General features: G+C 63.6%; 52 protein-coding genes and 4 pseudogenes (1 of these 56 only partly in view). 22 read left to right on the top strand and 34 right to left on the bottom strand.

What is annotated here, in order from left to right; genetic code table 11:
• Together A5764_RS09420 and A5764_RS09415 are read right to left on the bottom strand one after the other, a co-directional pair.
• Positions 1 to 769 carry the 5' portion of an alpha/beta fold hydrolase gene (locus A5764_RS09420; RefSeq protein WP_067112077.1) on the bottom strand. It extends 77 nt beyond the left edge of the window, so 769 of the gene's 846 nt are visible here — the first part of the coding sequence; the start codon lies at positions 767 to 769; its stop codon lies beyond the left edge, outside the window.
• Between the two features lie 70 nt (positions 770 to 839).
• Positions 840 to 2315 carry an MFS transporter gene (locus tag A5764_RS09415; protein WP_067112074.1) on the bottom strand — a complete coding sequence of 492 codons (1476 nt, stop codon included), beginning with the start codon at positions 2313 to 2315 and terminating at the stop codon, positions 840 to 842.
• A 58-nt stretch (positions 2316 to 2373) separates the two neighbouring features.
• Between A5764_RS09415 and A5764_RS09410 the strand changes: the two genes are divergently transcribed.
• Both A5764_RS09410 and A5764_RS09405 read left to right on the top strand, forming a co-directional pair.
• Positions 2374 to 3297 (top strand): MBL fold metallo-hydrolase, encoded by a 924-nt coding sequence (locus tag A5764_RS09410; protein ID WP_231989659.1) that lies wholly within the window; start codon positions 2374 to 2376, stop codon positions 3295 to 3297.
• A 279-nt stretch (positions 3298 to 3576) separates the two neighbouring features.
• Positions 3577 to 6012, top strand: coding sequence for a glycogen/starch/alpha-glucan phosphorylase (locus tag A5764_RS09405; protein ID WP_067112305.1), 2436 nt, complete (start codon positions 3577 to 3579; stop codon positions 6010 to 6012).
• A gap of 237 nt (positions 6013 to 6249) precedes the next feature.
• Here the strand turns inward: A5764_RS09405 and A5764_RS09400 are convergent, their stop codons facing one another.
• From A5764_RS09400 to A5764_RS09385, 3 genes are all read right to left on the bottom strand, one after another.
• Complete coding sequence (locus A5764_RS09400) at positions 6250 to 7059, bottom strand: helix-turn-helix domain-containing protein (protein ID WP_067112071.1); 810 nt, start codon at positions 7057 to 7059, stop codon at positions 6250 to 6252.
• Between the two features lie 454 nt (positions 7060 to 7513).
• Positions 7514 to 7990: a hypothetical protein gene (locus A5764_RS09395; protein WP_067112069.1), complete on the bottom strand. Its 477-nt coding sequence runs from the start codon at positions 7988 to 7990 to the stop codon at positions 7514 to 7516.
• 579 nt (positions 7991 to 8569) lie between these two features.
• Positions 8570 to 8920 (bottom strand): WhiB family transcriptional regulator, encoded by a 351-nt coding sequence (locus A5764_RS09385; protein WP_067112063.1) that lies wholly within the window; start codon positions 8918 to 8920, stop codon positions 8570 to 8572.
• A gap of 159 nt (positions 8921 to 9079) precedes the next feature.
• Between A5764_RS09385 and A5764_RS09380 the strand changes: the two genes are divergently transcribed.
• The 4 genes from A5764_RS09380 (at position 9080) to A5764_RS09365 (ending at position 13471) form a co-directional block, all read left to right on the top strand.
• Positions 9080 to 9553: a GtrA family protein gene (locus A5764_RS09380; RefSeq protein ID WP_067112060.1), complete on the top strand. Its 474-nt coding sequence runs from the start codon at positions 9080 to 9082 to the stop codon at positions 9551 to 9553.
• Positions 9554 to 9585: 32 nt separating this feature from the next.
• The gene (locus A5764_RS09375; protein ID WP_067112057.1) at positions 9586 to 10011 is read left to right on the top strand and encodes a hypothetical protein; all 426 of its coding nucleotides are present in this window, start codon (positions 9586 to 9588) and stop codon (positions 10009 to 10011) included.
• 239 nt (positions 10012 to 10250) lie between these two features.
• A complete protein-coding gene (locus tag A5764_RS09370; protein ID WP_067112054.1) occupies positions 10251 to 10649 on the top strand; it encodes an MmpS family transport accessory protein in 399 nt (132 codons plus the stop codon).
• A gap of 47 nt (positions 10650 to 10696) precedes the next feature.
• Positions 10697 to 13471, top strand: a complete 2775-nt coding sequence (locus tag A5764_RS09365; RefSeq protein ID WP_231989664.1) for an RND family transporter — start codon at positions 10697 to 10699, stop codon at positions 13469 to 13471.
• 11 nt (positions 13472 to 13482) lie between these two features.
• Here A5764_RS09365 and A5764_RS28200 read toward each other — a convergent pair whose 3' ends face one another.
• Positions 13483 to 13698, bottom strand: a complete 216-nt coding sequence (locus A5764_RS28200; protein ID WP_231989658.1) for a long chain fatty acid-CoA synthetase Faa4p — start codon at positions 13696 to 13698, stop codon at positions 13483 to 13485.
• Between the two features lie 227 nt (positions 13699 to 13925).
• On the opposite strand from A5764_RS28200, the gene A5764_RS09360 reads away from it, so the two are divergent.
• Complete coding sequence (locus A5764_RS09360; protein ID WP_067112303.1) at positions 13926 to 14672, top strand: alpha/beta fold hydrolase; 747 nt, start codon at positions 13926 to 13928, stop codon at positions 14670 to 14672.
• An 11-nt stretch (positions 14673 to 14683) separates the two neighbouring features.
• On the opposite strand, the gene A5764_RS09355 is transcribed toward A5764_RS09360, so the two are convergent.
• The 4 genes and pseudogenes from A5764_RS09355 to A5764_RS09340 form a co-directional block, all read right to left on the bottom strand.
• Positions 14684 to 15424, bottom strand: a complete 741-nt coding sequence (locus A5764_RS09355) for an SDR family NAD(P)-dependent oxidoreductase (RefSeq protein ID WP_067112048.1) — start codon at positions 15422 to 15424, stop codon at positions 14684 to 14686.
• Position 15425: 1 nt separating this feature from the next.
• A complete protein-coding gene (locus tag A5764_RS09350; RefSeq protein WP_067112045.1) occupies positions 15426 to 15623 on the bottom strand; it encodes a hypothetical protein in 198 nt (65 codons plus the stop codon).
• Positions 15624 to 15785: 162 nt separating this feature from the next.
• A pseudogene (locus A5764_RS09345) lies at positions 15786 to 16898 on the bottom strand (N-acetylmuramoyl-L-alanine amidase); the annotation flags it as partial.
• A 433-nt stretch (positions 16899 to 17331) separates the two neighbouring features.
• Positions 17332 to 17676 (bottom strand): hypothetical protein, encoded by a 345-nt coding sequence (locus A5764_RS09340; RefSeq protein WP_067112039.1) that lies wholly within the window; start codon positions 17674 to 17676, stop codon positions 17332 to 17334.
• A 109-nt stretch (positions 17677 to 17785) separates the two neighbouring features.
• Here A5764_RS09340 and A5764_RS09335 point away from each other — a divergent pair, with 109 nt between their 5' ends.
• Positions 17786 to 18025, top strand: a complete 240-nt coding sequence (locus A5764_RS09335) for a phenolic acid decarboxylase (protein WP_369807294.1) — start codon at positions 17786 to 17788, stop codon at positions 18023 to 18025.
• 320 nt (positions 18026 to 18345) lie between these two features.
• Here A5764_RS09335 and A5764_RS09330 read toward each other — a convergent pair whose 3' ends face one another.
• From A5764_RS09330 to A5764_RS09320, 4 genes are read right to left on the bottom strand one after another with little or no spacing between them, the layout of a single operon-like run.
• A complete protein-coding gene (locus A5764_RS09330) occupies positions 18346 to 21249 on the bottom strand; it encodes an RND family transporter (protein WP_067112036.1) in 2904 nt (967 codons plus the stop codon).
• A complete protein-coding gene (locus A5764_RS09325; protein WP_082951610.1) occupies positions 21246 to 21680 on the bottom strand; it encodes an MmpS family transport accessory protein in 435 nt (144 codons plus the stop codon). Before A5764_RS09325 ends, A5764_RS09330 begins: the two co-directional genes overlap by 4 nt.
• Entirely contained in the window at positions 21677 to 21865 is a 189-nt protein-coding gene (locus A5764_RS27360; protein ID WP_082951609.1) for an MmpS family transport accessory protein, read from the bottom strand. The genes A5764_RS09325 and A5764_RS27360 overlap by 4 nt, the downstream gene beginning before the upstream one ends.
• Positions 21862 to 22884: an alpha/beta fold hydrolase gene (locus tag A5764_RS09320; RefSeq protein ID WP_197501262.1), complete on the bottom strand. Its 1023-nt coding sequence runs from the start codon at positions 22882 to 22884 to the stop codon at positions 21862 to 21864. Before A5764_RS09320 ends, A5764_RS27360 begins: the two co-directional genes overlap by 4 nt.
• Positions 22885 to 22986: 102 nt before the next feature.
• Between A5764_RS09320 and A5764_RS09315 the strand changes: the two genes are divergently transcribed.
• Together A5764_RS09315 and A5764_RS28830 are read left to right on the top strand one after the other, a co-directional pair.
• A complete protein-coding gene (locus A5764_RS09315; RefSeq protein ID WP_197501260.1) occupies positions 22987 to 23631 on the top strand; it encodes a TetR/AcrR family transcriptional regulator in 645 nt (214 codons plus the stop codon).
• An 11-nt stretch (positions 23632 to 23642) separates the two neighbouring features.
• A pseudogene (locus A5764_RS28830) lies at positions 23643 to 23753 on the top strand (SDR family NAD(P)-dependent oxidoreductase); the annotation flags it as partial.
• A gap of 239 nt (positions 23754 to 23992) precedes the next feature.
• Here the strand turns inward: A5764_RS28830 and A5764_RS29320 are convergent.
• Complete coding sequence (locus A5764_RS29320; protein WP_067112027.1) at positions 23993 to 24760, bottom strand: hypothetical protein; 768 nt, start codon at positions 24758 to 24760, stop codon at positions 23993 to 23995.
• 144 nt (positions 24761 to 24904) lie between these two features.
• On the opposite strand from A5764_RS29320, the gene A5764_RS09305 reads away from it, so the two are divergent.
• Together A5764_RS09305 and A5764_RS09300 are read left to right on the top strand one after the other, a co-directional pair.
• A complete protein-coding gene (locus A5764_RS09305; RefSeq protein ID WP_156664588.1) occupies positions 24905 to 25198 on the top strand; it encodes a hypothetical protein in 294 nt (97 codons plus the stop codon).
• A 580-nt stretch (positions 25199 to 25778) separates the two neighbouring features.
• Positions 25779 to 27059, top strand: coding sequence for a CdaR family transcriptional regulator (locus A5764_RS09300; protein ID WP_197501256.1), 1281 nt, complete (start codon positions 25779 to 25781; stop codon positions 27057 to 27059).
• 118 nt (positions 27060 to 27177) lie between these two features.
• Here the strand turns inward: A5764_RS09300 and A5764_RS09295 are convergent, their stop codons facing one another.
• From A5764_RS09295 to A5764_RS28820, 3 genes are all read right to left on the bottom strand, one after another.
• Positions 27178 to 28620: a carotenoid oxygenase family protein gene (locus A5764_RS09295; protein WP_067112018.1), complete on the bottom strand. Its 1443-nt coding sequence runs from the start codon at positions 28618 to 28620 to the stop codon at positions 27178 to 27180.
• 448 nt (positions 28621 to 29068) lie between these two features.
• A complete protein-coding gene (locus A5764_RS09290; protein WP_067112016.1) occupies positions 29069 to 30322 on the bottom strand; it encodes a carotenoid oxygenase family protein in 1254 nt (417 codons plus the stop codon).
• A gap of 31 nt (positions 30323 to 30353) precedes the next feature.
• The gene (locus A5764_RS28820; protein ID WP_197501253.1) at positions 30354 to 30506 is read right to left on the bottom strand and encodes a hypothetical protein; all 153 of its coding nucleotides are present in this window, start codon (positions 30504 to 30506) and stop codon (positions 30354 to 30356) included.
• 376 nt (positions 30507 to 30882) lie between these two features.
• Between A5764_RS28820 and A5764_RS09280 the strand changes: the two genes are divergently transcribed.
• On the top strand, positions 30883 to 31692 hold the full coding sequence (locus A5764_RS09280; RefSeq protein WP_067112009.1) for a DUF1906 domain-containing protein: 810 nt from the start codon (positions 30883 to 30885) through the stop codon (positions 31690 to 31692).
• Positions 31693 to 31932: 240 nt separating this feature from the next.
• On the opposite strand, the gene A5764_RS09275 is transcribed toward A5764_RS09280, so the two are convergent.
• Positions 31933 to 32532 carry a TetR/AcrR family transcriptional regulator gene (locus A5764_RS09275; protein WP_067112298.1) on the bottom strand — a complete coding sequence of 200 codons (600 nt, stop codon included), beginning with the start codon at positions 32530 to 32532 and terminating at the stop codon, positions 31933 to 31935.
• 257 nt (positions 32533 to 32789) lie between these two features.
• Here A5764_RS09275 and A5764_RS09270 point away from each other — a divergent pair, with 257 nt between their 5' ends.
• Positions 32790 to 33842: a hypothetical protein gene (locus tag A5764_RS09270; RefSeq protein WP_156664587.1), complete on the top strand. Its 1053-nt coding sequence runs from the start codon at positions 32790 to 32792 to the stop codon at positions 33840 to 33842.
• Positions 33843 to 34066: 224 nt separating this feature from the next.
• Positions 34067 to 35002, top strand: coding sequence for an NAD(P)H-binding protein (locus tag A5764_RS09265; protein ID WP_067112001.1), 936 nt, complete (start codon positions 34067 to 34069; stop codon positions 35000 to 35002).
• Positions 35003 to 35476: 474 nt separating this feature from the next.
• On the opposite strand, the gene A5764_RS09260 is transcribed toward A5764_RS09265, so the two are convergent.
• Both A5764_RS09260 and A5764_RS09255 read right to left on the bottom strand, forming a co-directional pair.
• Complete coding sequence (locus A5764_RS09260) at positions 35477 to 36106, bottom strand: PaaI family thioesterase (protein ID WP_067111998.1); 630 nt, start codon at positions 36104 to 36106, stop codon at positions 35477 to 35479.
• 100 nt (positions 36107 to 36206) lie between these two features.
• The gene (locus tag A5764_RS09255) at positions 36207 to 36869 is read right to left on the bottom strand and encodes a TetR/AcrR family transcriptional regulator (RefSeq protein ID WP_231989656.1); all 663 of its coding nucleotides are present in this window, start codon (positions 36867 to 36869) and stop codon (positions 36207 to 36209) included.
• A gap of 121 nt (positions 36870 to 36990) precedes the next feature.
• Between A5764_RS09255 and A5764_RS09250 the strand changes: the two genes are divergently transcribed.
• Positions 36991 to 37770, top strand: a complete 780-nt coding sequence (locus tag A5764_RS09250; RefSeq protein WP_067111992.1) for a hypothetical protein — start codon at positions 36991 to 36993, stop codon at positions 37768 to 37770.
• 140 nt (positions 37771 to 37910) lie between these two features.
• Here the strand turns inward: A5764_RS09250 and A5764_RS09245 are convergent, their stop codons facing one another.
• Genes A5764_RS09245 through A5764_RS09230 form a run of 4 tightly spaced genes read right to left on the bottom strand, consistent with a single transcriptional unit; the run spans position 37911 to position 40930 of the window.
• Positions 37911 to 38534 (bottom strand): TetR/AcrR family transcriptional regulator, encoded by a 624-nt coding sequence (locus tag A5764_RS09245; RefSeq protein WP_067111989.1) that lies wholly within the window; start codon positions 38532 to 38534, stop codon positions 37911 to 37913.
• Positions 38535 to 38544: 10 nt separating this feature from the next.
• The gene (locus A5764_RS09240; RefSeq protein ID WP_067111985.1) at positions 38545 to 39618 is read right to left on the bottom strand and encodes a dihydrodipicolinate reductase; all 1074 of its coding nucleotides are present in this window, start codon (positions 39616 to 39618) and stop codon (positions 38545 to 38547) included.
• Between the two features lie 11 nt (positions 39619 to 39629).
• Positions 39630 to 40493, bottom strand: coding sequence for an SDR family NAD(P)-dependent oxidoreductase (locus A5764_RS09235; RefSeq protein ID WP_067111982.1), 864 nt, complete (start codon positions 40491 to 40493; stop codon positions 39630 to 39632).
• A 17-nt stretch (positions 40494 to 40510) separates the two neighbouring features.
• Positions 40511 to 40930: a hypothetical protein gene (locus tag A5764_RS09230; protein WP_082951618.1), complete on the bottom strand. Its 420-nt coding sequence runs from the start codon at positions 40928 to 40930 to the stop codon at positions 40511 to 40513.
• A 62-nt stretch (positions 40931 to 40992) separates the two neighbouring features.
• Here A5764_RS09230 and A5764_RS09225 point away from each other — a divergent pair, with 62 nt between their 5' ends.
• Positions 40993 to 42114, top strand: a complete 1122-nt coding sequence (locus A5764_RS09225; RefSeq protein WP_067111979.1) for a hypothetical protein — start codon at positions 40993 to 40995, stop codon at positions 42112 to 42114.
• Positions 42009 to 43316 carry a hypothetical protein gene (locus A5764_RS09220; RefSeq protein ID WP_082951601.1) on the top strand — a complete coding sequence of 436 codons (1308 nt, stop codon included), beginning with the start codon at positions 42009 to 42011 and terminating at the stop codon, positions 43314 to 43316. The genes A5764_RS09225 and A5764_RS09220 overlap by 106 nt, the downstream gene beginning before the upstream one ends.
• A gap of 181 nt (positions 43317 to 43497) precedes the next feature.
• Here A5764_RS09220 and A5764_RS29315 read toward each other — a convergent pair.
• Together A5764_RS29315 and A5764_RS09215 are read right to left on the bottom strand one after the other, a co-directional pair.
• Positions 43498 to 43717, bottom strand: a pseudogene (locus tag A5764_RS29315) (TetR family transcriptional regulator); the annotation flags it as partial.
• Between the two features lie 238 nt (positions 43718 to 43955).
• The gene (locus tag A5764_RS09215) at positions 43956 to 45542 is read right to left on the bottom strand and encodes a GMC oxidoreductase (protein WP_082951600.1); all 1587 of its coding nucleotides are present in this window, start codon (positions 45540 to 45542) and stop codon (positions 43956 to 43958) included.
• Positions 45543 to 45651: 109 nt separating this feature from the next.
• On the opposite strand from A5764_RS09215, the gene A5764_RS27350 reads away from it, so the two are divergent.
• Positions 45652 to 45888, top strand: a complete 237-nt coding sequence (locus A5764_RS27350) for a hypothetical protein (protein ID WP_197501249.1) — start codon at positions 45652 to 45654, stop codon at positions 45886 to 45888.
• A gap of 118 nt (positions 45889 to 46006) precedes the next feature.
• Entirely contained in the window at positions 46007 to 47185 is a 1179-nt protein-coding gene (locus tag A5764_RS09205) for an IS481 family transposase (RefSeq protein ID WP_067111970.1), read from the top strand.
• Positions 47186 to 47810: 625 nt separating this feature from the next.
• Here the strand turns inward: A5764_RS09205 and A5764_RS30035 are convergent.
• The 6 genes and pseudogenes from A5764_RS30035 to A5764_RS09180 all read right to left on the bottom strand — a co-directional run bounded on the left by A5764_RS30035 (position 47811) and on the right by A5764_RS09180 (position 55134).
• Positions 47811 to 48035, bottom strand: coding sequence for a hypothetical protein (locus A5764_RS30035; RefSeq protein WP_369807299.1), 225 nt, complete (start codon positions 48033 to 48035; stop codon positions 47811 to 47813).
• 37 nt (positions 48036 to 48072) lie between these two features.
• Positions 48073 to 48183, bottom strand: a pseudogene (locus A5764_RS30030) (hypothetical protein); the annotation flags it as partial.
• Positions 48184 to 48297: 114 nt separating this feature from the next.
• Positions 48298 to 50190, bottom strand: coding sequence for a S9 family peptidase (locus tag A5764_RS09195; protein ID WP_067111964.1), 1893 nt, complete (start codon positions 50188 to 50190; stop codon positions 48298 to 48300).
• A 4-nt stretch (positions 50191 to 50194) separates the two neighbouring features.
• Positions 50195 to 51982, bottom strand: a complete 1788-nt coding sequence (locus A5764_RS09190) for an N-acetylglutaminylglutamine amidotransferase (protein ID WP_067111961.1) — start codon at positions 51980 to 51982, stop codon at positions 50195 to 50197.
• An 18-nt stretch (positions 51983 to 52000) separates the two neighbouring features.
• Positions 52001 to 54652 (bottom strand): carboxylate--amine ligase/circularly permuted type 2 ATP-grasp protein, encoded by a 2652-nt coding sequence (locus A5764_RS09185; protein WP_197501247.1) that lies wholly within the window; start codon positions 54650 to 54652, stop codon positions 52001 to 52003.
• 53 nt (positions 54653 to 54705) lie between these two features.
• Complete coding sequence (locus tag A5764_RS09180) at positions 54706 to 55134, bottom strand: hypothetical protein (protein WP_067111958.1); 429 nt, start codon at positions 55132 to 55134, stop codon at positions 54706 to 54708.
• Positions 55135 to 55435: 301 nt separating this feature from the next.
• On the opposite strand from A5764_RS09180, the gene A5764_RS29310 reads away from it, so the two are divergent.
• Positions 55436 to 55606, top strand: a complete 171-nt coding sequence (locus tag A5764_RS29310; RefSeq protein WP_231989655.1) for a hypothetical protein — start codon at positions 55436 to 55438, stop codon at positions 55604 to 55606.
• A gap of 120 nt (positions 55607 to 55726) precedes the next feature.
• Positions 55727 to 55948, top strand: coding sequence for a YlcI/YnfO family protein (locus A5764_RS27340; RefSeq protein ID WP_082951598.1), 222 nt, complete (start codon positions 55727 to 55729; stop codon positions 55946 to 55948).
• 386 nt (positions 55949 to 56334) lie between these two features.
• Here the strand turns inward: A5764_RS27340 and A5764_RS09170 are convergent, their stop codons facing one another.
• On the bottom strand, positions 56335 to 56805 hold the full coding sequence (locus A5764_RS09170; RefSeq protein ID WP_067111955.1) for a nuclear transport factor 2 family protein: 471 nt from the start codon (positions 56803 to 56805) through the stop codon (positions 56335 to 56337).
• Between the last annotated feature and the right edge of the window lie 318 nt (positions 56806 to 57123).

The raw sequence follows: 57123 nt of genomic DNA, 5'->3' as shown, positions 1-57123 counted from the left end.
CGTAGTGGTCGGCACCGGGCAAGCGAATCAGCCTGGCGTCGGGCATGCGATCGGCCAGTTCGCGGGCGGTGTCAAACGGAATGTAGGGGTCGCGGTCGCCCCAGATCACCGCGGCCGGGCACGATATGGTCGCCAGTCCGTCCGCCAGCCAACCGATGGCAGGCACCGAGTAGTGGGCGAAGAACTCCCAAAATGTCCGCCTTCCTTGCGGTGTGTTCATCCAGCCCAGGTATTCGGCTTCCAGCGCGGTGTCGAAACAGCCGATACTTCGGTAGCGGGCCAGGACGATGTGGTGCAGCGCGGCCAGCGGAAGACGCTGGGCGGCCGCCGACACAACCGGCTGCGTCGCGGCCCAGTGTTGGCCCAACGAGAACCGGTAGAACCAGGGGCGGAAGATGCCGTGTGCGCGGGTGTTCAGCAGAGCCAGTCGCTGCACCCGTTCGGGGTGGCGAATGACGTAACCGAGACCTATGAAGCCGCCGTAATCGTGGGCGCATAGGTTGAATCGTCGCCACCCCAAGCGCTGCACGAATCGTTCCAGCCGGTCTATCTCGTTGTCATAAGTCGGCGCGGTCGCTGGCGGATCGGACCGGCCGAAACCGGGCCAATCCGGTGCCACGACATAGTGGTTTTCGGCCAGCGCCCCGATCACGTGCCGCCAACAGGACGCGCTTTGCGGGTAGCCGTGCAGCATCAGCACCGGCTCGCCGCTGCCGGCGGCAACCCCAAACACCTTGCGCCCGTCGACATCCCACGTCGTCAATGTCATCCCCGGAATCTAGCTGAAAATCGCTGTGCGCCAACCCACACATCGAGACAGATGGCGCTCCATTACGGCCTCAGGCCGCTTCCTCCCGGGCGCTGCTGGCCCGCCTGGTACTCGGGTCTTGGCAGGCGTGGTTGATCCCGGGCAGCACCTGATGTGCGAAGTCGGCGCCGGTGCGGATGGTCAGCGCCGCGGTGATTCCGCCGACGACGCAGCAGGCGGCGGCGATGAGCATCGCGATCGAGAAGCCGGGGCCGAGCGGCTGCCCCGGCCCGGCATGGATGCCGGCCGCGACCGGCAGCACCGCGATGGCCAGTAGCCCGGCGACGCGCGAAATGGCGTTGTTGGCGCCGGAGGCGGTGCCGGCATAGGTGTCGGGCACGGCGGAAAGAACGGCCGCGGTCAGCGGCGCCACGGTGATCGCCAGTCCGACGCCGAACACGACCACCGCGGGCAGGACCGCCCCGAGATAGGTCGCGCCGGGCACGGTGCGTGCCATCAACGCCAGGCCCGCGGCGGCGATCAGCGGCCCGACCGTCATGGGCAGCCGCGGACCCGTCCGCTGCCCCAACGCACCGGCCCACGGAGAGCCGATCAGCATGATGACCGTCATCGGCAGCAGCGCCAGCCCGGCGGCAAGCGCCGAGTAGTGCAGGCTTTCCTGCAGCTGCAATGCCAGTAGGAACAATGCGCCGCCGACCGCCGTGTACACGGCCAGGGTCGTCAGGTTGGCACCGGTGAATTGGCTGGAGCGAAACAGTGTGAGAGGCAGGATGGGTGACTGCGCGCGCTGCTCGATCAGCGGGAAAGCGGCCAGCGCCACCGCGCCTACCACGGCGGCGGTCACGGTGATCAAAGTCCAACCGCGCGAAGGGCTCTCGATGAGCGCGTAGCTCACCCCGGCGAGACCGAGCGTGACAGCGGCGGTCCCGAGGACATCGGGGCGGCCTCGCGCGGCCGGATCGCGAGACTCCGGGATGTGCCGCGCGGCGATCCACACCACCGCCGCGGCGAGCGGAAGGTTCAGGAAGAACACCCACCGCCACGACGCCGCGTCCACGAGCCAGCCGCCGATAAACGGGCCCAGCGCCGTCGTCACCCCGGACATGCCCGCCCAGATCCCCACGGCGCGGCCCCGGTCCTCGTCGGTGATGCCCGCATCGATCAGGGCGAGGCTGCCGGGCACGAGCGCCGCGGCACCGATGCCCTGCACCAGCCGAGCCCCGATCAGCCAGCCGATGGTCGGCGCAAGACCGCAGCCGAGGGAGGCCACGGTAAACACGACCAGCCCGGCGATGAAGACGCGCCGGCGACCGTAACGGTCGCCCGCAGCGCCCCCGGACAACAGCAGCGCGCTCAACGTCAAGAGGTAACCGTCCAGGACCCACTGCTGGTCGGTCAGGCCGCCACCCAGTTGGCGTCCGATGGCGGGCAGCGCGACGTTGACGACCGTGCCGTCGAGCAGCGCGATCCCGGAGCCGAGGACGGCCGCGGCGATCAGCCAGCGCGCACCGTCCGACCCCAGCTGCAGCTGGGGCGGCTGGTTCACGGCAAACCTCCAGAGTGCGACGAGTGTGCCGCCTGCGATTGTGCTACGGATGAGACAAATGTTCGCCTGGCCCGTTGGCATTTTCTGGCCCAGACTGAAGCTGGCGGCATCCGCAGCCCGACCCGAGGAGGGCGAGCCCACCATGACTTCTTTGGAGCTAACCAGCGGCGAGACGGCAGATTTCGACGAGGGCGACGTGTACTTCATCGGTAACGCCACCACGTTGATCCGTTTCGGAGGGCTGACCATCCTCACCGATCCCGCCTTCCTGCACAAAGGCGAGCACGTCTATCTGGGTCATGGCATCTGGGCCCGACGTGAGGTGGAGCCGGCTTGCCAGATCGCTGACCTCCCCCCAATAGATCTGATCGTGTTGTCGCATTATCACGGCGATCATTTCGATGATGTGGCCGCCGAAGAGCTCGACAAGAAGCTGCCCATCGTCTCGACGGCTGATGCGGTGGACAAGCTGAGCGCTCTCGGTTTTGAGCGAGGCCATCCACTGGGCACCTGGGAATCTCTGGAGGTGCACAAAGGCGAGGCGACCCTGACCATCACCGCTATGCCGGGCAAGCACTCCACGGATGAGGCGGTCAACGAACTGCTGATGCCGGTTAACGGACACATGCTGGACTTCAGCCATCACGCCGAGCACCTGTACAGGCTCTACATAACCGGCGACACGATGCTCATCGACAGTCTCGAGGAGATTCCGCGCCGCTATCCCGACATCGACCTCGGTCTGATTCACACCGGTGGCACCACCTTCCTTGTCACGGTGGTGACCATGACTGGTGAGCAGGGCGTAAGGGCCGTCGAAATCACCAAGCCTCGCACCGCCATCCCGATCCACTACAACGACTTCTCGGTTTTCCTGTCGGGACTCGACGACTTCAAGAAGGCGGCCCAAGCCACGAACGTGGCTACGAAGTTCATCTACCTCGCGCACGGTGAGACGTACACGTTCAAACCCAACGGCTGAACTTCGCTCACCGACGGCGTTCGTCTCGTCCCCAATTCCGTTTCGTCGACAGTACGTCGGCTTGCGTTCACGCGGCGGACGTCAATTCCGCGCCTGGTGTGCAACGATCCCTGCCAAACTGACGCCTTGCGCGCGCCGGCCAAGTCAGTGATGCTCCGGTGTCGTCGCCACCATCTCTAGGGATTAGGACCCACGATGACCGATGTCGAGCAGACGCCCTCCGACGGAATCTCGCCCAGCCCCACCCGAGCCGACCTCGTCGAGCACTCCCGCACCGGGATGGGCGCGACGGCGCTGCAGCGCGCGATCACCGATCACCTGCGCTACTCGATCGGTCGCCCGGCCGCGGCCCTGCGTCCCGAGCACTACTACCGGGCGCTCGCGCTCGCGGTACGCGACCGCATGCAGGACCGCCGGGTCGCCTCGACGCAGACATCGCTGGATCTCGGCCGCAAGGTGACCTGCTACCTGTCAGCCGAATTCCTGATGGGCCCGCAGCTGGGCAACAACCTGCTCAACCTCCAAATGGAGCGTGCGGCCAAGACCGCCCTCGCCGCGATGGGCCAGGATCTCGACGAGGTGCTGGCCTGCGAGGAGGAACCGGGGCTGGGCAACGGCGGCCTCGGCCGGCTCGCCGCGTGCTACCTGGACTCGCTGGCCACCCTCGAGCGTCCGGCGATCGGCTACGGCATCCGCTACGAATTCGGCATCTTCGACCAGGAGATCCGCGACGGCTGGCAGGTCGAGCAGACCGACAACTGGCTGGACAACGGAAACCCTTGGGAGATAGCCAAACCCGACGTCAACTACCTCGTCAAGTGGGGCGGCTACGCCGAGCACTACACCGACGAGGCCGGCCACGACCGCGCCCAGTGGGTGCCCGGCCGGCTGCTCAAAGGCGTTGCGTATGACACGCCGATCCAAGGCTACGGCGTCAACACCTGCAACGTGCTGACGCTGTGGAGCGCGCGGGCCGTCAAGTCGTTTGCGTTGGAAGCCTTCAACACCGGCGACTACTACAAGGCGGTCGAGGACGAGGTCACGTCCGAGACGGTCACCAAGGTGCTCTACCCCAACGACGAGCCGGAGGCCGGCAAGCGGCTACGCCTGCTGCAGCAGTACTTCTTCGTATCCTGCTCGCTGCAGCACGTGCTGCACATCATGGACGACCTCGCCGACGCGGGCGTGCGGGAACTTCCCCAGCGATTCGCCCTGCAGCTCAACGACACTCATCCCTCGATCGGCGTCGCCGAGCTGATGCGGCTGCTGGTCGACGAAAGGCAGCTGGACTGGGACGAGGCGTGGGACATCACGGTTGCAACGTTCGGGTACACCAACCACACCCTGTTGCCCGAGGCGCTGGAGACCTGGCCGCTGGAGATGTTCTCCGAATCGTTGCCCCGCCACCTCGAGATCATCTACGAGATCAACCGTCGCTTCCTCGACGAGGTACGCGCCCGCTTCCCCGGCGACGAGGACCGGCTGCGCCGGATGTCGCTGATCGGCGAGGACGGCGGCAAGAACATCCGGATGGCGCACCTGGCGACCGTCGGCAGCCACGCCATCAACGGCGTCGCCGCGCTGCACTCGGAGTTGCTGAAAGCCAGTGTGCTCAAAGACTTCTACGAGTTGTGGCCCGAGCGATTCAGCAACAAGACCAACGGCGTGACGCCACGGCGCTTCCTGGCGCTGGCCAACCCCGGATTGCGGGAGCTGCTGGACCGCACCGTCGGTGACGGCTGGCTGACTGACCTGGACCGCCTGCGCGGGCTGGAGCCGTTCGTCGACGATGCCTCCTTCCGCCAGCAGTGGCGCGACATCAAACGCAACAACAAGGCGCGCCTGGCCAAGTACATACGTTCGGTGGCGGGCGTCGAGTTGAGCCCGGACTGGATGTTCGACGTCCAGGTCAAGCGCATCCACGAGTACAAGCGGCAGCACCTCAACGTGCTGCACATCGTCGCGCTGTACCACCGGCTCAAGCAGAACCCGGATCTGTCAATTCCGCCGCGGGCATTCGTCTTCGGCGGCAAGGCGGCCCCGGGCTATTTCATGGCGAAACGGATCATCAAGCTGATCAACGCCGTCGGTGAGACCGTCAACGCCGATCCGGACGTGAACCGGTTCCTCAAGGTGGCGTTCGTGCCGAACTTCAACGTGCAGAACGCGCACATGATCTACCCGGCCGCCGATTTGTCCGAACAGATCTCCACCGCGGGCAAGGAGGCATCGGGCACCGGGAACATGAAGTTCATGATCAACGGTGCCCTGACCATCGGCACCCTCGACGGCGCGAACGTCGAGATGCGCGACGAGGTCGGGCCGGAAAACTTCTTCCTGTTCGGCCTGACGGAGCAGGAGGTCGAGGCGCTCAAGGTGAAGGGATACCGCCCCGCCGACTACATCGACGGCAACGACGAGTTGGGCACCGTCCTGGATCTCATTGCCGGCGGGACGTTCTCGCACGGGGACACAGAGGTCTTCCGGCCGCTGGTGGACAACATCCGCTACGACGACCCCTTCCTGGTGTGCGCCGACTACGCGTCCTATGTGGAGTGCCAGGACCGGGTGAGCGCCGCGTGGCAGGATCGGGATGCGTGGACGAGGATGTCCATCCTGAACACCGCACGCAGCGGTAAGTTCTCGTCCGATCGCGCCATCGCCCAGTATTGCGACGAGATCTGGAACGTGTGGCCGCTGACCGTGACGATCTGACTGCCTGGCGATCAACTCCCGCGCCTTTGCGCGCAGCGAGATTGCCGCCATGGCTGTGGTAGATACCCAAGTCACAGCCCTCACGGCAATCTCGGCGACGGTATCAAACTGCCCTCCAAGCGCCGGGCCTACCGCTGCGACGCCGACGGCCGATTGGTACCCGACGAAATCATGGTGTCCATCGACATCAGCGACGTCCGCTTGACGTGACGTTGACGCCGGCGAAAGCCCCGGGTCTCAGCCGAGCGATCGCAGCGCGTCCAGAGCTTTGGCCGAGTCGCTTCCCGGTTCGGCCCGGTAAGTCAGCAAGTGCTGGCCACCAGAGTGCGGGATGTTGAAGCGGTTTCGGTGCAGATACAGATCACCCACCACGGGGTGGCGCATGTGCAGAACTCCGGTCCGATATCCCACATTGGCACGCGCCCACAGATCCCTGAATCGCTCGCTGGCGGCGGACAATTCATCGATCAACGATCGCACGCGCGGGTCATCCGGATCGCTGCCGGCCGCTTCGCGTAATCCGCTCACCGCGATGTCGGTCGCCTCGTCCCAATCGACATAGAGCTCGCGGGCCGCTGGGTCTAATAACCGCCAGGACAGGAAGTTTCGACGGGGCGTAAAACCAGGCGACAACGCCCGAGCGATTCGGTTGGCCGCCAACACATCCAGGCATCGGCTGGCCACGATCGCCGGCATCGCGAACTGCTCTATCAGCTCCTCGGTGTCGTCCGCCGCGGCCTCTACACCCGAGTAATCCCGTCGGTTGCCGGTCGGGCTGGCCAGCTGGCGCAGGTACTCGGTCGCCTTGACGTCGAGCCGCAGGGCCCGCGCGAGCGCATCGAGAACCGGAGGTGACGGGTTCTTGTCGCGACCCTGCTCGAGCCGCAGGTAGTAATCGGAACTGATCCCGGCCAGCAGCGCCAGCTCTTCACGACGCAACCCCGCGACCCGCCGGCGGCTGCCAGCGATCAGCGCGACGTCCTCGGGCCGCACCTGCTCACGCCTGGCTCGAAGGTAATCGCCCAGCGCGTTGGCCTTTACCGCCATCAGACGAGCGTAACCATGGCCCGGCCAGTCCCAGGGTCAAGGGAGCCTTCCGATCATTAACCGGCGGCTTCATGGTTGATGCAATGACCAAACAAAAGAAGGTCCACCACGATGCTGCACATCCCGACATGGGTCTGCTCGTCGCCGGTGACGTCGTCTACAACGGCGTGCATCTGTACCTGACGGAATCCGGTGGCGTCACGGGGATCGACGAGTGGCTCGCCGCGCTCGACACCGCCCAGATCCTCAACCGGCGAGGGTCATCGCGGGGCAGAAGGCTCCTGGCAGCTTCGACAATCCCCCCAGATTCATCCGACGCGGCGGTGGAATGCGGTTGCGGTTTCAATCGACTGTCACCGGAACCTTCTTTCCAACAACGGTTTTCACTGATATTCAGTTTTCCGTGGTCGGTAGGACCGATGAGAGTTGGCTGCGCCTCGACATCGCGATGCGATCAGGACGCCGCCGCAGACCGCCCGGCAGCGTCCGCCGCGCCGCGGGCTTCAATGGCCTTGACGCTCTTGGTGAACGCCTTGCCCAAGAAACGCTTCCCGACGGTTCCAAGCACGGCCGACAGCACCCGTCCCTTGAGGTTCTTGCCCTCGCGAACGATGACGACGTCGACGTCGGTCGCTCCGTCGGGCCGGCGGGTCAGGGTGTAGGTGTACCCGGACGCGCCGCCGAACGTGTTGGAGTCGGTCGCGGTGAGCTTGACGCGGCCGGGATCGGACCAGTCGTAGTGCAGCGTTTCCCAGATGCCGCCCGAGCCTTCAGTGACGTCGGCCTGATTCAAACCCCGGTCGTGCACCATCAGATACGCGTCGGCGCTGTTTTTGAAGACCTTGGACCGGCCCGGCCCGAAGTCAGTGAGCCCGGCGATGAATTGCTCGGGCGTCGACGTGGTTACGGCGTGAAAGTGGATGACGGACATGAGTTCTTCCTCTCGCGTACAACGGGTTTCTACGATGTCGCCATCATGAGCGCGTCTCACGGGGTTCCCATTCCAGCGAAACGATTGGCAGCCAAACCCCGTCAATACCGGGACCGACAGGGACACCCATGGTTGATCGACGCCTGAAACAGGCGCTCAAATTTACAGGTGCGTCAACGAAATTCGCGTCACGGCCGCTGCGGCCCCGATGCTTTTATCTGCGAAAGCTACCGGGTAACCACCTGCAGTGAGGGAAGATCACTCGATGGAGGGATGGCAGGTCGCCCAGGCCGTGGAGTTTGTGCGCGCCTTGCGCATTGAGCTGCGAAAAATGACCGGCCAACTGGCGTCCCTCGAACGCTTGCAGGCCGCTGGCAGGAGCGCCCGGGCATGCGCGATGCGGACGGAAGCGGCCGAACTGCGCCAGGACATCCACGAAGCACAACTTCTCGTGGATCGGCTCGAGCGGCTTTACCTCTGCCGACGGACCGCGGATGTCCCTCCTCGGCCCCGGACGCGACTAAGGGCTGCGCCACCTTAAGCCACTCGCCCGGTGACACAGCCCTCTGCCGCCCCCCATCAGCTGACGTTGCGAGCCTTGTGTCTGTCAAGGAATGCCGACCAAGACACGACCTCGGGATGCCTTTTGAGAATGGCCCGACGCTGGCGCTCGGTCATCCCGCCCCAGACACCGAACTCGACCTTGTTTTCCAGCGCTTCTACCCCGCACTGGTACATGACGGGGCACCGGCGGCAGATCGCCGCCGCCCTGCGCTGGTCGGCCCCGCTTACGAAAAGCTCGTCAGGATCAAGAGTTTGGCATAGCGCCTCAGACGCCCAGCCGCTCGTCTCCCTCGAGTTGGCGCCGCGGACAACGTCGTCCGACTGCGTAGTGTCCGTTCGGTTAACAGCGGGCACTAAACGTGACATGACCTGGTCCTTTGCTCCGGCCACCGACTTGCGACCGCATCTGCGGACCGCTGCTGCGAATTACCCAGATGCGCAAAACTGAAACGCGACAACGCCTCTGGCGCGGGGATTTGGCGTGTTGATAACACGGTAGATACCTGGTCGTGACACGGTACGCGTGTGCAAGCCCCATCGCGGGTCGGCCAGTCACGCGTGGTCGACCGATTCCACGAGTGGTGTGAGGCCGTCGTCGGGCGGCTTCCGTTCGGGCTCAAATCGTTCGTTGCACCAACATTTCTCGGCTTCTGCCTGATCAACGGCCTCACCTTCGGCGTCGATCTGGCAATCTTGACCGGCCTGCACAGCGGCCTGGCCGTTCCGGTGCCGATCGCCGTCACGATCGCTTACGCCACCGCCTTTGCCCTTAGCTACGCGCTGAACCGCACCTTCAACTTTCGGTCGCACGCGCCGGTCGGTCCACAGCTTGCCGTGTATGTGGTGGTGGTCATCGTCAACTACCTGGTCTTCATCCTCGGCCTGTCCAGCCTGTTGGCGGCCGTTGGGGTGCAGTACCAGCTCGCGCGCCTGGCGGCGGGTTGTTGCGAAGCGGTGTACATGTACTGCGCGATGAGATGGCTGGTCTTCCGCCGTTGACCTTCGGCAACGCGCGCCGATACGTTCTGGGAATGACCGCGAGCCTATTTGCCCTTCTGACCATGACCGCCTTCGCGCTGGCCCTGATATTTGTGTCCTTTGCCGCCGTATACGTCAAGCGGCTTGGGGATCGAGCGCCCCTGCCGATAGGCGAAGAAGTCGGGAGCGCCAAAGCGGTTGTAGTCAAAGTGCGCAAACGGCAACCGATGTCGCAGGAAGAGTTGGATTACGCGAAGCAGCTCCTTGCCGATCGCAGTTCCTTGATGACGCTCTGCATTCCCGGGGCGTTATTCATGGTGGGCTGTTTTTATGTGTTCGGAAGCCTTTACCACTTGCACGGGGCGACGCCCTCCGAGCGGACATTTCTTGGTGTGTTCCCCATGTTGGCCTCCGTGAACTTCACGACTCAGATTCTGCGCAGCGCAAGGCTCAAACGGCGTCTGCGGAAGATGTCCTGAACCGACTCACGGCGGCCAGTGCGATCACCGGCAGGCTGCCCGCAGCCCTCGCGGTCGCGTTCCGGCCGCGGTGCCGCTAATCTTTGCAGATCGCAAGTCCGTTAGGCACATGACCGTCTACTATCTGCATGGGCCAGTGGAGAGATCGGGGGCGGGAACGAGGAGATGCGGACCGGATTCGGAAAGGTCATCGAGTGAGCCCTCGTTCGGTGGGCAGGACCGTCTTGGCGCGGGTATGGATGCCGCTGGTTGCCGTCGTGGCGCTCGCTGTCGGTGCGGTGCTCATGTGGAAGGTGCACCAGTTTTCCGCTCCACCGCCCGTCATCACCGTCAATGGCCCGGCTGCACCCCCGGAGTTCAATGTCAAACGACTCACGTTTGAGCTATCAGGCTCCGTCGGGCAAGGCGGGATGCTGGTCTACGTCGACATCGACGGGCATCCGCATCAGGTTGATCTCACGACCCTGCCGTGGTCGCACACGGAGACGACCACGCTCACCGTGGTGTCCGGCAGCATCTCGGCGCAGGTCCATGGTGGTCAAGTCGGCTGCCGCCTGCTGGTGAACGGCGTTGTCCGCGCTGAACAATCCGACGCCCATCAGGATGCGCATGTCTTCTGCATAGTGAAATCCGCATGAGCGAGCGTCCGGCTGGGCATCGCGTGAAACGGCCCTTCGTGCCGAGGATGGTCCGCGTCCTCGCGATACCGATCATCGCCTTCTGGGCCCTTCTCGCCGTGTCGACGAACACCTTCATGCCGCAGGTGGAGAGGGTCGCCGAAGAACTCGCGGGGCCGGTGGTCCCGCACTACGCGCCGTCGCAGCGGGCGTTGCTGGCCATCGGTGCGAAGTTTCACGAGTCCAATTCCACCAGCTTGGCCATGCTCGTGTTGGAAGCCGACCGGCCGTTGGGCGATGTGGACCATAGGTATTACGACGATTTGGTGCGCCGGCTCAAGCTCGACCCTCAGCATGTGCAATACGTCATGGATCTGTGGGGCAAGCCGATCACCGCGGCGGGGGCGCAGAGCCTTGACGGCAAGGCCGCGTACGTGCTCTTGCGTCTCGCGGGCGATATCGGCCAAATGCAAGCGAACGAGTCCGTTGCTGCCGTTCGAGATATCGTCGCGAAGGACACGCCACCGCCCGGGCTCCGAGTCTATGTCAGCGGCGCGGCTCCGCTCGCCTCGGACACGGTGGCTATTGCGAATTCAAGCCTGAACAACATCACGATCGTGACGATCGTCCTCATCTTCGTGATGTTGCTGCTCGTGTACCGCTCCATCGTCACCCTATTTGTGCCCTTGGCCGGGGTTCTGTTCGAGATGCTGGTCGCGAAGGGCGTCATCGCAACCCTCGGGCATTTGGGGTACATCGAGCTCTCCTCATTCGCCGTGAACATCGTCGTCGCACTGACCCTGGGAGCGGGGACGGATTACGGCATCTTCTTGATGGGCCGCTATCACGAGGCGAGACAGGCCGGCGAGAGCAGGGAGGAGGCGTTCTACATCGCCTACAAGAGCGTCACGCCGGTCATCCTTGGCTCGGGGCTGACGATCGCGGGGGCGTGTTACTGCCTGACGTTCGCGAGGCTCAACTACTTCCACACCATGGGGCCGGCCGTCGCCATCGCCATGCTGTTTACCATCGCCGCGGCGCTGACGCTCGGCCCGGCATTCTTGACCGTGGGCAGCCTTTTCGGGCTATTCGACCCCAGGGGGAAGGCCAAGGCGCATCTGTATCGGCGGATCGGGACAAGCGTGGTCCGGTGGCCGGTGCCAATCCTGGTGGCCAGTGCCGCCGCCGTCGTGTTCGGGGCTGTCTTCGTGCCGACGTACCGGCAGAATTACGACGACCGTCAATACCAGCCGCACAACGCCCCCGCCAATCTGGGTTTCGCGGCGGCGGATCGGCACTTCCCGAAGAGCAAGCTGTTCTCCGAGATGCTGATGATCGAAACGGATCACGACATGCGAAATTCGGCCGACTTCATCTCATTGGATCGGGCGGCCAGGGCCCTCATTCGTCTTCCCGGCGTCGCGATGGTGCAAAGCATCACCAGGCCCCTGGGCCGACCATTGGAGCACGCCACCATTCCCTATTTGTTCACCACGCAAGGCAGTGGTAGCGGTCAACAGCTCCCTTTTAACAGGCAGCAAAACGCGAATACGGACCAACAGGCACAGATCACGACGCACTCCGTCGAGGTCTTGCGGAAAGAAATCGTCTATTTCCAAAACATGTCGGATGAGTTGCACAAGACCGTTCTCACGGTCGAGGATCTGCAAAGAATCACCGCTGAGATGAATCAGGAAATCTCGAACGTCGACGACTTCTTCCGGCCGATCAAGAGCTATTTCTATTGGGAGAGGCACTGTTTCGACATCCCCATTTGCTGGACATTCAGATCGCTCTTCGATGCGCTCGACAACATCGACAAGTTGGCCGACGACATCACGGACGCCAAAACCTCCCTTGAGGCCATAGACAAGATCTTGCCCCAAGTAATAACCCAGCTGAAGCTCACGGCCGACGACCAGGACGCCTTGGCCGCTCTTTTGGTCAGCAGCTACGGCCAGTCGTCTCTGCAATCCACACAGACCGACCAGACATTCAACGACCAGGTCAATGTGGGGCTCGACTTCGACCAGTCCCGCAGCGATGACTTCTTCTACATCCCCCGAGAAGGATTCGACAACGACGACGTCAAGACCGGCATGCAGCTCCTGATGTCGCCGGACGGCAAGGCCGCTCGCATCATCGTCACCCACGAGGGCGACGCCAATGGCCCGGAAGGCGTGGAGCATGTCGAAAAGTTCCCGGGGGCGATAACCACGATCTTGAAAGAGACGTCGTTGGCCGGCGCGAGGGTTTATATCGGCGGGTCGGGAGCAACCAACAAGGACATCAAGGAATACGCCGCGTCCGATCTGCTTATCGTGGCGATCGCCGCCTTCGTGCTGATCTTCTTGATCATGTTGTTTCTGACGCGAAGCCTGATGGCCGCCCTGGTGATCCCCGGCACCGTAGCTTTCTCGTACGCCGGTGCGTTCGGGCTCTCCATACTCGTCTGGCAGCACCTCATCGGCCTGCCCCTGCACTGGCTGATATTGCCGCTGACGTTCATCATCTTGGTGGCGGTGGGTTCGGACTACAACCTGCTGTTGATCATCCGAGTCAAGGAGGAGCTGCACGCCGGGATCCACACCGGTCTCATCCGGGCGCTCGGCAGCACCGGTGGCGTTGTGACGTCAGCGGGTCTGGTGTTCGCGTTCACCATGCTGGCGATGCTGACCAGCGAACTGAGGACGATCGGTCAGGTGGGTTCGACCGTATGCATCGGCCTGCTGCTCGACACGCTGATCGTGCGTTCGTTTGTGGTGCCGTGCATCCTTCGAATACTTGGACCCTGGTTCTGGTGGCCGACGCTGGTGCGTTCCCGGCCGCTACGGCCGGCGTAAGGCCTGTCCGATCAAGAGGTGCAGGCGGTCTCGCTTGCAACGAAGACAGTGACATAACCGATCGGGATGCCGGTGCGGGCCGCGATATACCTGCGCGCGGCCGGCTCCACCGCCGCCCGACTGCCAACGCGGAGGAACCCGCCGATCTCGGGAATCCGGATCATCCACCCGTCCGGATGGCGAGCGGCTTCGATGTCGAAGCACTGCCCGAGCGTTGGGCACTTCACGCGATGAGTGATACGTCGCGTACGGTTGCGGCGCAACGCGTTTGGGCGCCGCAGAGTGGGCTGAAGGGACATGGCTGCTTTCCTGAGTCAGACACGGGCCGCGGGCAAGAGTAATCCCATTCGCGCCGAAAACCTAATCTGCCGATGCCGGAAACTCATGCAGCGGCCGTTGGTTGCTGGCAGAGTCGACCTGCGGCGAAGTGACCCGCTCACAGAAGGAGGGCACCGTGACTGTCGTTTTCGTGCACGGCAATCCGGAGACCGACGCAATCTGGGGCCCGCTGGTCGACGCGCTGGGGCGCGACGACGTGGTGCGGCTCTCCCCGCCCGGCTTCGGCGCGCCGCTGCCGGGCGACTTCCCGGCCACCTACCTCGCCTACCGCGACTGGCTTGAGGGCGAGCTCGAGGACATCGGCGAGCCGGTCGACCTCGTCGGCCACGACTGGGGCGGCGGCCACGTGATGAACGTGGTGACGCATCGGCCCGAGCTGGTACGCAGCTGGGTCAGCGACATCCTCGGATGTTTCGACCCCGACTACGTCTGGCACGACCTGGCGCAGGTGTGGCAGACACCCGACGACGGCGAGCAGCACGTCGACACCTTCCTGGGTGGAACGGTCGAAGACCGCGCCGCCATGTGGGTTGCCGCCGGGATGCCAGCCGATATCGCAACCTCGCTCGCCGCGGCGCAAGGCCCCGAGATGGGTCGGGCGATCCTGCTGCTCTACCGTTCCGCGCGCCAACCGGCGATGGCCGAAGCCGGGCGCGCCCTGGGCAACGCGGCGGCTCGGCCCGGTCTGTCAATTCTGGCCACTGAGGACACCTACGTCGGCTCGGAGGCGATGCGCCGTCGCGCGGCGCAACGGGCCGGGGCGCAAACGGCAGTGCTCGAGGGTCTCGGGCATTGGTGGATGATGCAGGACCCGGCCCGGGGCGCGGCGGCCCTGACCCGGTTCTGGGAAACGCTCGCTTGAGCTAGCGCGTGTTAGCCCGCGCCCTTGCCATTGTCGACCCGATAGACGGCTCCGTGGACGGCGGCCGCGGCGTCGCTGGCCAGGAAGGCGATCACGTTCGCAACGTCCAAGGGCTGCATCAAGCCGCGCGGCGAGGCGGTGCGCATGATCAGGTCGTAGTTCGGGTTATCCGGCGCAGTGAATTGTTCGAGTTGCGGTGTGAGCATGCCGCCCGGGCATATTGCGTTGACGCGCAATCGATCCGCGGTGTACTCCACCGCCAGCGCACGAGTCAGACCGATCAGCCCATGCTTGGCGGCGCAGTAGCCGGCCGAGTAGGCCTGGCCTTCGACGCCGGCGATGGAGCTGACATTGACGATGTTGCCGCCCCGCCGCAGCAGATGGGGCAGTGCGGCCCGGCACAGGAAGAACGGCCCGTTGAGGTTGACCGCAAGGTCCTGTGCCCAGTCCTCGTCGGTCATCGATTCGGTGCGGCGCATCTGGTGTTGCCCGGCGATGTTGACGAGAACGTCTAGTCCGCCGAACTTTTGGACGCACTGGTCGACCGCGTCCCGGCAGGCCTGCGCCGAACCGATGTCCACCGATGCGTATGCGCCGTGTTCCACGTCGGCGAACACTTCGGCCAGGCGCCCGGTATCGCGGGCGATGCCGAAAACCGTTGCGCCCTGCCGGGTTAGCAGCCGGGCCGTCTCGGCGCCCAGTCCCGACGACGCGCCGGTCACCAGCGCGACCTTGCCCTGCAGTGCCGACATCTCAGGCCCACATCCGCGCGGCGCTGTGCCGAATGCGGCGTGCGGTCAGGGCCACGACCAGACTGAACGCCAGCCTGCCCAGCGCGATTCGACTGGTCCGCTTCTTCCAGCTTGGCCGCGTCGGGCGCTCGCGCCGGCCGAAGTAGTAGCCGACACACGTCGCCATCGCGAGAGCGGCGATGGCCGCGAGCACCGTCACGATGATGAGCGTGCTTGGTCACCGTCGCAGCCAGGTCACGCGCGAGATACACCTTGGCTAATAACGAGGCCAATAACTAAGGGAGGCTTGAACCGCGGCGCCTTCACACCCTCATCGGTGCCACCGCGAACGTGGCAGCCCGCATCGATCAACTCATGGCGACTAGACGACCGGATTGCGTGCTGCTGAGAACCGTTCAAGCTGCACAGGCGGTCCGCCCACGGGCGGTGGTGGTACCACACTGGCTACCCCGTCCATCACAGCCATGACGGTTGAGGTTTGACGGTCGAAGTTCAGGGTGCCGTGCTGGAAATTCTGCACGATCCACGCCGGCTCATCAATCTCGGCGCTCGTCGGCAGGCCCAGCGGGCCGCGGTCGTAGCCCAGCGTGGCCCAGGCCTCGTAGATCCTGCCGGTGAGCGGCTGAGCGCCGGTGGCCGGTGACCAATAGATCGCGCCATTGGCGAAGATGACATAGCGGGTCGAATCACCACTGGGCGCTTCAGGTGACGTGGGTGCGCCGAGCTTGCCTGACATGCCGCCCATCGCCTGCCAACGGTCGCGGATCGCTCCGCCCCGTAGCGACTCCGCCAAATCCTGTGTGTTGGGCGGTTGCTTGAACCGGGCGGCGATGTCGCGGATCCGCTCCATAAACGCGTACCCGGCGTTGCCCGGGCAGACGGTTTCGCCGACGTCACGATGGGCGAAGATGCTCGGTAAGGTCGGGGTGGCACCTCGCGGGAAGCGCGTGTTGGGGCCGCCGGCGGAAGTGAGCGCGACGGTGCCCTTGGGATCCACCGTGTCCAACGCGAGCCGCCATCCCAGCAACTGGCCGACCGCTCGCAACTGCTCGGGCGTCGGGGGCGCCTGGCTGAAGTCGCCGATCATGCACACCGCCCAGGTGTCGGTATTGAATCCGCCGGTGTGGACGCCCTGGACCGGTTTGGTGATGCCCCCGAACCGGCCCTCGAAGACCTGGCCGTACTTGTCAACCAGCGCGTTGTAGCCGATGTCGCCCCAGCCTTCAGTCAACGCGTGGTACACGTAGATCGAGCGCACGATGGCCGCCGAGTCTGTCGGTGCGTAGTCGTTGCCGGTCGCGGAGTGGTGCACGATCCCAGCCCGAATTCCGTTGCCGCAGAGCGGTCCTCCGCGCCGTATCGACTCATCGGCGCCCCACCCGGCGCGGCTGATGATGTTGATCGGCTGGCCCGGCGCCATCGCCGCTACCGACAAGTAGGGGTCCGCGGGTGCGCGCGCCGTGGATACGAGCACGTCCGTGGCCATCGCCAAGCCGAGAACAACCGGCGCGGCTGCAGCGCATTTCAGCACATTACGCCGGGAAGCCCGCGGTGGCGACCCACAGCTGCAGCGATGTTGCACGGCGACACGGTAACCCGCGTCAGGTCGAACAAAGATTCGCCGCGCCGTTACCGAAACGATTGAATCTCGTGCCCATTTCGAATTACGAAGCCGCTGACACGATCCCTGGAGGCCCCAACCGCGGGACCAAACCGGTATTTCACGCCGTCGCCGATCGCGATACCCCGCGCCTCAACGTATTCGCCCGTGTCATCGACGAATTGGGATGAGTACTATCGCGGTCGCTGTGCAGCTTTTGGACGGCCGCCACAACTTCTTTGGGCGTTAGGGGTTCGGCGGCGATTCCGCCTGTCGGGCGCTTGTGACAACGCAAGTTGTGCAGTTCTCATGAGGGCCACCCTCGACCACCCATCCACAGCGGCGGCTCCTGGCCGTTGTACATGCTCTTGGGCCGCCATCGCTGTCTGCGCAACAGTCGACTGGCGTGGTGCTCGGCCACGTCCTTCAGGTACTCGACGTCGTCGCTGGTCCACGGGTGCTGGCCGGTCCCGTCCAGCCACCACCTCGGTTGGCCGTCCTGTTCGTAGCGGGTGATCCGGTAGCGCCAGGCGACATGCCGGCCCTTGGCATCAACGTGCCAGTCCAGCAGCCGCGGGCGCACGGCCTCGGGCACCGGTTCGATAAATTCCCGGGGCTGGGTTATCCGGATCTCGATAAACTCGCCGCCCACGAACTGACCCTACCAGCGGCCCGCCCGCGTTAGTGGTTCTACCTGCAAAGATGGCGTCTTTCTGTTCATGCCAGTGGGACGGCTCCTGGTCGCAAGGAATTGCTCGCGGTTGCACGGCACGATCTTCTTCCCGCGCTGGATCGAGGAGGGCGGCTCCAAAACGGTTCTCTTCCAAAACGATCACCTCGACCTCATGCGGGCCTACCGCGACGAGGGGCCGACCTATCCCATCGCCGTCGTCCCGGAGTTCGCGCACATCAGCTTTATGGAATACGTCGGCACAGACGAACAGCGTCATTTCCGATGCGCCCGATTACTTCCCGCAGGCTACGCAGACGGCACCAACTAGGAGGGCGTGTCCGCGAAGCAATTTGGACGCCGTTTCCGGGCATGGCCTCACCGAACCGGTATAGGCAAAGCGATCAGGGCATCACTGATCCTGGGTGGCCCAGCTCGGGGGTGTTTCTGCAGGAAGGCGAGCATGCCCTCGCAGGCTTGCTCGGAGGTGAAAAGCTGCGCCGACTGCACTATGAGCGCCTCGGCCCCTGGTAGAATCCCGCCAGGATTGCGTTGGTGGTCAAGGCATTTGATACCGCCAATCCCTGCGGGTCTGAGATTTTGGCGACGCGGAGGGCCAGTCGTGGGAGCGCGAGCGTGGCGCGGAGACGCTCATGCCGGTTGCATCTCGGCGGATTGCTGGTGCGACGGTTGTGGCCATGGTTGGGGAAGGGGTCGGGGCCGTACGCGGTTTGGCCACCAGAACCAGCGGCCCAGCAGGGCCGCCAGAGACGGTGTCATCAGCGAGCGCACCACCAGGGTGTCGAACAGCAGGCCTAAGCCGATTGTGGTTCCGACCTGGCCGATCACGATCAGTTTGCTGACCGCCATGGACATCATGGTGAAGGCGAACACCAGTCCGGCGGAGGTGACCACGGAGCCGGTGCCGACCATGGCGCGGATGGTGCCGGTGTTCAGCCCGGCGTGGATCTCCTCTTTCATCCGCGATACCAGCAGCAAGTTGTAGTCCGATCCGACCGCCAACAAGATGATGACCGACATGGGCAGCACCATCCAGTGCAGCGGGATCCCGATGATGTGTTGCCAGAGCAGCACTGAGAGCCCAAAGGAGGCCGACAGGCTGAGCACCACCGTTCCCACGATGACCGCCGCGGCCGCTACCGCCCGGGTCAACACCACCATGATGATGAAGATCAAGATGAGCGCGGCGACCGCGACGATCAATAGGTCGTAGTTAGCGCCTTGCTGCATGTCGGTGTACATGGCCGCGCTGCCACCAAGGTAGATGGTCGATCCCTCGAGCGGTGTTCCTTTGATGGCGTCTGTGGCCGCGATTTTGAGCGGCTCGGTGCGTGATGTGCCTTCCTCGGTTAACGGGTCGCCTTGGTGAAAGATGGTGAGCCGCACGGCATGGCCGTCCGGAGACAGGAACAACTTGATGCCGCGTTTGAAATCGGCGTTGTTGAAGGCTTCCGGGGGCAGGTAGAACGAGTCGTCGTTTTTGGCCTCGTCGAACGCTTGGCCCATCGCCGTGGCGTTGTCCTGCAGGGCCATGGTTTGGTCTTGCTGTGCTTTTTGGGCCTGATACTGGTTGAGCATCATTTGTTTTTGGTTTTTCATCGATTCGATCATCGGTGGCATCAGGGCGACCATCTGCGGCATCAGCGCGGCCATGCGATCGAGGTCTGGCACCAGATCGCTGAGGTCATCACTCATGGTGGAGATGCCGTCTAGGGCGTCGAACACCGAACGCAACGCCCAGCACACCGGGATATCGAAGCAGTGCTTCTCCCAATAGAAGTAGCTGCGGATCGGTCGGAAGAAGTCGTCGAAATCGGCGATGTGATCGCGCAACTCCTGCACATCGGTGCTGGTTTTGCTCATCTTGGCGGCCATGCTGTGAGTGACCTGCGCCAGCTGCTGGGTGACGTTCTGCATCTTTTCCATCGAGTCGATGGTGACCTGCATGTCGTCAGCCTGTTGCAGCGTGTTTTTCAAGATGGTCTGCTGGTAGTCGTTGTTCATCACCTGGCCGGTGCTGTTCTGACTGATGTTGTAGGGGATCGAGGTGTGTTGGATCGGATGTCCCTCTGGCCGGGTAATGGTCTGCACTTGGGCGATGCCATGCACGTGGACAAGGGCTTTGGCGATTTTGTCGATTACCAGGAAATCGGCGGGGTCGCGCAGGTCGTGATCGGCTTCGACCATCAACAGATCGGGATTCATTTTCGCTTGGGAGAAATGCCGATCGGCCGCGGCGTAGCCGACGTTCGCCGCGACGTCGGCGGGTAGATAGATGCGGTCGTTGTAGGTGGTGTGGTAGCCGGGCAGGGTCAACATGCCGACCAGGGCCACCAGGATCGCGCAGACCAGGATCGCGCCGGGCCAGCGCACGGTGGCGGCGCCGATGCGGCCCCATCCGCGCGGCTGGGTCATCCGTTTGGGGTCAAGCACTCGGCCAAAGCGGCTGGCGACCGCGATCAGCGCCGGACCGAGCGTCAAGGCCGCAGCAACCACGATCACCATGCCGACCGCCAAGGGAATTCCCATGGTCTGGAAGTAGGGCAGCCGGGTAAAGCGCAAGCAAAGCGATGCCCCGGCGATGGTCAGTCCCGACGCCAGCACGACGTGGGCGGTGCCGTGGAACATGGTGTAGTAGGCGGCTTCCCGGTCTTGGCCCAACCGGCGCGCCTCTTGGTATCGGCCGATCAGGAAGATGGCATAGTCGGTGGCCGCGGCGATCGCCAGCGTCACCACCAAATTCGTTGCGAACGTCGTAAGGCCAAAAACGTTGTGGTAGCCCAGGAATGCCACCAGTCCGCGGGCGCCGAAAAGCTCGAGCACCACCATCACCAGCACAATGCACACCGTGAGCGCCGATCGGTAGACCAGCAATAGCATCACGATGATGACGGCGAAGGTGAGCAGCTCAATGACCTGCATGCTCGTGTCGCCGGTCGCATTTTGGTCCGCACTGGTTGCCGCGGGCCCGGTTACATAGGCTGTGAGCCCGGCGGGCGCCGGCACGCTGGCAATGACATGGCGCACCGCCTCCACCGACTCGTTAGCCAGCGTCTCTCCTTGATCGCCTGCGATATAGACCTGGACGTAGGCGGCCTTACCGTCGACGCTTTGTGCCGCGGCTGCGGTCAGCGAATCGCTCCAGAAGTCCTGCACATGCTGGATATGCTTTGTGTCGGCCCGCAGGTCGTGTACCACGCGGTCATAAAACTGGTGGGCATCTGCACCCAACGGCTGGTTGCCTTCGAGCACGATCATCACCGAGCTACTCGTGTCGTACTCGCGGAACACCTTGCCTACCCGCTTGGTGGCGATCATCGACGGCGCATCGTTGGGACTCATCGACACCGCGCGCATCTTGCCGACCGCTTCCAATTGCGGCACAACGGTATTGAGGATCGCGACCACGGCGATCCAACCAAGGATGATCGGCACCGCCAGCGCGCGGAGCATGCGCGGTATCCAAGGCCGAGCCGCGTGCCGGGCAACCGGAATGGGAACGGTCTGGACAGCGTCATGCACAGGTGCGCTCATGCTGACTTCACCAAGCAGAAGGTCTCGGCGTTCACACCGGTGGCAGATCTTTCATCCTTGACCTCGCGGTCAACGGTGATCCGGCAGGCGATGGCCTGACCGTCGCCCTGAGCAAGGATGTTCGGTGTGGCCGCCGGTGCGGTGGTGTGCAGCGTCAACGACCACGGCAACACGGCGTCCGGGGCCCGCTGCGGCTTGCCGTCCAGGTCGAGGTAATTGATGACCGCCGTGGTCGCAGAGCCGAACACCTCATAGGTGACGACCTTGGGGTTGAAGTCCGCCGCACTGTCAGAACTATTGGGCGCCACCAAAATGGCATCGGAACCAAAGACCGCACGCAACTTCATCACCGCGACACCACCGGCCGCGATAGCCACCACGATGAGCAGCGGAAGCCACACCCGCCGCACGAGCCCCACTATCGCGGTCATCGCGGCCGCCCAGCGCTAATCGATTTGGCGTTCGGGAAGTCCCGCCCATCTTGGCGCATCGAGTCAGGATCCCCGGAGCCAACGATCCCGTGCAGCCGGTCGACGGCCAACCCGCAAACCGCTGGCACGACCACCAGGACCAAGGGTATCCACCCTCGTTTGAGCACATGAGTAATGGGAATCATGCTCGCTTCGAATACCTTTCGCTCACCGGGCCGAGTCGCCCTGCAACACCGAACATCGCTGTCTGGATGGCGTCACTGATGACGTGGGACGCCTGCTGCGGCAGCATGTGTCCGGCGCCAGGAACGTGCACGTGTACGGCGTCGGGAATCCAGGCGGCCAGATCGTGGGAATGCGCTGGCGGCGTCAATAGGTCGGCGCCGCCACTGATAACGACGGTGTGGGCGCCGATTTCGCCGAGGGAGCGGTACTGGTCGTAGCCGCTGAATGCGGCCAGGAATCCGACCGCGGTGGACACCGGGGTGGTTGCCAGCGCCGCGGCGATGACCGCCGTCAGGGTTGCGGGTTGGGGACTGCCGTGGGCGTACCAGTGGCCCAGCGTCGCAGACACCGGGCGGCTCAACACCCGCAGTGCCTGATCGGGGGTCCGGTTGATCAGCCGGATCAGCGCCGCGATGCGCGGTGTTGCCAACAGCCGGCCCAGACCGCGCTCGGCGATCCGGCCGGCCGCCGTCGCGACCAGCACCAATCCGTCGGGGTCGACCGGGCGATCGGCTGCGGACCGGCCGAGGTAAGCCAACGCCGTCATCCCGCCCATCGAGTGGCCGACCAGAGTGAGTGGGCCGGCTACATCAAGCCCGACAAGCACATCGGCCAAGTCGGCGGCGAGCTGCTCGATCCGGTAGGTGGTCATCGGCGCGCCACCCGACCTGCCATGACCGCGGTGGTCGTAGCTGATCACCCGGATGCGATCACCGTAACGGCGCAGCAGGTAATCGATTTGGCGCGTCCACGTGTCACCGGTGAGGCAAAACCCATGCAGGAACACGACCGTGCTCTCAGCACGGCGCGCACCACCATCGCGCACCGACAACCGCACACCGTCGCGCGTCATCACGCACAACTCCCTGCGTCGGCGGTAGACCGGCTGGACTGCGGCGAGCTCGGCGCTCAGACCGGCACTCGTGATCGACGGCCCAGGTTGACGGTGGGGCACGCGGGTATCGGTCTGCGTCGACATGCGGGGCCTCCTCCTTACCATGATGTCACTTGCTAGTGGCACTATGCCAGTATAGAATGGCGTAAGTCAACTGTATAGTGACGCTTAGACATGGAGGGAGCGATGGAAACCGCGAAAACCGAACAATCAGGTCGCCCGCAACCAAGCGGCTTGCAGCAACGCAAACGTCAACTGACTGTCGATGCCATCGTGCGCGCAGCGCAGCAGGGCATGCGTGAGTATGGCCTTGACGTGACTATGGACACGATCGCGGCGCTGGCGGAGGTGGATCGGCGCACGGTGTTCCGCCACTTCCCCACCCGCGAAGACATCATGAGCGCCGCCTTCGTCGCCATGCATGCCGATTACCTGCGCGACGTACCGCCCTACGCCGGTGAGGATTGGCAAGACTGGCTTGTCGAGGTGGCACGCTGGGAGCACCACACCTCGGCCCAGTTTCGCCGGCTCCTGTGGGACTTCCAGACGCGGCACTTGTCGACACGGATGGCCGCGGTCTTCGACAAAGAGCTACGGGCACATAAAGAAACTTGGGCCATGATCACGTCGACCCTGTGGCAGGCAGCCGGTGGCGACGGGCCTTCGCCAGAACTGTTGCGCCAAATCGTGAATACGCACCTCAGTCCTATGTTCACCCAGGCGGTGCTGCGCGACGCAGAGGGAACTGCCGACCTTGCCGCCGAATGGGCGACCACCGCGATCGCATCCACGCTGCGTCAGCTCCTCGGGGCCCAGGGGGTGGAGGCCTGACTGAGACCGGGATGCTATCCGGCAAGGTCGCGCTCGTCACCGGGGCAAGCCGTGGCATCGGGACAGCGGCGGCTCGAATGTCCGCCAGCCAGGGCGCGACCGTCGTGCTCGCCGCCCGCACGAGAGCGCGTTGAAGGCCGTCACCGCGGACATCCCCGGCGCCTCCTATGTCGTCACTCAGAAACGCGAAAAATGCTGAGTGAGTGAATAGTACGGCTTCTACCGTTAAGGCTGCATATTCGTTTTCGGCGTATTCAGTGGTACTGGGCGTGCGACGGCAGGAGTCACGTCCGGACCACCGTCGACAACATGGCCGTCTCAGAACCCTGGGTTTTGGCGCGACAACGAAAAGTCCCGCCGCTTATGTCGATACCTCGATGAGTTGTCGGGCGCTGTCGACCGATGTCCAATTGAGGTACGTCTCAACGTCCAGGGCGGCGAGACTACGCCATGCGCGGATCGCATGGCGCGTTAGTTCCACGATCGGGGTTGCCGTGGCCCCCTCCGTCGCAAGCGCGTGGGCCTGCAGGGCGTTTCCGGTTACAGCATCCAGCGTTGCCCCGTGGCCGGCGCTGACAACTGCGGTCGAATGATATGCGGCCCTTAGGGCATACAGGCCGGCGACGTGTAGGTTCGGTTTGCTGGCGCGGCAGGCGGTGCGAGCGGCCCGATCGGCGGCGTCCCAGGCGGCAATGGGTGGCATGCCGCCGGCGCCGACCGCACGGTGCAGTTCAGCGATGTTCAGAACCGCCTTGTCCGCAGCGCTCTTCGCGTAGCGAGCGGCGCACTTTGCGTAGCAAACGACACCCCATGCGGGGCTGGTCAGCAGTTCGGCCACCCAGGCATGAATGACAGTGTCGTCGACATCGGCGGTTCCCACGGTCTGCCAGCCGAGTTCGAGTGCCAGCAGGCTGTTTTCCGGCGACAAGTAGCCGTCAGGCCCTGCCAGCAGATCGTTACATAGTTGAACGAACGCGGACAGTGGACGAGCCGAACAGTCCGGGAAGTCGCTGATATGGGTGTCGCCGTTGATGTAGGAAATAACGTTCATCGCACACCCTTTACCCGATCCCGGCTGGTGTGATCCTTTGGCCAACCTCAATGGATGGGTGATCCTGTCGAAGTCCATGTGCGTGTCCTATCTGTAAGCATCGGAACGGTGACGGTGCGCCTCTGGGCGGCGCGGCGGCCATAATGCCACTCATTAGTGACAATATGCCACTGTCAAGTGGCATAAGTCAACTATCTAGCGACGTCACAACGGAGGTGCGGGATGCAAACCGCGATAGCTCAACAAACCAGGCCGCCCGCGACGGAGCGGCCTGCAGCGACGCAAACGTCCAGCGCCCATGACGAAGACATGCTCGCGTGGCATAACGACGCCATGGCGCGTATCGATCCGTATTCAATCGGCGGCGGATATGTCGGAGACTCCAACCTGTATGAGCACCCAGTGGCCGTTCTGCACCCGGACAGTGCCGCGCGCCTGGAAGAGCTGCGGAACAAGTACGACCCGGAGGGTCGCTTCGACAGCTACCCCACCGATCTTCCACCTGCGCGGCTCTAGAGACTTCCGCGCATCGGATAGCAGCAAGTATGACCACCGATAACGAAGTCGACGCGATCACGAACCCCCATCCGGATACGGGTCATTCGCCGCGCGGTCGAGTCCGTCGCAGACCGGGTCGGGCCGCTCGTGGATCTGCCGATCTTATGTTGACGGGCTGGACAACCTGCCCCTCGATGGCCGATTCCTGTTGGTGGGCAACGATACTCAGGCCGATGCAGAGACATTCTTGATCCCGTACTCAGTACGACGGCAGATTGGCACGCTGGTGCGGCCGACTATCAAGCAGCGCACCCAGCAAGCCCTCGAACAGACCTTGTCCGACCTCATCGCCGTTCGCAGCGCAGATGCGTACCGCGAACTAAATCCACTCACCCGGCGGCGGGCGGTCCAACCGCAATCCACGGCATAAGATGTTGATGCATCGCCGTTTATGCAGGATCACGCCGCCGTGCATCCGGCCCTGATGATCCTCGCGGTCACGGAGATAGCGGAGGTGAAGACGTGCTCTGCTCACGGAGTTTCATTCAGGTCTCCCTCGGTCCTGGACGCCGTCGTTTCGAGAAGTCGCAGCACTGAAATGACCGGCAGCGAGCACAGTGCCGAAATAGCGGCCATCGTCGCTGCGCTCGCGCCGACGGCGGCTGAACCGGTCACCGGGTTAGCGACGGCGGCCAGCAAACGTGCGGAAGGCGTTCTCGGGTCGAGCGCGGTGGCCTGGGCGGCCCAGCTGGCCGGCGAGGTCGCTGCCGGTATGCAGGCCAGACACCCCGACCACGCGGCGCCGGCTGACGATATCGCGGTTCAAGGCGAGATCCTGATACTGCGAATGTTATTCACGTTGGCCGGCGTCGACCAGGGCGATGATGAGACGGATTTGGCCGCCAAGACCCAAGAGTCGATCAGGCAGCTGGTCGCCATGGGGGTTCCGTTCGACCTGGTCGCCGAATCCCTACGGCTAGCAAACGAACTGGTGATACGAGCCCTACTCGACGTTGCCATCGCCCACCAGGCCTCAGCTGCAACACTCACCATGATCAGCCTGACGGTGACGCACTCGATCAACGAGATGCTCGACACCATGGCTAACCAATACCTGACAGAACGGCAGCGCTTTTCGTCCTCGGGGATAAACGCCCAACAGGAAATGATCGACATGCTCATCGCTGGCCGGCCAGTCGATCCGCGCTTGGTCAAGAGCGTCCTGAAAACGTCCATCGGCGATTACCACCTGGGGTTCGTGGTGTCGGGAACTGCTTCGTTACCGCTGGATCTCCCTACATTGCGGCACGCTGTGGAAGTCGTCAGGAACCATGTGCATGCTTCCGGGTTTGTCGTGCGGGAGAACGCAGACTCCGTCTGGGTGTGGGCCACATCCGCGCGGCCAGCTCTCCTTGACGAGGCCGACCCGGGGGTAGCGATCGGCGAAGCGGTACGGGTGGGTGTGGGATCCACACAACCGGATGCGGCGGGTTTTCGCCGAACACATCTCGAGGCAGCCGCCGCTAATCACTTCGGGCGTTTCCGGTCGGCTCGCCTCATCGAGTACAGCCAGCACGCGTTGCCCATCCTTCTCGGCATTGACCAGGAGAGGACCAAATGGTTCCTCGAGTCCGAGCTGGGCGAGCTGACCACGTCGAGCCCGCGCAATCGGGACTTGTTGAAGACCTTGCGTTGCTACTACGACTCCAGGCTGCGGGTCGCGGTCGCTGCCGAACGGTTACACGTTCATCGAAATACCGCGATCAGTCGATTGGCCACCCTCGAAACGATCCTCGGCCACCCGCTGGCCGAACGGATGGCAGAAATACAGGCTGCGCTCTCGATTCTTGATTTCGAAGACGACGGGCACGCAAGGTGAATACCGCCTGTTGGTTCCGATGACAGAACAGCTGACTACCGGAAGGGGTCGGTGTCCCGCCTGCAAGGGTTGAGACTCCACCCAGCGTCGGCTGACACCGATCCCATCCTTCCACCTGCTAGGTGGTCTGCGAAGACAGCGCGGCTTCGATCGCGGCCTCGTCGATCCACTTGCCGTGAAATCCCATCGGAACACGTTGATTGAGCTTCACCCGGGCGATCGGGGCGGCATCGAAGTGCTGTGCGTCATGGATCAGCAGTTCCGACAGGCGGGTAGCCGGATCCCACCACAGCGACAACAGCCACCCGTCGTCCTCACTGGCCGCTCCCTGGCGCGCAACGAATGTCGGTTCCGACGGTGAGATGAGTTCTGCGGTCGGGATCGTCAACGTCTGGCCGGTGCGGAAGTCGTGCTTGGCAAGTCCGTCGGTGAGCCACTCATCTCTGCCGCGGGTGGTGGCGTAGTAGCCGAAACGGTGCTCGCGCAGGGCGTAGTCGTCGTTGATCCGCGGGAACTCGCCGGCCACATCGGAGATCTGGTGATCGGTCAGCCGTCCGCTACCCAGGTCGATCTCCCAACGCCACGGCGTTGCCACGACACGGTCAAACCACTCGTTGAAGTTCTGCCCCGGCTGGATGGCCGCGATCTCGTCCTTGAGCCATCCGTACTGCTCCGACCGGTGACCGTCGACAACAATGCGGTCGCCGTCCTGATAGGCATTGTAAAAATGGGTCGCGGTGTAAGCGCCTCCGCCGTTGATCCAGGTCACCTCCCCCGTGTGGCGGTTGAGCACCGCGAACCGAGTTCCGTTGGACTGCTCGGGATCCCAGATTACGCTGGGTGCGCCGGTCATCATCGCCTCGGGGGCAAGAACGGTGGGACCGACAACGAAGACCGCATAGTCCTCGGTCGCGACGAAGTCATGCAGGAAGCAGGCCACACCCATGTCGAATTTGTAACTGTCGAGCAGCTTTCCGTGCGAATTGGCGTGATACCACCTCACCTCTGTCCCGTTGACCCCGTAGAACAGCATGTCCCCGTTGCCGGGGTCGCTCTTCCAATGCGCGGTGACCGCCCCGGAGATCGCCCCGTGGTAGTCATACATTCCACGGGTCTCCAGTGTGGTCGGATGCATCTCGTGCGGCAGGCCGCTTTCACAGAACACCAGCACCCGATCGTCGAAGAGCGTGACATTGGTGTTGGCGGGGTTCTTGATCGGCGGATCGAGCGAGAAGTCCGGCACGGAGCCGCCGTTCATGACGCTGCCGTAGACCGCCTTACCGTTGCGCTCCTCGACCAGGTAACCCGCGGTGCGCACCCAGCGATTGACCGTCTGGGCCTTGCCGTCACGAAGGAACAACCCGTAAACCATGCCGTCACCTTCGAACCAGTGATGGCGATCCGGCTGTAACGGGAGCACGTGTGGATTGGAACTCGTCCGGTACAAAGCGCCGTTGAGTTCGGGCGGGATCTGGCCGACCACCTCCAAATTGAAGGCGTCGGACTCCTGATGCCACGGCTCGAACGGGCCGTTCAATGACCTATTGTTGTATTTGAACATTTGAGCTTTCCTTGTCTCTGCTTACGTCCAGGCGGTATGCCCGGCTCCCTTCAACGATTTATGAGACGCAGGCCGCGGTCATCGGCCGGGCTGCACAACGTTGGACGCGGGCACTGGGCACTGTGCTCAAAACCGTTGCCGGCCCCGCGACAGCCTTGATAGCAGTACAGAAAATCCTCACGAGTGCCCTTGATTGCCCGGGAATGGACGCAGGAGCGTCTCGTTGAGCCAGCTCACGCAGCCGTATCTGTGGTGAACCAGAACGCGCGAGATTTGCGCAGCGAGGAAGCTTGGGTGGCAGTAGCGTTAGACGATGCCGATTCTGTTGCTGCACAGGTCTTCTGGGCAGATCACGCTGAGGCGCGCCGCATCGATGAAAACGCCCACGACTCTGCAACGGTTGAGACTCAACCAATGTCGGCTGACACCGATCCCATCCTTCCACCTGCTAGGTGGTCTGCGATGACAGCGCGGATTCAATCACTGCGCCGTCGACCCAGTTGCCGTGAAATCCCATGGGGACGCGCTGATTGAGCTTCACGCGTGCGATCGGGTCAGCGTCGAAATGCAGCGCATCATGAATCAACAGCTCCGATAATCGGGTAAACGGGTTCCACCACAAGGACATCAGCCACCCGTCGTCCTCACTGGTGGCGGACTCGCGGGGGACGAACACCGGCTCCGATGGCGAGATGAGCTCACCGTTGGGGATCGTCGTGGTCTGATCCCGCCGAAAGTCGTGCTTGGCTAGACCGTCGTAGACCCACTCATCGAGGCCCTGTGTCGTGGCGTAATAGCCAAAGCGGTGCTCACGCAGCGCGTAGTCGTCGTTGATCCGCGGAAGCTCACCCGCCACATCGGTGATCTGGTGGTCGGTCAGCCGTCCGGTACGCGGGTCGAGCACCCAACGCCACGGCTTTGCCACGACACTGTCAAACCACTTGTTGCAGTTCTGCCCGGGCTCGATGGCGGCAACCTCCTCCTTGAGCCATCCGAACCGCCCTGTCCGGTGACCGTCGACAACAATGCGGTCCCCGTCCTGGTAGCCATTGTAAAAATGGATCGCGGTGTAAGCGCCTCCGCCGTCGATCCAGGTAACCGCTCCGTTGTGGCGGTTCAGCACCGCAAACCGAGTTCCGTTGGACTGCTCCGGATCCCAGATCAAGCTGGGTGCGCCGGTCATCACCGCCTCTGGCACAGAAACGGCGGGATTGATGATGAACACCGCAAAATCCTCCGTCGCGACGAAGTCATGCAGGAAACAGGCCACACCCATGTCGAATTTGTAACTGTCGAGCAGCTTTCCGTGGGAATTGGCGCGATACCACGTCAGTTCCTGGCCGTTGACGCCATAGAACAACATGTCGCCGTTGCGGGGGTCGATCTTGCAGTGCGCGGTGACTGCACCAAAGACGTCGCCGTGATAGTCATAGGTGCCTCGGGTCTCCAACGTCGTCGGATCCAATGCGTGAGGACGGTCGGTTTCACAGAAGACCAGCAGCTGATCGTCGAACATCGTGACATGCGTATTTGCGGGGTTCTTGAAGGCCGGATCGATCGAGAGATCAGGTACGACGCCGCCGTTGAGCACACTGCCGTAGACCGCTTTACCGTTCTCTTCCTCTACTTTGAAGCCCGCGGTCTTGACCCAGCGATTCACAGCGTGCGCCTTGCCGCCGCGAAGAAACACCCCGTAAATCATCCCGTCACCCTCAAACCAGTGATAACGATTTCTATGCACCGGCGGCACGTGTGGATTGGAACTCGTACAAGGCCCCGTTGAGTTCGCCCGGGATCTCACCCACCACTTCCAAATCGAAGGTGTTGGCCTCCTGATGCCACGGTTCGAAGGGGCCGTTCAATGCCCTGTTGTCGTTGTCCCACATTGTTCTCTCCCGTTCCTCTGTCGTCCCAGACGGGAATCCCCGGCTCCCTTCAACGATTTACGAGACGCAGGCCACCGTCATCGGCCGGGCTGCACAACGTTGGACGCGGGCACTGGGCACTGTGCTGAAACCGTTCCGGCCCGGCGGCGACTGACCAACAATGACCTGCTGCTGTCGCGGCCCGACGGGACACGGTGGCCGGTGCGCGACTACTCGCGCGAGTTCACGGCCCAGCACAAGGTCGCGGGACTCACGGCGATCACGCTCGGCGCACGCCCTACCCACTGGCTCTCGCAGGTAAACCGCATAAATCGATCCGATATCGACTAGTGCAAGTCACTTTTTCTAACAGCAGTCACATCGTTAACATCACGCGATGCAGGACTTGTCGGTGAATTTATGCCTCCGGCGATCACGCCATATTCCCCGGCGCGAGGTATTGCGCTACGCCATCGCTATAACTGCACTGCCAGGGTTGTATGCCGCATCGGAAATTGGCACCGTCCCTGCGGCGGCTGCCGCCACTCCCAAACTGATCGACTTCGCCATGCGCCAAGTCCCAGCGGAGCACATTCGAGCTGCCGGCTACTCCGGGGTCATCAATTACGTTTCGCTATCGCGTCCCGGCTCATCCATGGGCGCCAAGCCGATCACCCGGCCTTACGCCGAGCAGCTGACCGCTGCCGGGCTAATGATCGTCAGCAATTACCAATACGGCAAGCCAGGCGGGACAGCGCCATCGGACTTCAGGCGCGGATTCGAAGGGGGTGTCGCCGATGCTCGCACCGCCTGGAAGCTGCATACCGCGGCGGGTGGCGGTCAGAGTGCCCCGATCTTCTTCAGCATCGACGAGGACATAAACCACGACACCTGGAACAATCTGGCACTCAAGTGGTTTCGCGGAATCAATTCGGTACTGGGAGTGCAGCGCACCGGCGTCTACGGCGGTTTCGATGTGTGCCAATGGGCCGCCGCCGACGGCGTTATCGGAACTTCGCGGACCCCCGGCCACCGGTGGGCCTGGCAAACCAAAGCTTGGTCCCACGGTCAGATCGACCCCGCCGCGGTTCTCTACCAACGCGTGGTAAGCACGGCGTCGAATCCAGGCCCAGTAGTCGGGGGACTCGAAGTCGACGTCAACGACGTCCTTGCCGAGGATTGCGGTCAGTGGAACCTACATCCCTGAGCCCGGTGCGGTTGGCCGCATCCACGTTGGTGAATGCGACAACGACGTATACGTGCTTGCGTCGCTACGCTGACGAATTCTGAGACTAGCGATAACTACACCACGCGCGGACTGCGTCAATCTTGTGGAGCTCAGGGGACTCGAACCTGGTTCCGACCCATTGCCAGCACTGAGTGATCGACTTCTTTGCGGCGCGGTGGAAGTGGAGCCGACGGCACGCTCGCGTAACTGCGTGATTCGTTAGCCGGTCGTCGGAGCATCCGTGCCCGTGAGCAGCGCCTCAACCGCCGGGCGCAGGCATGCCACAAGGTCATCGACGCTGGCCTGCTCGACCGCGGAGAACTTCAGCACGTAACGGGTGATCGCGGTGCCCATCGTCAGCGCTCCGATCAGCTGACCGCGCAGTTCGGTCAGGTCGTCGCTCGGCATGCCGAGCTCAGAGGACCGGCGAATCATCGCGTCCAGATTGAACAGCTCGAGCGCCTCCTCGGCGCTTTCGTCGTGGGTAAGCATGGACCGCAGCGTGGATGCCGTGGCCTGCGGATGCGCGTCCATGCGCTCAAACACCGCGCGCACCAGTCGGTCGGCGAGCCCCTCGGCTGGACCCACCACCACCTCCGCCATGTCCAGGTCTATTTGCGAGGCGGCCCTAAAGAGCCCCTGCTTGGTGCCGAAATGCTGCATCACCAGCGACGGATCGCAGCCCGCCCGCTCGGCGACCGCCCGGATGGTCGCCTTCTCGTAGCCGCGTTCGGCGAATTCGCCACGGGCGGCCTGCAGAATCGCCGCTCGGGTTCGCTCGCGCCGCTGGGCCCGCGATGTCGTCGTCGATGTGGCCAACGTCACACTCCTATTCACTGAACGCCCGTTGAGCGAAATGCCCTCGGCGCCTACGCTAACTCTACAGGCGTTGAGCGAACGAGTCGCCCGCCAGCCTGCTAACCGACAGGAGCCACGTCATGACCAAGTTTTTTCCTCGCAGTCCGCAGATGTCCGCCCGGGAGGCGCCCCCACGTTTCGAAGCAGACCAAGAGAAGGCAGGTAGCAGAATGACCACAATCCCCTTGCGGCTAGCGCATTCTGACGAGGATTACCGCATGCTCGGGCTGCAACCCGGCAAGGTCAGTGCCAGTGAAGGTCGCATGCATGTCGACGGCAGTCCTGGGTCGTTTGAGTGGTGGTTCATGAAGGCCGAGCTTGCCGAGTGCACGGTCGCACTCGGCATCATCACCGCACCGGCGTTCATGGGCGAGCTCGGGTTGCTGCCGTGTGCACAGCTTCTCCTCACGTTTCCCGACGGCACCGTCGTCGAGAAGTCCGAGCAGCTCACCGCAGAGGACTTCGAGTCGTTCTCCAACGATGTTTGCAGTATCGGAGCGGGCAAGAGCCGGTTCCAAAGAGTGAACGACCGTTGTTATTGTGCACATTTCGAAGCCGACGGGGTCATCGCCGACATCGATCTCACACCGAGCGCGCCCGACTGGCGGCCCGAAACGGGTCACATCATCTTCGGTGAGAACGACGAGCATTACTTCGGGTGGGCCATACCGGTACCCACGGGGGACATACACGTCGTCATCCGCGGTGAGGGGCTGAACATAGACAGCCACGGCGACGGATACATCGACCGCGGCTGGATGAACCAACCGCTGGGCCAATTCCTTCACAACTGGAATTGGTTTGAGGGGAAGTTCGACGACTACACCGTTCTGGCGGTCCACATGACATTCGAGGAGGAATACGGCTACCCCGACATGCCATTCTTCATGGTCTATCGCGGTGCAGAACTCCTCGCCGGCGGTCCGGGAACCCAGAACGCCCACCACATCACCTATACCGTCAACGGAACCCATGTCGACGCCGTCACCGCAAAGCCCGTGCCCGACGGATTCGCCTTCGAGTACCGCGACGGTACGACCCGATTGACGCTGTCGGTACGAAACGAGACCCCCACGCAGAAAGTCAACTGGGACGACCTGCTGCCGGGATCCGAAGAAGACAAGTCCCGTTCATCGGTCCACGGGGGCGCGGTGCTGCGCTTCACCGGACCGGCAGAACTCACCCACTACGAACACGACCAGGTGGTCGCGTCGGTGCGCGTGCCGACCGGTCCGTTCTACGAACTCATGTACATGGGCACGTCGAGGTAAGGACCAGTCCGATTGACACCGCCAAACCCGCAGAGGTCTCCCAAGCCGACTGGGCAGCCGCCGTTAAACAGCAGACCCAGGAATCACTCGAACAGATCCTGGCAGACCTCATGGAAATCCGCCGCGGCGATCCCTATCGCGCACTACAACTACTGGCCCGGCGTGCTGCGACCGAGACGCCATTGAGTTCTGCCGCGACAGCCGCACTCTGAGAGGAAGTTTTCATGACCACCAACGACAACAAGAAACCCATTCCCCGCAACATCCTCATATTTGGGGCAGCCGCACATATCGGTCGGCCGCTTGCCCATTTTCTTCGTAAGGAGGCGCCCGAGATCGGGCTGCGTCTGGTAAGCAGCAGCCCTGAACGCATCGACGTTCTCCAGCGCGATTTTCCGAACGCCGAAGTCGTCAGCGCCAACTTCTTTGACCTGCAGTCGTTGGAACTCGCCGTGCACAGCATCGAAGGAATCTGGGTACTGACTCCCGGCGGGCTGGACGAGGGGCCTGCCATGACCAACTTGGTTGCGGCTGTTAAGAAATCGGGTACCGCCGTTCACATCTTACGCGGTCTGGGACTACAGCCCGAAGCCAATCCGCGGCGCATTCCGCATTCGATCCGCGAGGCAGGGGTCGGACTTCCGGTCCAGCATCCGATCGCGAAAAAGATACTCGACGAGAGCGATCTGCCCGTCACCTATCTCAACTTCGGCGCCACGTTCACGGACAACTTCTTCTGGATGAAGCAAGGACTGGTATCTGAGCGGAAACTCATCTGGCACAACCGGCTGATTCCTTTCATCGATCCCCGGGACATCGCCGAGGTGGCGGGCCGCTTGTTCCTCTCTGACAATCACCGCCACATCGGTCAGTTCCACACCTTGAACAACGGACATGACCTGATGCGTTTCAGCGATGTTGCCGAAGTGATGAGCGACGTGTTCGGCCAGAAGATCACCCACGATGGCAGCAAGGAGGCGTTTTTCAACGCGTACGCGCACCTGGGCGAAACCCGACAGGTGTTGTGGGACTTCTTCGAGTACGAGAGAGCAAACGAAGTCGTCTGGGCGCGAAACGATTTCGTCGAGCGCATCTTAGGACGCCAGCCGATAACAGTGCGCGCCTGGCTCCAGGAACATGCACGCGACCTCCTAACATGAGCACCCTCCTAGACCACGACCGCCCAGTGACGTCAGCGTCGACGAGGTGGGTGAGGCAGCAACTGTCGTCAGCGTTGTCGCCAAAACTGTCGTCAGCTCACGGCACGAAACGGCTCCGCTTCCTCATACCGGCAATACCTGTGTTGCCGATCCGCTGTGTCAAGGGTGGGGACGCCATGACGCAGACACGCCAACAACGCCCTTTACTCGACTGATCAGCAAGCCAGACACTTCGAAATGGATGGATGGCGGTTGACGAGAGTGCGTGGCGTCGCCGGCGGTCGTGCACGGATAGACGGCATCGGAACGTTGCGGGTAGCCAAAATGGAATCGGGGATGGTGAACCCGTCCTATCCCGCAGCCTCGGCGGCGACCGCCAAGAGCGGCAGGTACTCCGATCGCGTCATCGCATCTGTGAACGTGAAACGCACCGGCGACCCTTTCGGCTCTGGCTCGGCATCGATCTTGATGCCGTCATCCCTGGCGTTTGCCAGTGGTTCTCGGGCTGATGAGCAGCCCTTGACTGGTTACCAGGACACTGGAGCCGGGTCCGCGCAGTTCGGCGTGGGTGGTTGTCTTTCGTCCGTCGATGTCAAGGATGTGGCCGTGCACGGTCAGGGGCGTGTCGATGGGCACGGGTTGGTGATAGTCGACCTCCATTTTCGCGGTGCGGCTGAACGCTCTTCCGGCGGCGTGGATGACCATTCCGTAGATGAGGTCGAAGATCATTGGGAGTGTGCCCCCGTGGACCACAGAGCGAGCGCCAACGTAGAAGCGGCTGTACTCGACGGCGATCTCGACACCGTCGGGTTCGAAACGCGTGATCGTCCACGGTGGCATGAGCAAGCTGCCCGCGCCGGGCAGGCTTGGCACGCGACCGGCCAGGCTCGCACCCTCGGCTGCCTCATGAGGACCCAACAGGTCGATGAGTTCGTCGACTCGCTGCGCGGCGTGAACGAAGACGTCGTCTTCAGGGGCTGCGCTGACCGCCAGGTCTTGCAGTGTGCGCATCCCGGCCACGAAGTGGCTAAATCCGGGTCCGGGTTCGGTCAACCGAAAGATCGGCGGCGACGCCTCAGCGTTGTTGCCTGACGCATTGCTCATGCGCTCAGTCCCTATGGGTGGATCGGGCAGGTGGTTGCGCGCCCGGAACAATTGCCATGGTCATTCCTTCTGCTCGGTTTACCGACGCTGGCACTCTTTGCTACAACTCGGAGGTCACACGCGGTTGGCGCGTCAAGCAGCACCGCAGGTGATCGACAACCTCGTCGGCAACCTTGTCGATGGGCAGCGCGCGGTCGGTGGCGATCCAGTCGGTGAGCCAGACTTGCAGGGCCGAAATCACCAGCGAGGCAACAACTGCCGGACGCAATGCGCTGATCTCCCCGGCCTCGATAGCGGCCTCCGCTGCATGGCTGATCATCTCCATGCCGGTACGCCACGCCTCGCGCTGTCCACCGCGCCCGGCATCGATCAAGGCCGACGCGGTACCCCAGCTCAGTCCTTCGTGAAGATGCAGTGCCAAGAAGTGAGGATGGGCGGCAAAGAACTCAATCTCAGCGCGCGCACCGAGCAGAATCTTCTCCAGCGGTGAGTCGATGGTCGCGGTGCGCGTCAACACGGCGTCGACGAACTCGGTCATGCGAAGGGCATTGAGCGCATCCCACAGTTGGTCCTTACCCGTGAAGTGTTTGTACACCGTCGCCAACGAAACCCCCGCTGTCTTGGCGATGGCGCTCACCTTGGCGTCGGTGAACCCGGTACGGGCGAATTCATACTCGGCGGAAGCCAGGATCTGTTCGTGGTACATCGCGCGCCGTGCATCATCGAGGCGGGCGACGGGTGCACCAGATATCGGCTGGTCCACGGGTTTGCCTCCTTTCGTTGCGAGATGCTTGTTGCCTCCGCGGAGACCATGTTACCTTGGCCTAGTAACGATGATTACTGATAGAAAAACGACAGTTACTCACCCGGAGGGGGTACGCCCCGTGACTACGTCCGAGGTCACCGAGCGGACGACTGCGGAACCCATTACCGCCAAGCTTCCACCGTCCCGCACGCTGCGAGTGCTGTGGATCGTCGCGTTCGGTTCGTTGGCGCTGTCCTTCCCGCTCTACAGCCACCTGGCGTTCAGCGGGGCAAACCGTGTGACCGTCGCTCACGCGATGGCGGTGCAGGCGACACTCGCATACTTCCTGGGCATCTTCGCTGCGCTGCTACCCATCCCATCGCTGAAGAACTGGACACGATTCCAGCGCGCCCAGGCCGTGGTCCTTCCCTTCGTCATCTGTTCGTATGCAACACATTTGACCTGGGAATTGGGTTGGATCATCCTCCACAAAGCAATCCCCGGTGCCCGCAACGCCGCCTGGGCCTATCCGTGGTGGAACTACATCGATGGTGGCGACGTGCGCTACCTGCACGCCGAACCCAGTTTCATGATGATCGAGGTGCTTTCGGTCATCAACGCGTGCGTCGGGGTCACCGGGCTCATCCTTTTGTTCCGGTCGAAGTTCACCAACAACAAGGGCACGTTGCTCGTCATGTCAACAGCAGTTACCCACACCGTGCTCACGTGGTATTACTACGGGACCGAGATACTCAGTGGATTCGTCTCCGTCAACACCACGAGCTTTATGGACTTCGGCGTGAAGTTCATTCTTCTCAACGCCCCGTGGCTCATCGGCCCCTGGTTCGTCCTGCTTTGGGGATATCAGCTGTTGAAACGCCAGTTCGCCAACGAGGCAGTGTCGCTGGCCAGCATTTGAATGCAGTTCGCCGGGGCGATGTGCGCACTCCATAGCCCCCCGATAAGGCGCTTGGCGACAATCGAATATGACTAGGGGCGGAGCCACGGGTGGCGTCGAGTGACGCGGCTTGCAGTCCGGGACGGCGTAAGTACTGCTCCTCACTTTCCATTGCGATGGAGTTTGATATAGGCGGTCAGCACTTCGACCAATGCCTGCCGATCCCTGGAAGTATCCAGTGGCGCCGATGAAACAAGCTGTGCCACAACGATTCCCCGTAGAGTCGCCCAGATCAGATTGCCGATCTCTGTGGCATGCTGTGGATCCAGGCCTTCACCGAGGTGCTGACCCAGTTCGGTCAGCCGGTTCATCACCTCGGCGAGATATCTATTGACGGCCTCCGCACGCCCGGCGCGAGTGGAAATCAGAATCTCCAGTGCCGCCATCGACGTGCGGCTCGAGAACGCTTGCCACGCAGCGTCGATGACAGCTTGCGTACGCTGCTCGATCGGCAGGCCGTCGATCGTGGCCGGCAGTCCATCCAGGGCGTCGACAAGTTGACCAAAACCTTCGTTCACAACGGCGATGAGCAGCGCATCCAGGTCACCGAAGTGATACTGCACGACGCCCCACGTGACGCCGGCCCGTTTGGTGATACGGCGGACACTCGGTGCGGCAAAGCCCTCATCGAGTATGTAGTTGACGGTTTCATCGATGACGGTTTGCCGGGTCTGCTGCGCCCGCAACTGGTTACCGCCTGGCGGCCGCCGGGGTCCGATCGGCATGCCTGTTATGTCACCACATCACGCCACGGGTGTGGTCGAGCGGACGCAGGTCGTGGGCGGCGAGGATTCCGGCAGGTGCGCGGCAGACCGCTTCGATGGCGTTGATCGGCCGCGCCGCGGTGGCGATCACACCGCCCTGGTTGTGATCGGTTCCTCTTCGGCCGACGTGGGTATTGATCTCGATGCCGGGATCACCCTCAACGATGACGCGGTGTACGCCTGGGCGACCGTCGGGTGGATACGGCCATTGCGGTGCAGCGATTTCGGTCAACCGGTTCACATGCTCCATCGTGATCACGACCTTGCCGTCACGGATTCCCTCGACACCGAAGCGTACGGCTGCGACCTTGCCCGGCGCGACGTCCATCATCGTGCAGGAGATCGGTTCGGGGGTGGCCCACTTCTCGTGACGCTCGCGCACCTCGTCGAGTTCGACACCCAGGTCCGCGGCCAGGCTGCGCACCTGAATCCCCCACATCGACGCAAGTATCCCGGGCGCAAACAGAATGGGATCGTGTTGCGGGTCGGTACCGAAGCCAAAACTGACGCCGGTGAATTCGGCGTCGTCGTAACTGCCGTAGTCGCAGATCTCTTGGACCGTCACCGCGGTTGCCCGCCCGGCCAGGCTCAGCGCCGTATAGACCAGCGTGTCACCGGAGTAGCCGGGATCGATTCCGTTGATGTAGAGCGTGGAGTTACCATCCCGACAAGCCTTTTCGAGTGGATCACGCAGCCACTCGTCGGTGAAATCCGGCGCGACCAGCCAGACGAACGACGACCCCACGACGTTGGTACCGGCCCGCAGGAACCGCGCGACGTCGTCCATCGCCTCCTGCGGGCGAGTCTCGGCCTGTGAGGTGTACATCACGCAGTCGGCGTTCAGCGCCACCAACGCGTCCACGTCGTCGGTCGCGATCACTCCGACAAGGTCGCTTAGCCCGCACAGGTCGGCCGCATCACGGCCGATCTTGTCGGCGCCGGCCGCATGCACACCGACCAGCTCCAGGTCGGGGCGCTCGATGATGGTGCGCAACGCGTGAACGCCCACATTGCCGGTGGAGAACTGGATGATCCGCCGGACCATTGGATCCCTCCTTACAACAGATCGGTAATGGTCTTCAGGCCTGCGTCGTACAACACTCCGGGCAGCATTCCGCCGTCGATCTCGATCGTGGTGCCGTTGACGAAATCGGCTGCGCCGGAAGCCAGGAACACACAGGTGCGGCCGACCTCTTCGGGTTCTCCCCCGCGGCGCATCGGAACGTTTGCGAAGTACTCGCTACCGGTGGGATCGTCTTTGGGAAGCACGTAGGACCGGAAGTTCTCGGTGATGGTCGGCCCCAGCGCGACGCAATTGACCCGGACGATGGGGCCCCACTCCTGAGCCAAAGAACGCGTCATCTGGTTGAGTCCGGCTTTGGCGGCCCCGTAGGACACCAGAGTCGGAGAACCCGCGGGGTGTCCGGCCCCGCTGGAAATGTTGATGATGCAACCCACGCCGTCCTGGGTCTTCATTTGCCGATAGGCACGAATCGCAAACCACAGCGGGCTGATCAGATTCATTTGCACAGCAAACGCGTGGAACAGGACGCTGCGCTCGTAATCGTCGTCACTGTCCGGCGCGCCCTGGATACGGGACACCAGCGCAGGGACCGCGTCGACCGACGGTGACGGTACAGTGCCGCCTGCGTTGTTGATCAGGATGTCCAACCGGCCGTACGTCTCTGCGACCCATTGCACCAGTTCGTCAATGGCACCGTAATCGACTTGGTCACAGACCATTTGGGCCGACCGCTGTGCCCAGTCGGGATTGGCCTCAGTGCCGGGTAATCCGTCCAGGGGCGATCTCGAGCAGCCGACGACGGTTGCTCCCGCCCGCAGCAGTTCATGCGCGATGCCTACCCCGACGCCGCGGCTGGTGCCGGTGACAAGCGCGACTTTGCCATCGAGTTCGCCCACTTTGGTCTCCGTTCTGGCTACGGAAGGTCGGTCGACAACAATGTCAGAGGCAGCAGCCCCAGCACTGACATTTCGATCTCGTCGAGCTGCCATCCGTCTCCGGCGCGGTGCTGCCGGAAATTGGTGACTGCTCCGTAGCGGTGTGCGATCTGCTCCGCCGCCGGCGCGTCATCGACACGCAGAGCCAGGGTGAACACCCCGTCACCGTGGTTGTCGAGGAATTGCCGCACCGGATTGTCGCTGTCCGGCGCCGTCGGCGTGACCAACTCCAGCCCGCGGTCCCAGTCGAGCATCACGCGCAATCCGACATCCCCGAGATCGAACTCGTCGAAACGAAACCCGAGGTCGGCGAACAACTGCGCCGTACGCGCCAACCGTTGCGGGGCGATGGCGAGCACGGCGTGATGCAGGTTCGGTCGCGGGCGGGATTCGGCCACGCCAGAAGATTACACGTGTTATTTTTCGACGGCGGGGGATTCGGGCAGGGTGAGGAGAATTGATGGCTGAGCGACAGGACAAGAAGTATCGCGTCGCGGTGTGGGCCACCGGCGGTGTCGGGCGCTATGCCATCCGCACCATCATCGACCGGCCCAACCTCGAACTCGCCGGAGCATGGGTCCATTCGGAAGCCAAGGACGGGCAAGACGTGGGCACCCTTGCGGGCGTCGACCCGGTCGGGGTACGTGCCACCCGCGACGCCGATGCCTTGTTGGCCTCTGGAGTCGACTGCGTGATGTACGCCGCGCCGGCCGGCCCGCGGCCCGCGGAAGCGCTCTCCGACTTCTGCCGCATCCTCGCCGCGGGCACCAACGTCGTCACCACGTCACTGCCCGGTCTGGTCTACGAAAAAGGATCGCTCTCAGCGCGTTTTCTCGATCCGATTCGAGAAGCGGCCGCGACCGGGCGCAGCTCGATCTTCTCCTCGGGTATCGAGCCGGGCTTTGGCTGCGATCTCTTCCCGATCGCGCTGATGACGATGTCGCACAAGGTCTACTCGGTACGCGGCATCGAGATCACAAACTACTCCGAGTATCCGGTCGAGTGGGACGTACGCGAACTGTTCGGCTTCGGCCAACCATTGGATTACCAGGGCGGGTTGAAGCAGCCCGGGGTACTGAAGTGGGGATGGGGGGCGGCGATCACGATGGTTGCCGACGCGCTCGGAGTCGAGTTCGACGAAATTCGTGAGACGTGTGAATTCCTGCCCACCCCCCGCGATCTGCGCACCGCCTGCGGTCTCATTCCGGCCGGTACCGTCGGCGCCACCTACGCCAAGTGCGTCGGCGTCGTCGACGGACAAGAAGTGATCAGCCTCGAGCACGTAGACCGGATGGCCGACGACCTCGCTCCGGACTGGCCCACGGGACGAACGGGAGCCACCGACGGAGTCTGGCGGGTACTCATCGACGGCGAGCCCTCTTTCGACGGCGAATTCGAAGTCGGCCACCGCCCAGGCGAAAGCGCCAGCGATCACGGGCTTTTGGCCACCGGTATGCGTGCCGTCAACGCCATTCCATGGGTGTGCGAAGCCGCACCGGGCATCGTGGACGCCCTGCACCTGCCGCTCACTACGCCCCTGGGAGCCCTGCACCCCCACCGCGACGGCGTCCCTGCCTTCTAAATCCCTCGACCGCAGTAGTCCTATCCCGAAACGGAGTCTCACCGATGAGCGAACAACCGCTGGATGACCCGGAACAGTCGTACAAGGTCGTGGTATGGGCGACCGGGCGCGTTGGTCGATTGGCGATCCGCGCGGTCGCCGACCGCCCCAACCTCGACCTGGTGGGCGTCTGGGTGCACTCGGAGCCCAAGGACGGCAAGGACGCCGGCGAGATTGCCGGCATCGATCCACTGGGCGTCGCAGCCACGCGCGACCAGGCCGCGATCCTCGCAGGCGACGCGGATTGCATCATCTACACCGGGCCGGCAACCAGTCGGCCGCGCGAGGCGATCAGCGACTTCTGCCGCATCCTGGAGTCGGGCAAGAATATCGTCACGACCTCAGTTCCGGGCTTGGTCTATCCCCGAGGGTCGATCAAGCCGTCGACCGTGCAGCGCATCATCGACTCGGCAATCAAAGGCGGCAGCTCGATCTATTCATCTGGTATCGAGCCCGGATTCGGGTGCGATCTGTTGGCCGTCGCGATGGCCTCGATGTCCAACCGCATCTATTCGATCCGCGGCTTGGAGATCACTGACTACTCGCGCGACAACACGGTGTACGAGATGCGGGAGTTGTTCGGCTTCGGCCAGCCGATGGACTATCACGGCGGCATCACGCTACCTGGGGTGATCACATACGGCTGGGGCGCTGCGGTCACCATGGTCGCGGAAGCGCTTGGAGTACAGCTGGACGAGATTCGCGAGAGCTATGAGTTCGCCCCCGCTCCGCGGCGGCTCGAGACGCTGTCCGGGGTGATCGAGCCCGGCAACGTAGCGGCCGTCTGGTTCCGCTGCATCGGCGTTGTCGACGGCGAAGAAGTGATCACGATTGAGCACGTGGACCGGATGGCAGTCGACGTCGCGCCGGACTGGCCCAAAAGCCGTGCCGGCGGCATCGACGGCGTGTGGCGTGTGATCATCGAAGGCGAGCCCAGCTTCGATGCCGAGTTCGAGACCGGCTTCAAGTCCACCGAGGACTCCACCGACCACGGTCTCCTCGCGACCGGCATGCGCGCCATCAATGCGGTCCCGTGGGTGTGTAATGCAGCCCCAGGCCTGGTCGACGCACTGCATATCCCGCTTACGCCAGCGATCGGTTCGCTGAAGCCCCACCGAGAGGGCATCGAAACCATCAAGGGCCACACTGACGCTCGCCTATGATCCGGATGCTCGACCGGGCGCGCTCGTCACCCCGATGAACTTGAATGTCGAACGTCCGTGCTCGCCGACGCTGTGTACGGCCCCGAGCTCGCAGTCGCACCCGCAAAATGCGGAAACGGCGAAGCCAAACACGAAGCCCAGCACAGAAAAGGTTCGAGTAAGGTGGCCTCGCCTCTTTTTCTTGGGCTAGTGTGGCGCCGCCTAGCCACCGTTTGATGAAGCGGCGGAGATCATTTTTACTGCGCCCCAACTGGTTTGGCACAACAAAGAACGACAGCGTCGTGCGTAAGGTGAACTCGACAAGTCCGCGCAACGCGGCCTGTTGTACCGTATTCTTCCCAGTCGACGTCGAAGCGCCTAATCATTCGCATACCGAACGCCTGCGCTTCTTCGGATGCCAAAGAGGGGGCAACCACAACGCTTGCGCTGGCTGGATCAACGGCGTCAAACGCCTCGACGTCGCCTACGCCAGCAACTCTCCTCGGATCGAAGAAGTTCCCGCGCTGAGAGCACCCACCTGATCGCCCGACCCTTACCGCAAGACGGCCCACGGCACCGACTTAGCCACTGCGAACGGCGCTCTCCGCACGAGCGCAAAGGTCTAGGGCGCCTGTCTTCGGCCCGAGCAGGCAATCGCAGTCAGATCACCGAGCCGACGTCGTCGCGCACGATGCGCTCGAGCGCATGCTCGACTACGGCCGCGATCGTCATCGACGGATTGCACGCCGCCGTGGTCCCCGGGATCAGCGCGCCGTCAAGCACGTAGAGGCCTCGGTGGCCCTGGACCCTGCCGTCGAGGTCGCATACGGTGCCCGCCGAGGCCCCTCCAAGGGGATGCCAGGTGCTGTTGTCGATCCGATTGGTGTCGGTGAGGATGCCGGCCCGGCCGACGATCCGCTTGGCCCTGGTGTGAATGTCGGCCCAGATGGCGGCATCGCCCTTGCGCGGGAACGACAGTTTCACCTTGTCGGTGTCCCCGACATAGCTGAACCAACCCCGCGCCTGGCTAACTCCGTAGCCGACCAACATCGTCGAGCGCATGTCCAATCCTCCGAAGGGCGGCATGGAGGCTTGAATCAGCGTGTTGGCGCGCTGGGGGTCATCCCAATCCTTGCTGCAATAGACGACCGGGCCGCCCTGTACCGCGCCGAAGCCGTCGGCCAGGTCGGTCCACACGTAGATCCGATCGCCGTTGGTTCCCCAGTTATCACCCACGCCGTCGGGCAAGTCGGGGATATGCCCCAGCGCCTCCGCCCGCACCAACATCCGGGTGGTGCTGACGCTGCCGGCGGCCAGTACCAGCGCGGAGGTGGTCAAGATCTTCGTTTCCCGCTTACGACCTTGCATGTCGAGCCGGTCCACCTCAACCTGCCAGCGGCCATCCGGCGCCAGGGCGATGCCGGTGACCTGGTGCAGCGTGTGCAGGGTGAGGCGATCCGTGGCCCGGGCCGCCGCCAGGTATGTCTTGTCGACCGAGTGCTTGCCAGCGCTGTTCACACCAAAGACGCAATCGCCGTTGCTCAGCGACGGCCGCACCTCACCGCGCAGCTCAGCCCGGACGCAGTCCCAATCGATGGGCATCGGCACCTTTTCGACCGCATAGCCCGCGCGGCGGACCCGCGCAGCGAAGACGCGACTCACGCGATAGTTCGGGCTGTCGATCACGTCGTCAGGCGCCGTTGCCAGCCGCAACATGCTGGCCACCCGCGGATAGTAGACCTGGTCCATTTCGTCGTAGTCGAGCCCCGACGGTAGGTGCGTCTCGAAGAGCTCCCTGCTGGGCTGCAGGCTCATGCCCTGGTAGAGCAACGACCCGCCGCCGACGCCCACTCCCGCTATCGACGTCACGTTGTCACCAGAGAAGGCACTGAGCACGCCGGGATAGGGCCCGCCGAGCACCGGACGCCCAAAAACGTCCGGATTGGAGTCGAACCACAGCAACCTCTTGTCCAACGGATTACTGGCCGGACGCGGAAAGGCGTCGCGGTCCGGCGATACGTTCCACTCGACGCCCTGTTCGAGCACGGTCACCGGCACACCGGCCTCGGTCAGCCGCAGCGCGGCGATCCCGCCGCCGAAACCAGAGCCAACCACAATCACCCGGTGCGTCTCCCGTGTCACCGGTACCCGGGCTACCTCCTCCGCGGCCGAATGCTCGCGCATCGACGCGATCCATTCCCAACCGCCGCGCGCCAAACCTGCCATCCACCTACCGAACTCACTCATGCGCTGTCCTCTCGGTCCCCGCGACGATGTCAGGGATGTCTGCGCCGCATCGGCCACCCGGTGGCTGCCGTTCGCATCGGTCACACGAGCGATATCATACACTGTAGACATGGAGTGTATGATAGGGTCGCTGGTTATGGGAGCCATTTTCGATTCCGAGCACTTGCACTCCATCGCCATGAACGCTGTCGGTCTGGACAGCAAGGATGCGGCTTTTGCGCGGATCATCTCCGAGCTGACACGCGAGTATCCGGGTCACATCCGCGACGACATCCCCTGGGTGTTCAACAATGCCGGCGGCGCGATGGGGCAGATGAAGCTCCTGCACGCCTCGCTGTCGGAATAGGTCGATGAAGTGGAGCTAAGGTGTGTGAGTTCACGACATAGGTGACACATGAGTCGCGTCATGGGTTACACCTGTGTTGATGCCCGATGAGTCGCGTCATAGGTGACAGTCATGGTGGATGTCCAAAGCGCGTGTGGTCGTCCTCGAAGTCACCAGCGGTCGTCTCTCAGTGGCTGCGGCAGCCCGTGCCTACGGGCTGTCCCGGCAACACATCTACCGGCTTCTCAAGCGCTACCACCAAGACGGTCTTGAGGCCGTTGATCCCCGTTCACGACGGCCAGCCAGCAACCCGCGCGCCGTCAGCAACGAGGTGATCGCCACCGTCGTGCTCCTGCGCAAACAGCTCGTCGACGACGGCCTAGACGCCGGCCCGGTCACCTTGCAGGCACACCTGGCCCAAAAGGGCCTGCCGGTCCCGTCGACCTCGACGATCCGGCGCGTCCTGGGCCACCACGGTCTGATCACCCCTCAACCACGCAAACGGCCCAAAAGCTCCTACCACCGCTTCCAAGCCGAGCAGCCCAACCAATGCTGGCAATCGGACTTCACCCACTGGACACTGGCCGACGGCACCGACGTCGAGATCCTCAACTGGCTCGACGACCACTCCCGCTACCTGCTGGCCTGCATCGCCTACCGCCGCGTCGGCGGTGCTGACGTGGTAGCCACCTTCACCGTCACCGCATCCCGATTCGGCTTGCCCAAAGCCACCCTGACCGACCACGGATCGGTCTACACCTCACGATTCACCCACGGCCACAACGACTTCGAACGCCTCCTGGCCAGCCTGGGCATCACCCAAAAAAACGGCCACCCCGGCCACCCCCAAACCCAAGGCAAAATCGAACGCTTCCACCAAACCCTCAAACGCTGGCTAGCTGCACGACCCCGACCCGCCACCATCGCCGAACTGCAAAACCTGCTCGACACGTTCCAAACCATCTACAACACCGCGCGCACTCACCGCGCTCACCCCGGCCGGCTCACCCCCGAACAGGCCTACCTAGCCCGGCCCAAGGCCAGCCCCACCGGCCAACCCAACCCTCAGTTCCGCATCCGCCACGACACCATCGACCGATTCGGCAAACTCACCCTGCGCCACGGCAGCCGACTACACCACCTCCGCATCGGCTGCACCCACGCCCACACCCCAGTCCTGATTCTGGTGACCACCCACACCGTCACCGTCATCAGCAAAACCGGTCACCACGTCCTCAGCAGCCACCACATCGACCCCGACAAAAACTACTGGCGCAACCAAAACAAAAACCCCGGCCGATGGCCGGGGAATCTGTAACCCATGACGCGACTCATCTGTCACCTATGACTCGACTCATCACAATTGTGGAGCTAAGGGGACTCGAACCCTTGTCTTGACCGGGGCAAGATACCGGTTTGCCTGCATGTTCGCTCCGACTCGTTCCGATTCAGTCCCGTTCATTACCTGCGGCTTTGCTTTCGGGCCTTGACGGCGTCAAGAGCGTCAACCCCCTCCCCTCGGGAGCATCCAGCATGCCCCTCAATAGGACCGCAAGCGCACAACGTCCCCGGCGGGGCCAAGCGGGTGAATAGTTCTCAGTCCATAGATGCCTACCCGCGTCGGGGAACACGCCCCCGGTCAGACTCGGTTGCGCGCCGGCGAAAACCGCTCAAGCTGAACGGGCGGCCCGCCTGCTGACGGCGGCGGCACCAGAGCAGCGACACCGTCGATCACGCTAACGACCGCCCGGCTCCCACGATCGACGTTCAGGGTGCCGTGTTGAAAATTCTGGACGACCCACTCGGGCTCCGGGATTTCCGCGCTGGTCGGCAGCCCCAGCGCGCGTGGCTCCCGCCCCTTGCGATTCCGGCGACGTCGGTGCGCCCAGGGCGCTGCTCATGCCCCCCATCGCCTGCCACCGCTCACAGATAGCACTACCCTGCTACGACTGCGCCAGATCCTCGGCGCTGGGGCGTTTGTTGAACTGCGCGGCAATATCGCGAATCTGGTTCATCAAGGCATATCCGAGGCTGCCCGGGCAATCAGTATCGCTGACGTCGCGGTGGGCAAAAATGCACGGCAGGCTCACGGCGGCGCCCTGGGAGAAACGGGTGTAGGGGCCCCCGTCCGACGTCAACGCCGACGCTGCCCTGCGGGTCGATGCCATCCATGGCCAGCCGCCACCCGAGCAGACGCCCCACGGTGCGCACCTGAACCGGCGTGGGGCCCGCCGCGTCGAACTCGCCGATCATGCACACCGCCCACGTGTGGCGGTTGAACCCGCCAGTATGGGTGCCCCGAACCGATCTGGCCATCCGGGACTGGCTGTAGCGCCACGCTCGGCATCGAAGGCTTGACTGGCTAGGCTGGCGGACGCGGCGGATCCACCATCAGTGCACGGCGGCCTTAGCGTCACCCAGCGCGCACGACTAGGCGGAACTTCGGGTCACATCGAAGTCGTGGTTGCGAAATGCCTCGGTAAGCCATTCTCCGATGGCGGCGACCAACACGGCGCGGTTCGCGCGCTTGACTATCGCGTGCCCCTCATCGTCGAAGATGAGACACTCGACCCGCCGACCCAGTTGATTGAGCGCGTCGAACATCTGCCTGGACTCACCGGGCGGCACATTGGTGTCGTTGCCGCCGTGCACCAATAGCAGTGGCGCGGTGAGTGTCTCGACGCGCAGGAGAGGTGAGAGCCGATCGAGCAGATCGCGGTCGTTTATCGGATGGCCGTATTTTGGATAGGCCTCGGCCGCAAGCCACGGATCGGTGTTGCGGTAGAACGTGCCCAGGTCGCTTATGCCACAGATGCTGATGCCCGCGGCGAACAGTTCGGGATGGAAGGTCAGCGCCGCCTGCGTCAGATAACCGCCGTAGGACCAGCCGCAGCAGGCAATTCGACTGTCGACAGCAAGGCCTCCTTCGACCAGGTAGCGAGCACAGTCCGCCACGTCGTCGATGGCGGCGAAGCGAAGCTGCCTGTCGTCGGCGTGGGAGAAGCTGCGGCCGAACCCGCCCGAGCCGCGCACATTGGGCGCCAGCACGGCGATTCCCGCGTCGAGCAGCGCGGGGAATATCTCGCTGTAATCCGGGCGGGCCTGCCCCTCCGGGCCGCCGTGCAGAAAGATCATCGCTGCCGCGCGTCGGCCACCCGATGGTTCGTAGAGCCACGCCTTGAGCTCGAGCCCGTCCCGGGCGCGCACCGTCACCAGCCGGGGATTCCCGGCGGCACTTCCGCCTCCGGGCTCGCGGTCGATGCGTTCCCATTCTCGTGACCGTGGGTTGACGAGCTCCACCGTTCGCGGCATGGACGGCCCCTGTACGGTCATCGCCACCATGGATCCGCCCGCGCTGATGCTGAGCTCGCCCGCCACCGGGCCGGGCAGCGGGATCGGCTCGCTCAAGGTGTAGTCGGCGTATTCGAGCATCTGCAACTCGCTGCAGCCATTGATGTTCCACAGCAGAGCGACGGTCGAGAGGTCGTCGCTGACGGCGAACTCGTCCAAGTCGTAGCCGGGTCGCTCGGCCACGACGTGGTAGGACACCCCGTCCTCCGTGACGGTCAGTTCGACCAGCCGGGCGTGCTCGGCGCCGTTGTCGCTGCGGACCAGGGCACGGACGTAGCCTCGTGTGCTGTTGACGGGATAGGTCTTCGCCGGGCGGTACAGGGTCAACGACTCACCGTCCAGACCGGACCTCAGCCGACGGGGTTGGTGGTCGTCGAGAATCACCCCGGCGTCAGTGGTGGAACCGGGGTCTGATGGCAGTAGTGCGATCTCAGTCAGCCCGTGCAGCAGCACCAGGTCGCGGTAGCCCCGGGGTCCGACCCGCACGAGTGCGGCACCGGCCCACGAATCGACGAGCTTGCCGCCGGATCGGCGGTCCAGCACGATGGTGGTGCCGTCGGTCGGATTGATCAGGCACGAACTGCCGACGCCGTCCTGACCGGTGAGGATGGCCGCAACCTGAACGCCGTCCCAGCCGATCAACTGGGCCGTGCCCTGCGGTAGGCCGGTCGGCCACTGGTCGATGCGGCGCGCATCGCGGTCGTCGGGATCGGTGGTCACCAGCCAGATCTGGGTGCGGGTGCCCCCGTGCGGTCCGACCTCACAGGCTAGCCAGTGGCCGTCGGCGGAGTGGATGACCTTGGTGACCGGACCGTCGACGGGCAACTCCACGTCGCGCGATGAGCTGGCCCGCCAGCCGCGCAGGAAGCGCTGAACGGCGCGCGGGTTCCCGCCGTCGTCGACGAGGCAGGCGAACGCGGTCGCGTCCGGCGACAGCGACGCCCCGTAGGTAGCGCGGACATGCTGGGTCACGGGATCAGCGATCTTCCATGTTCTGCAGCCACATCTCGAGCACCGCCAGTTGCCACAATGGGTTGGCGCCCAGGGTGGTTCGCGTCGCGTTGGGTTCGGCCAAGAGCTTGTCCAGTGTTGCCCGACGGTAGAGCCCGCGCGTCCGAGCGGCGTCGTTGGTGAGTGCGTCGCGCACCATGTCCATCATCTCGCCGTGCAGATGACGGATGCCCGGGACGGGGAAGTACCCCTTGGTCCGGTCGATGACCTCGGCGGGCAGCAGCGCCCGCGATGCATCCTTGAGCACCCCCTTGCCGCCCGACGCCAGTTTCAGGTCGGCGGGACAGGCGGCGGCGAGTTCGACGAAGTCGTGGTCGAGGAAGGGCACTCTGGCCTCCAGACCCCAAGCCATCGTCATGGTGTCGACCCGCTTGACCGGGTCCTCGACGAGCATCACCTGAGTATCGAGCCGCAAGGCCGCGTCGACGGCGGTCTCGGCGCCCGGGCGGCTCTGGTGGGTCCTGACGAACTCCCAACTCGGATCCTGTTCCGCCATCGCGTATTCGGGCGCGAAGATGTCCAGCACGTCGGCGTGGCAGCGGTCGAAGAACACCTTCGCGTACGCCTCGGTAGTCCGTTCGCGGGCGACGGTGGCCAGCGGGGGGTACCAGTCGTAACCGGCCAGGATCTCGTCGGCGCCCTGACCGGACTGCACCACCTTGACCGACTTGCTGACTTCCTCGGACAGCAGATAGAAGGCCACGCAGTCATGGCTGACCATCGGTTCACTCATGGCAGCAATGGTTTTCGGTACCGCGGGCAGCAACCGCGAGCTGTCGATGTGGATGCGGTGGTGATCGGTGCCGAAAGTCTCGGCCACCAGATCCGAGTAGGAATACTCGTCACCCGATTCGCCGCCGACCGAGTCGAAGCCGATCGAGAACGTGGCCAATCCTTGCTGGCCCCGCTCGGCCAGCAGTGCCACCACGATCGACGAGTCGATGCCGCCGGACAGCAGCACGCCCACTGGGACGTCGGCGACCATGCGCCGTACCACCGCGGTGCGCAGCGCCTCCATCAGCGCGTCCTGCCAGTCGCGATCGCTCCACGACGCCCGTTGCGGATCGCGCTCGAAAACCGGTGTCCAATAGACGGTGTCGGCGTGTGCGCCGTCCGGCTGGATCACCCGCACCGTCGCCGGCGGCAGCTTCCGCACGCCTCGGTACATGGTGCGCGGCGCCGGAACCACCGAATGGAAGCTCATGTAGTGGTCCAATGCGTAGCGGTCCAACTCGGTGTCGACGTCTCCGCCCTGCAACAGGGCGCGCACGGTCGACGCGAATCGCAGTCGTCCCGGCCGTTCGGCCAGATACAGCGGCTTGATGCCGAGGCGGTCGCGGGCGAGGGTCACCACCCCCGTCGCCCGGTCGACGATCGCGAAGGCGAACATGCCCTTGAAGCGGTCCACGCAACCGGTGCCCCACCGGTGGAACGCCTTGATCACCACCTCGCTGTCGGCCGCGGAGAAGAACCGATAACCGACGGCCTCCAACTCCGAGCGCAGATTCTGGTAGTTGTAAATGCAGCCGTTGAACACCAAGGTGAGCCCGAGGTCGCTGTCCACCATCGGTTGAGCGCCGCGCGCGGACAGATCGATGATCGACAACCGTCGATGCCCGAACGCGATCGGCCCATGGGCGACCACACCGTTTGAATCCGGGCCCCGCGACACCATCGCGTCGGCCATCCGGGCCACCGCGCCGACATCAGCCGCCCGCCCGTCGAAGCGGAGCTCTCCGCAGATACCACACACGTTGGGTTCCGTCCCCCCTTACGCCGAGGCCTGGTGTGGGCGAGCACCAGGGCCCGTGGCCGGGCCGTCCCGGCCGGTCAGTATCCAGGTGTCCTTGCTCCCGCCCCCCGAGGACGAATTCACGATGCGCGACCCGCGGGCCGCCACCCGCGTCAACCCGGCCGGCATCACCTGGGCCGTCAGCTGATTCGTCGCATCAGGGCGAAGATGCACGAAGGCGCGTAGATCGACGTGATGCGGATACATGCCCTCACCGTCGAACGTCGGATGGGTGGACAGCGCGATCGTCTCCTGGGCGATGAAGCGCTCCGGCTGGGTGCGTAGTTCGCGTCGACGGGCCTCGAGGGCTTCCTCAGTCGCTTCCGGACCGATGACGACGCCGATCCCGCCGAACCCATCGATCGGCTTCACCACCAGCTCGGCGAGATGGTCGAGAACATAGTCACGCTGTGCGCGTTCAGCACATATCCACGTCGGCACCTGCGCCAGTATCGGCTTCTCGCCGAGGTAGTACTCGATCATCGCCGGCACGAAGGCATAGATCGCCTTGTCGTCGCCGACTCCGTTGCCCAGGGCGTTCGCGATCGTCAGCGTCCCGCCGCCGGCCGCCTCCAGCAGTCCGTTCCGGAGCGAGGCGCCGTCGTAGCCGGTGGACGACAACAACATGTCCTCGTCCATCCGGGCGTACACGACGTCCACTGGACGAACGTCCGAACCGAGGTGCCGCAGCAACCTCCCCTCGCGCACCGACAAATCGGAGGACTGTACCAGCGCGACGCCCATCTCGTCGGCCAGGAAGGTGTGCTCGAACCAGGCCGAGTCATCCCACCCGCCCGACAGCAGCGCCACCGCAGGCTCGCCTTCGCATCGCGCCGGTGCCGACGCGCGCAGGGTCTCCAGCAGCATCGAGGGCACCCCATCGACATCGCCGACCCCGTGAGGTCGTTCGAGCTCCGGAAGGTGTTTGGTCAACAGCCGCCGATTCACGATCGCGTAGGCGATCCCGGACGGAATACGCAGATTGTCTTCCAGCACCATCCAATGCCCCGCACGGTCGCACACCAGGTCGATGCCACAGACGTGTGCGCGCACCGCGCCCGTCGACAATCGGCCGGCCGATCGAAATCCGGGCGCCCGGTCCAGCGCAGCTACTCCTATGACGCCGTCGGCGACGATGCTTTGGTCCGAATAGACGTCGCACAGAAACGCATTCAGCGCCTTCGCCCGCTGCCTAAGACCAGGCGTCAGCTGCGACCATTCGTCCGAAGGGACGAGCCTGGGCACCAGATCGAGCGGGAACACCTGCGCGCGGCTCTGGCCGCTCACACGGAACGTGATGTTCTCGGCGCGTTGTTCCTGTTCGACGTCGCCCTCGCGAGCCCTCAGTACCGCCACTCCCAAATCGACGACCGATCGCAAGATGTTCCTGTAACCGGGCCGAGGCCGACCGGCGGCGTCGACCGCTTCGTCATAGCTGGACAGCGTGCCCTCATCGTCGCCGCCGTACTCACGGTGAGCGTGATAGCCGAACAGCAGCGTGGGGTCTTTAGCCAAGACTGCTGCCGCGGCGGGCACGTTGCCCGCAGTTTCCTCGATCAATTGGTCGACGACATCGGTGAGCCGACCGCGCCTGCGCAGTGCCCTACGCTGCCGGGATGCTGACGTGCCCGCGATCAACACCCCGCGAGCCAGCTCGCTGACCACATCCCAGTCGCCCGTTGCCTCCAGCTGTGGACGGGCCAGGCGCACGAGCTCGGTCACCACCTCGACGGCCGGCCGGCCGCGCCGCACGGTCACGTCCACGAGGTCGCCTTCGAGCCCGGAACGGGCGGCCCGCCACAGCGCCGCACGACCCATCGGTGCAGAGATCGCGAGGGCAGGCTCCCCCGTGCGCAATCTCTCGACCTCGCGCTCGACCAGTGCCCGAAACAGGCCGGCGATCAGCACGATGGTGTCGACCGACGGGCAGCTGTCGCACACCCGTAACTCGAGGGTCGGCGCCTCGACAGCAGGCCGGACGTCGAAGTACACCATGCCCCTGTCGGCGATCACGCCGCTGCTGACCAAGTCGGCGACGAGTTGGTCGAATTCGGCCGCTGAAGACACCGGCGCGGCCAGGCCCGTCGTGGGCCAGCGCTGCCAGATCAGGGTGCGTCCGCTGGAGTAGCCGGTGTCCGAACCGTCGGCCCAGAACGGCGAGCTCGCGCTCAGTGCAAGAAACGTCGGGACGAACGGCGCGACCCGGTTCGCCACGGCAACCGCCTCGTCACGATCATCGACGCCGACATGGACCTGGGTACCACAAATGAGTTGCTCGCGGGCCAGCAACTGATAGTCCGCCAGCATCTGTCGATACCGGGGGGTCTGGGTGACCTGCATCTCGCCGGGCGCCGACAGCGGCACCGCCCCCGCGGCCACCACGCCGATTCCGAGCTTCGCCGCCGCATCCACCAGAATGCGGCGACGCTCCCGCAGGTCGGCGCTCAGCCCATCCAGCGTTTCGACGACACCGCTGTTCATCTCGACCACACACCGCTGCAACTCCGCCACGTAGGTGTCGGACAACTCGGCCAGAAGTTCCGGGGCGCGGGCGGTCAACCGTCGGGTCTTGAGGTCAACGAGGTGAAATTCCTCCTCGACGCCCATCGTCCGCAACGCGCCGCCCGACATCAGCACACGTTAATTGGCGCGCAATACAACCGTGTAAAGCGCGGCGCCGGGAGTCATGGACTGAATAGAGCCCCCGACAAAAACCCGTGCTTGTTCGCAATCGTCTTACCGCTGCCACCGAGCCGCTTGACCCACTTCGCGATGGTGTTCTCGGTGACGGCCGATACCGGCAACGAGCCAAACGCTGGATCAATGTCGCGCGCGACATAGGTGCGGTAGCGCGCGAGGGTCGCCGGCTTCACACCCGCGAGGTTCTCGATATGCGTATACAGCCACTCAGTCACCGTCGGGACATGACAACCGATCTCACCGAGCTCGATAATGCGCAGCGCCTCATCGGGACCGTGCTCCTCCAACGGGATCTTGAAACGCTCCGTGGCCGGGAGATTTGCGAAGGTCAGCGAGCGCTGGCGACCGTCCTGACGCCACAGCAGACGGTAAGTGTTGCCGGTGCGGTTCTTCTGGGCGTGGATGCTTGCCACAACCCTTGAAGTTACGTCATCTGTTACGTCATCTCCGACGGAACTTCAGAAACACCCGCTGACTTGCTCAAATCTGGTGGAGCTAAGGGGACTCGAACCCCTGACCCCCACACTGCCAGGACCGGGCAGAAGACGTGACCAGGCACGATAGGCGCATTTTGGGGCTGTAGCGGTGGTGATTGAGGGAGCCACTGTCGTCACGGTTGTCGTCACGACTGTCGTCTAAAGCTCACCCCGCGACAGCCGGGCAAGGTCCCCAACAAACTGGGTGCCTGTATCCGTTTGTATTACAGTCTCGCATGTGGCGGGCGAATTGTTCGATCTGGATCTGCTCGACGAACAGGATCCGTTCGAGATCGACGCTCAAGCCGCCCACCTGTTCAAGCACCCACGCCTGGGCATCGAGGACATCCGCGACGTCTGGGCGTCCGACCGATGTTCTACCCCGCCAAACCACCCGCTCACTGGCTGATGGTCGCCGAAGTCGATGGCAGTGTCCTGATGGCGCCCCTCGCCCCTGCCCGCGACGATGTCGCCCCATCGGCTGCTACCACGCCTCCAAACACCTCGCTGACCAATACCGGAGAGACAGATGAACCACCCCATAACCCCCGACGAGGAATACGAGTTCTACGCCCGCCCGGAAAACCAGGAACCCCAGGGGCCAGGGCGCCGCCGGCTGACCGCCACCGTGCCCGTCCGCTTCCCACCCGAGCTACTGGAGCAAGTACGCGCCGCAGCAGCAGCGGACGACCGGTCCGTCTCGTCCTGGATTCGCCGCGCGGTCGAGCACGAACTTCGCCACCCCGCATAGACGTCGAACCCGTGAGCAACGGATTCTCAAACGGCCGATCTTGTCATGACCTAATAGTGCGTAACTATACTGTGCTGCAATGGATTAGCCATCTCTACGCTCCCACCAAAACCGGGCAGATCGAGCTATTTCTCAATCATTCGCGCTGAATAAACGATGACTGCCACGGGACATTCGCAGGCGCTAATGACAACGCGGGATTGCTTGATTCCAACACGCTGGTGATGACCACTTGGATCGGCCGAGCTCGCGCAGCGAGCACCTGTACAGGTAATGCGGCGAGCACCTCAGCGAGAGCGGCCTTAAGAGAGTGACCGGACCCCGTCAATTGGTCCACGAGAGGACCCGTGGGACGGCAGGCCCGCAGATCCTTTCAGGGGCGTGGATTACAGGCCCAGATCGCTCAACCCGGGGTGGTCGAGTGGACGAGGGCCCGACACGTCCCAGTGGAACTTGCGCTCGCTCTCGGGGATGGCGACATCGTTGATGCTGGCGTGTCGCCACCGCATGAGGCCGTCGTCATGAAAGTGCCAGTTCTCGTTGCCGTACGCGCGAAACCACTGTTGGTCAACATTGTGGTACTCGTAGCAGAAGCGCACGGCTATTCGGTTTCCCTCGAACGCCCAGAGTTCCTTGATCAGACGGTATTCGAACTCGCGCTCCCACTTGCCGCGAAGAAACCCGATGATCTGCGCACGACCTTGTAGGAACTCCGACCGGTTGCGCCACCAACTGTCCTCGGTGTAGCCCAGAGCCACCTTCTCAGGATCTCTTGTGTTCCAGCTGTTTTCGGCAAGACGAACCTTTTCCACGGCGCTTTCCAATGTGAATGGAGGAACAGGCGGCTTGATACTCATGGCGCTTCCTTTATCGAATGAGGTGAGTTGACACGACCTGGACAGGGCGGGCGTGGTCGGCCGGCGCCAACCAAGTCGATGGCTTCCAGCATCGAGAATACGGCCGTGTCGTCGACTGACCGGCCGTCTCGATGCACACTGCGTGCACGCAGATGTGCACCACGTGCACGAAGACGCCGCCGGAGTCGCCGCCGTGTGCGGGTGGCCCTAGCGTCGCAAACGACCGCAACCTCACACCCCTCGGCAATCCATTGTGAGAAACCATCGCAACCTCAAAGGACATCCGCCATGACCGCACCTACCAAGGCCCATCCGGTG

It is taken from the genome of Mycobacterium sp. 852002-51057_SCH5723018 (assembly GCF_001667035.1).
In the GTDB taxonomy this organism is placed as follows: Bacteria; Actinomycetota; Actinomycetes; order Mycobacteriales; family Mycobacteriaceae; genus Mycobacterium.
Note: the sequence above shows the minus strand (reverse complement) of the source record. Positions and strands in the feature narration are given on the sequence as shown.

What these genes read in the sequence shown, in the direction of transcription:
- A5764_RS09220 (WP_082951601.1), top strand. Translation starts at nt 42,009, where the DNA reads ATGGGTGTGCGAAGCCGCACCGGGCATCGTGGACGCCCTGCACCTGCC.
- A5764_RS27340 (WP_082951598.1), top strand. Translation starts at nt 55,727, where the DNA reads ATGAACCACCCCATAACCCCCGACGAGGAATACGAGTTCTACGCCCGC.
- A5764_RS09325 (WP_082951610.1), bottom strand. Translation starts at nt 21,680, where the DNA reads ATGACCGCGATAGTGGGGCTCGTGCGGCGGGTGTGGCTTCCGCTGCTC.
- A5764_RS09215 (WP_082951600.1), bottom strand. Translation starts at nt 45,542, where the DNA reads ATGAGTGAGTTCGGTAGGTGGATGGCAGGTTTGGCGCGCGGCGGTTGG.
- A5764_RS27360 (WP_082951609.1), bottom strand. Translation starts at nt 21,865, where the DNA reads ATGATTCCCATTACTCATGTGCTCAAACGAGGGTGGATACCCTTGGTC.
- A5764_RS09240 (WP_067111985.1), bottom strand. Translation starts at nt 39,618, where the DNA reads ATGGTCCGGCGGATCATCCAGTTCTCCACCGGCAATGTGGGCGTTCAC.
- A5764_RS09315 (WP_197501260.1), top strand. Translation starts at nt 22,987, where the DNA reads ATGGAAACCGCGAAAACCGAACAATCAGGTCGCCCGCAACCAAGCGGC.
- A5764_RS28820 (WP_197501253.1), bottom strand. Translation starts at nt 30,506, where the DNA reads ATGTGGGACAACGACAACAGGGCATTGAACGGCCCCTTCGAACCGTGG.
- A5764_RS27350 (WP_197501249.1), top strand. Translation starts at nt 45,652, where the DNA reads ATGGAGTGTATGATAGGGTCGCTGGTTATGGGAGCCATTTTCGATTCC.
- A5764_RS09280 (WP_067112009.1), top strand. Translation starts at nt 30,883, where the DNA reads ATGCAGGACTTGTCGGTGAATTTATGCCTCCGGCGATCACGCCATATT.
- A5764_RS09400 (WP_067112071.1), bottom strand. Translation starts at nt 7,059, where the DNA reads ATGGCGGTAAAGGCCAACGCGCTGGGCGATTACCTTCGAGCCAGGCGT.
- A5764_RS09170 (WP_067111955.1), bottom strand. Translation starts at nt 56,805, where the DNA reads ATGAGTATCAAGCCGCCTGTTCCTCCATTCACATTGGAAAGCGCCGTG.
- A5764_RS09205 (WP_067111970.1), top strand. Translation starts at nt 46,007, where the DNA reads ATGTCCAAAGCGCGTGTGGTCGTCCTCGAAGTCACCAGCGGTCGTCTC.
- A5764_RS09260 (WP_067111998.1), bottom strand. Translation starts at nt 36,106, where the DNA reads ATGAGCAATGCGTCAGGCAACAACGCTGAGGCGTCGCCGCCGATCTTT.
- A5764_RS09365 (WP_231989664.1), top strand. Translation starts at nt 10,697, where the DNA reads ATGGTCCGCGTCCTCGCGATACCGATCATCGCCTTCTGGGCCCTTCTC.
- A5764_RS09245 (WP_067111989.1), bottom strand. Translation starts at nt 38,534, where the DNA reads ATGCCGATCGGACCCCGGCGGCCGCCAGGCGGTAACCAGTTGCGGGCG.
- A5764_RS09405 (WP_067112305.1), top strand. Translation starts at nt 3,577, where the DNA reads ATGGGCGCGACGGCGCTGCAGCGCGCGATCACCGATCACCTGCGCTAC.
- A5764_RS09355 (WP_067112048.1), bottom strand. Translation starts at nt 15,424, where the DNA reads ATGTCGGCACTGCAGGGCAAGGTCGCGCTGGTGACCGGCGCGTCGTCG.
- A5764_RS09320 (WP_197501262.1), bottom strand. Translation starts at nt 22,884, where the DNA reads ATGTCGACGCAGACCGATACCCGCGTGCCCCACCGTCAACCTGGGCCG.
- A5764_RS09225 (WP_067111979.1), top strand. Translation starts at nt 40,993, where the DNA reads ATGGCTGAGCGACAGGACAAGAAGTATCGCGTCGCGGTGTGGGCCACC.
- A5764_RS09270 (WP_156664587.1), top strand. Translation starts at nt 32,790, where the DNA reads ATGCTCGGGCTGCAACCCGGCAAGGTCAGTGCCAGTGAAGGTCGCATG.
- A5764_RS09370 (WP_067112054.1), top strand. Translation starts at nt 10,251, where the DNA reads ATGCCGCTGGTTGCCGTCGTGGCGCTCGCTGTCGGTGCGGTGCTCATG.
- A5764_RS09330 (WP_067112036.1), bottom strand. Translation starts at nt 21,249, where the DNA reads ATGAGCGCACCTGTGCATGACGCTGTCCAGACCGTTCCCATTCCGGTT.
- A5764_RS30035 (WP_369807299.1), bottom strand. Translation starts at nt 48,035, where the DNA reads ATGGCATCGACCCGCAGGGCAGCGTCGGCGTTGACGTCGGACGGGGGC.
- A5764_RS29320 (WP_067112027.1), bottom strand. Translation starts at nt 24,760, where the DNA reads ATGGACTTCGACAGGATCACCCATCCATTGAGGTTGGCCAAAGGATCA.
- A5764_RS09295 (WP_067112018.1), bottom strand. Translation starts at nt 28,620, where the DNA reads ATGTTCAAATACAACAATAGGTCATTGAACGGCCCGTTCGAGCCGTGG.
- A5764_RS09410 (WP_231989659.1), top strand. Translation starts at nt 2,374, where the DNA reads ATGTTCGCCTGGCCCGTTGGCATTTTCTGGCCCAGACTGAAGCTGGCG.
- A5764_RS09395 (WP_067112069.1), bottom strand. Translation starts at nt 7,990, where the DNA reads ATGTCCGTCATCCACTTTCACGCCGTAACCACGTCGACGCCCGAGCAA.
- A5764_RS09300 (WP_197501256.1), top strand. Translation starts at nt 25,779, where the DNA reads ATGACCGGCAGCGAGCACAGTGCCGAAATAGCGGCCATCGTCGCTGCG.
- A5764_RS09375 (WP_067112057.1), top strand. Translation starts at nt 9,586, where the DNA reads ATGACCGCGAGCCTATTTGCCCTTCTGACCATGACCGCCTTCGCGCTG.
- A5764_RS09290 (WP_067112016.1), bottom strand. Translation starts at nt 30,322, where the DNA reads ATGATTTACGGGGTGTTTCTTCGCGGCGGCAAGGCGCACGCTGTGAAT.
- A5764_RS09185 (WP_197501247.1), bottom strand. Translation starts at nt 54,652, where the DNA reads ATGTCGGGCGGCGCGTTGCGGACGATGGGCGTCGAGGAGGAATTTCAC.
- A5764_RS09385 (WP_067112063.1), bottom strand. Translation starts at nt 8,920, where the DNA reads ATGTCACGTTTAGTGCCCGCTGTTAACCGAACGGACACTACGCAGTCG.
- A5764_RS09305 (WP_156664588.1), top strand. Translation starts at nt 24,905, where the DNA reads ATGCAAACCGCGATAGCTCAACAAACCAGGCCGCCCGCGACGGAGCGG.
- A5764_RS09265 (WP_067112001.1), top strand. Translation starts at nt 34,067, where the DNA reads ATGACCACCAACGACAACAAGAAACCCATTCCCCGCAACATCCTCATA.